This window comes from Amycolatopsis sp. cmx-11-12 (genome assembly GCF_046269425.1).
Classification (GTDB): Bacteria; Actinomycetota; Actinomycetes; order Mycobacteriales; family Pseudonocardiaceae; genus Amycolatopsis.
In genome coordinates this window covers 396,526-454,196 of record NZ_JADNQM010000001.1, presented here as the reverse complement: position 1 = coordinate 454,196, position 57,671 = coordinate 396,526, and the positions used below count along the sequence as shown (strand labels likewise).

The following is a 57,671-nucleotide window of genomic DNA, read 5'->3' as shown; positions in this document are numbered from 1 at the left end:
TGACCCTGTTCGGCGCGGGCGCCGCGGTGCCCGAGTCGAACCGGACCGCGATCCTCGAGTTCCGGGTCGAGGACGTCGACCGGGAGTGCGAACAGCTGGCCGACCTGGCCGAAATCGTGCAGAAGCCGACCACGATGCCGTGGGGGAACCGGTCCCTGCTGTTCCGCGACCCCGACGGCAACCTGGTGAACTACTTCACGCCGAGCGCGCCGTAGTTCCGGACGAAGGCGGTCAGAGCCTGCGGTCGGCGGCCATCAGGTACGCCACTGGCGAAGACGTGATCGCGGCCTGGCGGGCTTTGAAGCGGCCCGCCAGGTAAGGCACGACAGCTATCGCGGCGGCCGTGCCGGCGAGTGCCGCCTGTCCGCCTGCCGCGGCGAGGCCACCACCGAGAACCGTGCCGGCGGCGACGCCGAGGTCAAGCCGGAGTTCCAGCACGCCAGTAGTCGACTCGACGCCAAGACCGCGAAGCGCCCTTCGCAACTCGTCCAAGTGAGGCTTGGTCTTGCTGCGGTACAGGGACTTCAGATGGGCGTCGGCGAATTCGACATTCTCCACCGTCGCGATCTCGCCCAGCTCGTCAGCCAGATCAGCGATGTGCCCGCGGAACGCGGTCAGCTCGGCCGTATACCTTTCCCGAAATCTGATCAGACTGGCGACCGGCACCTCAGCCAGACGGTCGGGCTTGATCACCGCTTGCAGTGCCACGTGGGCGAAAGCGCTTTCGGGGTCGGGTAACGCGGGGACGGGGCCGTCTTCGAAGAGCAGTTCAGCCAAGCGGTCCAAGGCTCCGGCCGCTTTGTGCATGCGACTGTCATCCGTCACCGGTGAGATCCGATTGTGTCGGGCGATCGCGTCGGCGAGTGTGGCCAGGTAGACCGAAGCCAGCACCGGATTCATTCCCAGCCATGGGCCGTGAGGCAGCCCCAGACGCCGTCCCACAAGCTGGTTTCGCAGTGCGTCGCCGATCTTACTCTCCCGAGCACCGCAATAGACCCAGGTGAGGTTTTTCGGAGCACCCGCGAGCCCGAAGCCAGAGTTACTCGCAGGCGCCCCGTAACTCCCGACATCTTCCCGCCAGTTGTCCTGGTTCAGCCCGTGCCGCTTGCTGATCCGGCCGCCATAGGCGTCCAAGACATCGCCGAAAGTGTTCGCCACCGCGGTCAGATCGTGCTGGCTTGGTGAGATTGTCTTGAGCAGATCCGTCTCGTTGACGACCTGCCGAACCAAATCACTGTCCCGATCATCGACATCGCGTGCCCGCACTCGCGCAACTGAGTCCCACGTGAGCAAGGAAAGCTTGACCCACTTGTCGTCCTGGAAGTGCATCCACGGGTAATAGATCGCATTGACCTGCACACCGAACCATAACGCCGTCGACGGCGACTGGCGCCAAATCAGCGAAGTCCTACCCGAGCGCGCCGTAGTTCCGGACGAAGGCGGTCAGCAGCCGGGCGAACTCGCGACGGTCTTCGTCCGGCCAGTCCGCCATCGCCTCGGCGAACACCGAGCGGCGGAACTCGTGCATGCGTGTCACCTCGGCGCGTCCGCTGTCGGTGAGCACCAGGACGGCGCGGCGGCCGTCACGCTGATCGGCTTCACGCCGGAGGAAGCCACCCTCGACGGCCCGCGCGACCAGACGGCTCGCGCGCGGCTGGTCGATGGTCAGCGCCGCCGCGAGGCTGGTGACCGTGCCCGGCTCGCCGCTCTCCTCGGCCGCCTCGACAGCGTCGAGCAGTCCCTGAACGGCCTGGTCCGGCATCGATTCGGCACGATCGCGGGCGAGTTTCGACAGCGACCGCCTCGCCTGGCTCCGCCGGATGGCGATCATCGCGCGTTCCACGTCCGCCACGGCGTCCGTCATTGCTCACCCTCACCAAGTGGATGTACTTTTACATATAGTTGCTGTCGACATGAAGGAGTATCCATGAAACCCATCGGCTTCTGGTTCGCCCACCTTCATCAGGCCCTCGAATCCTCCCTCGACCGGATCCTCGCCGTCGAGGCGCTGACCCGCCGCCATTGGCAGGTCCTCAACACGATCGACGGTGGCGACCGGGTCGACGAGGCACTGTCACCGTTCGGCGAGCACCAGGAGACCGTCACGGACCTGCGCGCTCGCGGCTGGATCGACGACCGGGACGGCCTGACCCCGACCGGACGGGAGGCGCACGCCCGGATCAAGACCGAAGTCGGCAAGTTCCGCGCACGCGTGACCGAAGGCATCGGCGACGACGACTACCGGACGACCGTCGGCGTACTGGAACGCATGGCGGCGAACCTCGCCCGGGAATAAGGCGGAACACCGCGGCGTCGTCTATCCTGGTAGTTGAAAGTTCAAACACCTGGAGCTGACATGACCCCGGTGCTTTACCTCAGCCACGGCGCACCGCCGCTCGCCGACGACGCCACCTGGACCCGGCAGCTCGCCGGCTGGTCGGTGGACCTCGAAAAGCCGAAGGCGATCCTCGTCGTCTCCGCGCACTGGGAAGAGGCACCGCTGACCCTCGGCGCCACCACCACGGTGCCGTTGGTCTACGACTTCTGGGGTTTCCCCGATCGCTACTACCAGGTGAAATACGCCGCGCCCGGCGCTCCCGAGCTGGCGGACAAGGTGCGGAAACTCCTGCGCTCGACGCATCCTGTGCACGAAGCCCCGGACCGAGGTCTCGACCACGGCGCGTATGTCCCACTCGTGGAGATGTACCCGGACGCCGACATTCCGGTGCTTCAGGTGTCCATGCCGTCGCTGGACCCGCGGGAGCTGTTCGACCTCGGCCGGAAACTCGCGCCGCTGCGTGACGAAGGCGTGCTGATCATCGGCAGCGGCTTCTTCACGCACAACCTGAGCGCGATGAGCCAGACCGACGGCACCGATGGCGCGCCGCCGTCGTGGTCGAGCGGATTCGACCACTGGGGTGCGGAAACCCTGCGCGAGGGCGACCTCGACGCGTTGCTGGACTTCCAGCACAAGGCGCCCGCCGCGGCCATCGCGCACCCCAGGATCGAGCACTTCGCGCCGCTGTTCGTCTCGCTCGGCGCGAGTTCTTCCGAAGGAAAGGGCGAGACTGCGCCGATGAGTCCTCGGCGGGAATACGTACCTCGGACTGTCATCGACGGCTACTGGCACGGCCTCGCCAAGCGTTCCCTCCAGTTCGGCTAGCGGGACCGGAGCACTCCGGCGCCCGCCACCAGCCCGAGCGCCAGCAGCGTGACCAGCCCGAAGGACACCGTCAGCGACGTCAGGTCGGCGATGCCGCCGATCAGCGACGGCGCGACGAGCCCGGACGAATAGGTGATGGTCGCGACGCCCGCGATCGACTGGCTCGGCGTCGGCCCGCTGCGTCCGGCCGCCGCGAAGGCGAGCGGCACGACGACGGAGACACCGAGCCCGATCAACGCGAACCCGGCCATCGCCATCACCGGATGCGTGGCCAGCACGACCAGCAGCCCGCCCGCCGTCGCCAGGACACCGCCCGCGCGGACCGTGCTGACCGAGCCGAAACGCCTCACCAGCGCGTCACCGGACAGGCGGGCCACCGCCATCGTGCAGGTGAACGCGGTGGTCGACGCCGCCGCGATACCGGGCGACGTGCCGAGGACGTCACGCAGGTAGACGGCGGACCAGTCCAGGCTCGCGCCTTCGGCGAAGACGGCGCAGAACGCGACGGCGCCGATGATCACGGCCGACTTCGGCGGCAACGCGAACCTCGGCGGCGGGTTCTCGTCGGGCGCGCTGCGGACGTCGAGCACACCCTGGCAGATGAGCACTCCGGCGACGGTGAGCACGGCGGACGCGATCGCCAGATGCACCCGGGCGTCCAGCGCGGCGTGCGCGGCGAGCGCTCCGGCGGCGGATCCCACGAGCGCGCCCGTGGTCCACATGCCGTGCAGGCCCGACATGACCGACTTGCCCATCTTCTCCTCGACGTCGACACCGAGCGCGTTCATCAGCACGTCCGAGGTACCTGCGGCGGTACCCATGACGAAGAGCGCGGCGCACAGGGCGACGAGGTTTCCCGCGAGGGCGGGGAGGATCAGCGCCAGCGTCCAGTACGCGAGCAGGATCCGCAGCCCCTGGCGGCCGCCGAGCCGATGCCCGATGCGCGCCGCGAGCGGCATGGTGAGCGAGGCACCGATGGCGGGGAAGGCGAGCGCGAGGCCGAGCTGGCCGGCGCTGATCCCCGCGTGTTCCTGGATCCACGGGATCCGGGTGGCGAAACTGCCGGTCACCGCGCCGTGCACGGCGAAGATGGCGGCGGTGGCGACCCGCGCCTGCCGCACCCGCCGCGTCGGCCCGGCAACGGTTTCCACTGCACTACTCACTGGGCCCCCAAGGTCCACAAGACGACTCGACGGCGCTAGCGTAAACTATCAGGAAGGGAACCTGATAATTAATTCTGGGAGGATCTGCCGGTGAGTGTCATCCGGATGCCGTCCGCCTCCCCGAGCACGGCGCGGGCCATCAACGACCGTCTCGCCCTCGACCTGCTCCAGCGCGAGGGTTCACTGACGGCCACACAGCTCAAGACGTTGACCGGGCTCTCCCGGCCGACCGTCGCCGACCTCGTCGAGCGCCTTCAGGACGCCGGGCTGATCTCCGTCGTCGGCGAAGCGGGCGCCGAACGCCGCGGGCCGAACGCGAAGCTGTACGGCATCGTCGCCGAACGCGCGTACCTCGCCGGGCTCGACGTCCGCACGCACGGCATGGCCGTTTCGGTCGCGGACCTGCTGGGACAGACCCGTGCGGAGGCCTCGCTGCCGTTCGACCTGGACGTCGACACCGACGTGGCCGTCGAGCGCGCGATCGCCCTGCTGGAGGCGACCACCGCCGAGGCGGGCGCGACCACGCTGGACACGATCGCCGTCGGTGCGCCCGGTCTGGTCGACCCGGCGACCGGGGGACTGCGGCCCGCCGGGGGATTGCCCGCGTGGCACGGAAAACTCGTCGTCGAACTCCGGCGACGGCTGGGCATCCCGGTGCTGCTGGAGAACGAGGTCAACCTCGCGGCCGCCGCCGAACAACGGCTCGGCGCCGCCCGCGACCGGGACACGTTCGTCCTGCTGTGGCTCGGTTTCGGCGTCGGCGCGGCCGTCGTCCTCGACGGTTCGCTGCGACGGGGTGCGTCGGGCGGCGCGGGAGAGATCGGGTTCCTGCCGACGCTGGGACCCGGACGGCTCCCGACGGCGACCGATTGCGACGGCGGCTTCCACACCCTGGCGGGCAGCGCCGCGATCTGCGAACTGGCTCGCGAACACGGCATCGCGGCTTCGCCCGCCGACAACGCCGCCGCGGCCGCGGCGGCCGTGAGAGACGCGATCGAAACCGGCTCGGAGGCGTTCCTGGAGATCGTCGCGGAACGGATCGCGATCGGCGCGGCCGCGGTCACGGCGGTGCTGGATCCGGGCTGCGTCGTACTCGGCGGCGAAATCGGCCGCGCGGGCGGCGACGCGCTGGCGGCCGGGGTGAGCCGACGGCTCGCGGAGATCTCGCCGCTGCGGACCGAGGTGCGGGCGGGGACCGTCGGCGGGGGCGCGGTACTGGAGGGTGCGGTGCTGACCGCGATGGGCGCGGCTCAGGACGCGCTGTTCGCGACTGGCTCGGACTGACCGAGTACCCGGCGGTTCGCTCACCGCATGGCCTCGGCTGATGTTCCCAATGTCGCATTAGAGACGCTGAGCGTCTCAAATGTGGCATTGGGAACGTCCGGCCTCGATTGCGAGACACGCGCCAGCCGACCGCCTGCCTGTCGCGATTGGCAAATGGGGTTATCGACGCGAGCCAGCAGAATGTCCTGAAGGGCTGGAGCGAAAGAGCGGTGCTGGACAGCGCAGACGGCTCTCCCCAAGTACATGAAGGAGGCCTTCATGTACTCACGACAAAAGGAAGCGGGCCCGGGAGTGACTCCCGGGCCCGCTTCGGTCATTCGGTTCATTCAGTGGCGCTAGCCGACTGGCAGGTTCACATGGTGTGGAACTTCTTGCCGGTCAGGGTGCCGATGAAACGCTGGAACATGCTCAGCGGCGACGAGTCGACGCCCGCCAGAGCCGGAACCTGCGCGGTCGGCATCGCCGGGGTGCCGCTCACGACGGGCAGGGTGCCCGAGGTGGGCAGCTGCACCGGCAGCGAGCCCGCGGTCGGCAGGGCGCCGGCCGTGGGGAGGGCGCCGGCCGTGGGGAGGGCCACCGGCAGGCCACCGGCGGTCGGCAGAGCACCCGCGGTCGGGAGCGCCACCGGCAGGCCACCGGCGGTCGGCAGAGCACCCGCGGTCGGGAGCGCCACCGGCAGGCCACCGGCGGTCGGCAGAGCACCCGCGGTCGGGAGCGCCACCGGCAGGCCACCGGCGGTGGGCAGGCCCGGGAGGGCGGGCAGCTGCGCGACCTTGGGGGCGTCCGCACGAGCGGCGCCACCCGGCAGGGCCGGGGTCTTCGGCAGGGCCGGGACACCGGGCAGGGCCGGGGTGACGGGCAGCTCGGGCAGTTCCGACTTCGGCAGAGCCGTCGGGACGGCGGTCAGCTGCTTCAGCGCGGTCAGGCCGGCCACCTGCACCGGCAGGGTGCCCACCTGGGGACCGTCGGCGCGGGCGCCACCGATCGCCGGGGTGGTCGGCAGGGTGCCGGCACCGTTCAGCGACGGCACCGCGGGAGCCGCCGGGGCCGCGGGCAGTGCCGCCGCGCCGAAGGGCAGCGTGGGCAGCGCGTCGATCGGCATCTCCGAACCGACCGAGTCGGTGAAGGCGCGGCTGTAGTCCTCGCCGTTGATCTCGGTGAGGTCCGTGGTGGTCGACTCCGCGATGGCCAGCACCGGGATCTCGTGGCTGTCCAGCGGGATCACGAAGATGAACGGGTGGTGGAAGTTGAACCCGGAAAGGGCCTCTCCACTGCCGTCCGTGATGCTGTCGCCGCCGACCTGGCCGAGGGTGACGTTGTCCGACGTGGTCTTCGAAACGCCACCGAGCGCGGCGATCGCGTTGCCGAACAGCTTGGCGTCCACGGCGGTCGGGAGGTCGAGGATGTTGCCCGACAGCGATCCGTCGAGGCCCGAAGTCTCGACGTCCCCGCCCGAAGCGGCGTCGATGGTGTCGGTGCCCTGGGCGGTCGCGATGCCCGCGACCGAAACCGCGTCGTGCGCGAACGGCACCACCGGCAGCAGCTGCGGGCCGACGATGTTGCCCGCGACCGCGCCGTTGTCCCCGTTGGTGGTGGCGTCGCCACCGGCCGACGACACGACGTCGTTGACGCTGGTGCCCTCGGCGATACCCGCACCGGCGATGCCGTGACCCGTGATCGGGATCGCGCCACCGATCGGCGACTGGACGATGTTGCCCGCCAGCGCGCCGTTCTCACCGGTGGCGGTGGCGTCGCCACCCGCGTTGGAGTCGGTCAGGTTCGAGCCGGTGCCCGAAGCGATCCCGCCGAGCACCGCGGCGAAGTTGTGCGCCTGGACCGGCAGGGAGACCGGGCCGTAGACCAGGTTGCCCGAGCCCGCGCCACCGTCACCGGTCGCGTGGACGTCGTGCCCGGCGTTGGAGGTGGTGTCGCCGTCGGCGGCACCGTGGCCCTGGCCGATGAACGCGCCACCGATCCCGAACGCCTGCACCGGCAGCGAAACCGGCACGGTGCCCAGGTTGGAGCTGAGGAAGCCGTTGTCGTCGGCGGTGTTCCCGCCGCCGCCACCGGAGACGACCTTGGTCTCTTCGGCCGAGGCGGTGCTCTGGCCGATGAACGAGCCACCGACGCCGAAGATCTCGGCCGGAACCGCGGCCGGGACCTGGACGATGTTGCCCGAGCCGGACGAGTCGTTGCCCGTGGTGCCGTCGTAGCCGCCGGCGGTCACGGTCTTCGTCTCGGACGCCTCGGCGGTCGCCTGTCCGATGTGCGAGCCGGCGACGCCGAACACCTCGGGGGCCAGCGCGGCCTGGGTGTTGACGACGTTGCCCGCCAGGGTGGAGTCGTCACCCGTGGTGTGGCTGCCGTTGCCGGCGTTCGCGTCGACGGTGTTCTCGCACGACGCGACGTTGGCGCTGCCGATGTAGGTGCCCGCGATGCAGGTCACCTCGACGGGTGCGGCCACGGCCGGGTCGACGATGTTGCCGCCACCGGCGGAGCCTTCGCCCTCGCTGCTGACGAACCCACCGGCGTCGACGACGCTGGACTGGCTGGTCCCGCCGTCCGTGCCGGTGTTGGCGAGGCCGATCCAGCTGGCGGCCACGCCGCCGACGTTCGCGACGTCCGCGGTCTGCGGCACGATCGCGTTACCCGCGACGGCCGAGTCCTCGCCGGAGGTCTGCACGTAGCTGGGAACGTTGCTCCAGCCGGGGGTGGTGTCACCCGCGGTGGCGTCCGCCGAGGAGCTGCTGTTGGAGTTCGCGAGCGAACCCCACGCGGCGGCGGCGTTGTCGTTGAACTTCACCGGGAGGGCGATCGGCACCGCGCCGACGTTGCCGCCGAGGGCGGAGTCGTCACCGTCGGTCTCGATCCAGCCGCCGGAGGTGGCGTCGGTCTCGGCCTCGTAGCCGGAGCTGTTGGCGTTGCCGAGGATCCAGGACGCGGCGTTGCCGGTGACCTGGACCGGGGTGGCGAACTGACCGGCCACCACGTTGCCGGAGGTGGCGGAGCCCTCTCCGTCCGTGGTGATGTTGCCGGTCTCGGTGGTGCTCTGGCTGGCGGAACCGCCGACCACGCGACCGGTGCCGCCGGCGAGCCCGCCGCCGTTGCCGGCGATCTGCACGGGCAGCGCCCAGTCGAGGGACACGACGTTCCCGGCGAGGCTGGAGCCCTCACCGGTGGTCTCGATGTCCTGGTTGTGCGACCAGGTCTGCTGGTGGTCGCCACCCTGGACCTCGGCGTCGCCGAGCACGCCGATGGCGTTGTCGACGATCTGGATCGGGACGACGACGTCACCGACGACCTTGTTGCCCTTGAGGATGTCGTCCGTGGTGGTGAACCCACCCGGAGTCGTCCCGCCGCTGATCTGGCGGGCCGAGTCCTTGGCGGCCAGCGGGGCAGGGACGGCGTTCTTGCCGGAGAGGCTGGGGAGCCCTCCGCCGATGCCGTCGGTGCCGCTGCCCGGCGAGGAAGCCGAGTCCACCGCGTCCGAGACGGGCTTGGTGACGGCCTTGGTGCTGACCTCACCCTCGTAGCCGGGGAGGTCGATCTGGCCGAGGGGCGTGCCAACGGCGTTGTTGTCGATCTCGAGGGGAACGGTGACGTTCGCGTCGAGCGGGGAGGCAGGGGCGTCGGGGTTGACATTTTCCTGCGCCGAGGCGATGCCGGTGCCCAGCATCAACAACCCACCCGTGACCAACGCGGTCTGGAGTCCGCGCTTTGTCCAGGAATGCATGGGGTTTTTCTCCTTCATTTCGGGTTCCCTTTCGGGTTCAGAGAGGTGCCTTAGAAGCGGCACCAGAGGGGGGTGGAGCGATTGCGGGCGCACAAATGCGCACCGCCGTTTCGCGGGGGATCAGGAGCGGACGCGAAGCCAAGCCCGGAATCAGGAGGCGTGAGGCGCGTCGGCTACCCCGCGGAGGGAGGTGTTCAGTCGGGAGTGACGCCGGGCTGCGAGCCCGGGGTGAGCGGCATGTACCGCGTGCCTGCCAGCGAGTAGCCGGTCAGGGAACGCTCGGCGGCCGAGACGAGCCAGGCGGGAACGCCATGGGTCAGGCCGTCGAGGTGACCACCGGGGGCGTTGCCGCCACCGGGGACAGTCGGGATGGACGGCGCGACGGGAAGCGGCGCCGGGGTGACCGGACGCGGGAAGTCACCACGGTGACCGTCGCGTGCCGGAGCGTCCTCGACCTGATCGAAGGCACCGTGCTGCTGCACGAGGGCCGGCATCGGGAGGACGGTTTCGGGAGAAGCGGGGAACTGGTTCGTCGCCAGCTGGGCGAAGTCGGTGACCTGATCACCGGCGCCGATGGTGTCCAGCGGCGAGTTCGGGTCGACCGGACCGCCGCCGACCGGAAGTGCCGGGACGAGGTCGCCGTGTCCGTTCGGGTCGAGGAGGTCCCAGACCTTGCGGCCGAAGTCAGGCGACGGGGCGAACGTCTCGTCCAGCACCTGGCGGGTGTCCTGCGGCTTGCGCACGACGTGCTCGACAGCGCCGAGGGTCCGCTTGACCGGGGTGACCACCGAGTTGTCCGCGAAGTCGGTGACCGCGTCGCTGACACGGGTGGAGACCTCGTGCCCATCGGCGCGGATGTCGCCGCAGTGGTGCTTCGACCCGTTCTTCCCCGGCATCGACCACGTGGTGGCTTCCTGGTGGCGGTCGCCGCACATCGCTCCGGCGACATCGCCGGAGAACTTGCCCGTGCCTTGCGAAACGTCGTTCAGCCCGGCCACGGTGGCGTCGGTGACCGGGGTGACGCTCGTTTCGGGAGCGGAGACCACCGGGGTGACGTCGGCCGAAGCGGAAGCACCGGACACGACCCACGCCGCGGCGGAACCGGCGACAGCGCCGCCGAGGACGAACAGCGCACGCGAAGCGAGACGGCCGAAGCGCGCCGCGCCCCGCCCCTCGTTCTTCGCCGCGTTCGTCACTCGGTCTCCTGTCGCTTCGGTTTCGTCGTTGCGGGACCGAGGTAAGCAAAGTGCGGAAGGCCCGCGCGACTTTGAAACACCTTGATGGCACGATCGTGTGAAGAACACAGGGTGTAGCCCGAAATTACGATCAGTGATCAATGCTGGCGGGGCCCGGTTACTCCTGAGTCGATCACCGGGCGGTGTGTCAAGCGTCGCTTCGGGCGAATTCGACTCGTGCGCGTTGCCCGGAATGCTCAAGAACGTCGTCCCGGACCGATACGGTGAGCGCGTGAGCGAGCCCCAGCGCAAACAGCCGGAATTCGACCCGGCGAACCCTTTCCTCTCCGAATCCACCGAAGACGTCACCAACCTGGTGCCCCGCGGCCTGCGGATCGGCGCCGCGTTGTCGTGGCGGTTCATCGTGGTGATCGCCGCGCTCTACGTCATCGTGTTCCTGATCGGCTACCTGTCGGTGGTCGTCATCCCGCTGTCGATCGCGCTGCTGCTCGCCGCGCTGCTCGCGCCCGCGGTGTCGAAACTGATGCTGCTGAAGTTCCCGCGCGGGCTCGCGGCCGGGATCGTGCTGATCGCGGGGCTCGCGGTACTCGGCGGGCTGCTGACGTTCGTCGTCGCACAGTTCTCCTCCGGCCTGCCGGAGTTGCAGAAGCAGCTGACCGAAAGCCTCAACCAGATCAAGGCCTGGCTCATCGACGGGCCGCTGCACCTGCGCCAGGAGCAGATCCAGGAGTTCATCAACCAAGCGATCGGCTTCCTGCAGAACAACCAGGCGTCGATCACCACCACCGCGCTCACCACGGCGGGCACGGTCGGCGAGATCGTCACCGGCTTCATCCTGACGCTGTTCATCCTGATCTTCTTCCTCTCCGGCGGCGACCAGATCTGGAAGTTCCTCGTCCGCGGCGTGCCCGGCCGGGTGCGCAACCGGGTCGACGTCGCCGGGCGGCGCGGGTTCGCGTCGCTGGTCAGCTACGTCCGCGCGACGGCGGCGGTGGCCGTGGTCGACGCGGTCGGCATCGGCATCGGGCTGGCGATCGTCGGCGTGCCGCTGGTGATCCCACTGGCGACGCTGGTCTTCCTCGGCGCCTTCATCCCGATCATCGGCGCCGTGATCGCCGGCGCGGTGGCCGTGCTGATCGCGCTGGTGACGAAGGGCGTCGTCGGCGCGCTGATCGTGCTGGCCATCGTCATCGGCGTCATGCAGCTGGAAAGCCACGTGCTGCAGCCGATCCTGCTCGGCCGCGCGGTGAAGCTGCACCCGCTCGCCGTGGTGCTCGCGATCACCGCCGGTCTGGTCACCGCCGGGATCGCCGGTGCGCTGCTGTCGGTGCCGTTGCTCGCGGTGCTCAACGCCGGTATCCGGTCGCTGCTGCATGAACAGGATCCCGATCCGGAGGAGATCGACGTCCTGCGGGATCAGGCGGCGCAGCCGAACGACGCCGAGAAAACGGCCGAAGCAGAGTCGTGACCAACACCCCGCTCTGGCGAGCCGTCTCGGCGCTCGGCACGCGGGACCCGGCCACTCCGCTGTGGCGCGGGGTGATCGTGCTTCGCGTGACGACGCTGCTCTTCGCGCTCGGCTCGTTCATCGTCCACTACGACGGCTACGCGAAGCAGTGGCTGGCGTGGGTGGCGTTCGGCGTGATGACGGCGTGGACGGTGCTCAGCAGCGTGTTCTACGCGCGGCCGTCGAGCCGATGGCCGTGGCTGGTCGGCGTCGATCTCGCGGTGACCGTCGTCCTCATGTTCACGTCGGCGTGGGTCCTGTCCACCGCGCAGTTCGACGCCAACACCCCACTCATCACGACGGTGTGGGCGGCGGTCCCGCCCGCGGTGGCCGGGACGCGGTTCGGCGCGCTCGGCGGGGTGTTCGCCGGGCTGGTGGTCTCGGTGGTCACCGGACTGGTGCGCTGGCGGTTCGACGTCGACGTCGCGCGGGACGGTTTCCTGCTGACCGCGAGCGGGTTCGTGATCGGGCTGGCCGCGACCATGGCCCGCCGGTCCGCGGACGCGCTGACCAGGGCGTTGCGCATGGAGGCCGCGACGGCCGAACGGGAACGGCTCGCCCGCTCGATCCACGACAGCGTCCTCCAGGTTCTCGCCAGGGTGCGCAAACGCGGCGCCGAATTCGGCGGGGAGGCCGCCGAGCTGGCGAAACTGGCCGGTGAGCAGGAGATCGCGCTGCGGGCGCTGGTCACCACCGAGCCGACCCGGCCGAGCGCGAACGGGACCACCGACCTCCGGGCCGCGCTGCAACTGCTCGCGACGCCGTCCGTGCAGGTCTCGACGCCTGCCGGTGAGGTCCGGCTGCCGGAGCACGTCACCGCGGAACTGGTGGCGGTGGCCCGCGAGGCGCTGCTGAACGTCGAGAAACACGCGGGTCCCGAAGCGCATGCTTGGGTGCTGCTGGAAGACCTCGGCACCGAGGTCGTGGTCAGCGTCCGCGACGATGGTCCCGGAATCGAGCCCGGCGAACTGGAACGAGCGGCGGCCGAGGGACATCTAGGTATCGCGGAGTCCATCAAGGGCCGCGTGCGGGATCTGGGCGGAAGCATCGCCCTGGACACCGCGCCGGGCCAGGGCACGGAATGGGAAGTCAAGGTTCCAGTCGCGGCGAGGGGAAAGCGATGACCGGTACATCCGGAGTGTCGGTGATGGTGGTCGACGACCATCCGATGTGGCGGGACGGGGTCGCCCGCGACCTGGCCGAGCACGGTTTCGACGTGCGGGCCACCGCGCCGGACGCGCCCGCCGCGGTGCGGATCGCGCGCACGGTCCAGCCGGACGTCGTGCTGATGGACCTCAACCTCGGCGAGACGTCGGGTGTCGACGCCACCCGCGAGATCACCACGGAACTGCCGTCGACCAAGGTCCTGGTGCTGTCCGCGAGCGGTGAGCACAGTGACGTCCTCGAGGCGGTGAAGGCCGGGGCGTCCGGGTACCTGGTCAAATCGGCTTCGGCGAGCGAACTGGTGGACGCGGTCAAGCGGACGGCCGCGGGGGATCCGGTGTTCACCGCCGGGCTCGCGGGACTCGTGCTCGGCGAATACCGCCGCATGGCCGACGCCCCGGACGACGGGCCGGCCCCGCCGCGGCTGACCGAACGCGAGACCGACGTCCTGCGCCTGGTCGCGAAGGGGATGACGGCGCGGCAGATCGCCGAGAAGCTCGTGCTTTCGCATCGGACGGTGGAGAACCACGTCCAGTCGACGCTGCGGAAACTCCAGCTGCACAATCGCGTCGAACTCGCCCGCTACGCCATCGAACACGGGCTGGACGAGGAGTAGAACGTATCTCCCAAACTGAAGTGGGCAGGCTGGGAGAGGACACGCGCGCGCGTCTTTATCGGCCGGAGGCCTCGGATTTGCGGAGGCGGGCCGCTGACACGGCTGAGTGAGCGACCAGCCGATGCCGCGGCCCGGCTGCGGAAATCCGAAAGCGCGCTTTGAGAGACACTGAGTAGCTCAGCCCTGGGGGACGGCCACCACCTGCCGGTTCCGGTCTGCGGGCAACGGCGTCTTGACGACCGTCCACCGCGGCCGGTCGAGGCGCCAGCTCGCGACGACGTCGGTGGCGATCACCAGTGCGTCGTCCTCGGACCATTCGATCGCGACCTGCTTGAGCGGGGTCGCGATCGGCATCGACGGCGCGTGTGTCCAGGTCAGGGTGTCGAGGGCGAGCACCCAGACGTCGGCGGTCTGCGTACTCGTCCCGGCCCAGGCGGGATCGCCGAACAGCACGGCGATCTTGTATCCGTCGCGACTCGGCACCACCTGGCCCGGCGTGCCGTTGGCCACCGGCCGTTCGACCGGCATGCGCTGATCGTTGCGCAGGTCGAGCACGGAGAACTTGGTCAGCTCGGCGAGCAGCATCCGGTCCTTGGTGACCGCCAGTACCCGCGGGAACTGGTGCACGGCGCGGCCGGTGGCGGGATCGATCAGCACGTCCTCGGCGGTGGCCGTGCCGCTGTTCACCGTGATCAGCAGGCCCTTCGACACCTCCTGGCGCACCGCCGTCGTGCAACTCGCCGGACGGCCGCGGCCGCGTTCGGCGCCGAGCAGGGAGACGTACTGGAGGCGGCAGAGGTCGTTGCCGTCGTCGCGGATCAGCCAGACGCCGCTCTCGTCGGCCGACGGGGCCACGCTGCGGGCCTTGCCCAGCTTCCACGGCTGGTTCTTGGTGTCCCCGTAGACGAATACTTCGGACGGCTCCAAGCACGACGGACCGCAGCGGGCGGCCGACAGCACGACCGGGAACTTGCCGACGCGGAGGACGTCGTTGACCCGGTCTCCGCCCGGAGCGCCGGGCAACGGCGTCGTCGCGCCGGTGGCGGGATCGAGGACCGACGGCGGCGAAGTCGCCATGACGAGCCGGAAACCGCTGTAGTCCACCGGTTCGCCTGCGAGTTTCGAAGGCTGCGAAGGTGTCGACACCGGAACGGCCTCCGGCGGGTCTAATTCGACGGTACAACCGGCCAGCAGAAGGAACGCCGCCATCAGGGCGGCACAGGGGAGAAATGCGGGTCTGTTCAGGGTATTTCCCCGATCTCGCGCGTGAGATCCGGTTCTACCATTCCCAGCATGGGCGAGGAAGAGCAGCCGACGACCGAAACCAAGCCGTTGACCGGTCGGGACATCCGGGTCTCCGACGCGGAGCGCGAACACGTCATCGAAGTACTGCAGAAGGCGATCGGCCTCGGGATGCTGAACCTCGACGAGTTCACCGAGCGGACCGACCGCGCCCTCGCCTCGAAGACCCGCGGTGAGCTGAACGCGGTGCTCACGGATCTGCCGGGGCTGGTGCATCCCGAAGCGGGAATGGTGCCGCGTCAACAGCAGAACCCGTGGGCGCCGCCCAGCCCGCACGCCTACGGCCAGCCGTCCGGACAGGTCATGGAGCTCAACGGCAAGTACTCGGCGTTGCAGCGCAACGGGAACTGGCTGGTCCCCGAGTCGATGGTGATCCGGAACAAGTACGGCGCCACGAAACTGGACTTCTCCCAGGCCGAGATCCAGCACCCGGTGGTGCATATCGAGCTACAGGCCAAGTGGGGGCCGGTGGAGATCACCATCCCCGAGAACGGCGCCGTCGACACCAACTCGATCACCGACATCAAGTTCGGCAACCTCGACGACCGGACCCGGTCGAACGGCCGCCCCGGCACGCCCCGGTTCGTCATCACCGGGCGCGTGCACGGGGGGTCGCTGATCATCAAGTACCCGCGGCGGGGCTTCTTCGGTTAGGAACCCACCGGCCGCACGTGCCGGAGGTGCCTGAGCACGAAGAAGGCGACCGCCGCCAGCACCAGCGCGGCCAGTCCGGACACCGCGTGCATCCCGCTGGCGAACGCGTCGTGCGCGGGGACAGCGTCGGCGAGCCGAGCCTGGGTGACGGCGTTGCCCAGTGTCCCGACGGTCGCGATGCCCAGCGCGTAGCCGAATTCGTTGCCGGTCTGCGACAGCGAGGCCGCCGAACCGGCCTTCTCCGGCGGCACGGAACCGACGACCAGATCCGTGCCGAGGGTGATCAGCGGGCCGCCGCACAGGCAGGTGATGGCGAAGGCGATCGACGGGATCACCGGTCCGGTACCGGCTTCGACCTGCGTCAGCAGCAGGAATCCGGCGATCGCGCCCGCCAGCCCGCCGGAGATCAGGGTCGCCGGGCGGAAGCGGCGGGCGAGGATCGGCGCGGCCAGGAAGCTGACGGTCGACGCGAGCATGCCCGGCAGCAACGCCAGCGCGGCACCGACCGGCGAAAGTTCGGCCACGATCTGGAAGAACTGCGCGACGAAGAGCATCGTCGTGCCGCCCAGCATGGTGAACGCGCACATCCCGCCGAGCGCGGTCGTGAACGCGCGGCTGCGGAACAGCTTCAGATCGATCAACGGCTCCTCGATGGAGCGCTGGCGCCGTACGAACACCACGCCGAAGCCGAGCCCGATCAGGAGCGAAGCCGCCGGGATCACGTGCACGCCGTCGCGGGCGAGTTCCTTGATGCCGTAGACCGCGGGCAGGATCGTGGCCAGTGAGAGCGCGACGCTCGGCAGGTCGATCCGGCCGGCGTTCTCGTTCCGGTACTCGGGCAGGAACTTCGGCCCGACGACCAGCAGAAGGACCATCGCGGGGACACCGAGCAGGAACACCGAACCCCACCAGAAGTGCTCCAGCAGCACGCCGCCGACCACCGGCCCGACGATCGCTCCGACGGTGAAGCAGCCCGCCCAGATGCCGATCGCGAGGGAACGCTGACGGTTGTCGAGGAACAGGTTGCTGATCAGGGCGAGCGTCGACGGCGCCAGCGTCGCACCGGCGATCCCGAGGATCACGCGGGCGGCGATGAGCATCAGCGCGCTGGTCGAGAACGCCGCCAGCACGGAGGCCAGGCCGAACGCCGTGGCACCGATGAGCAGCAGTTTCCGGCGGCCGACGCGGTCGCCGAGGGTGCCCATGGTGACCATGAACCCGGCGATCATGAAGCCGTAGACGTCCATGATCCACAGCTGCTGGGTGCTATCGGCGCCGAGGCTCTGGCTGAGTTTCGGCAGCGCGAGGATCAGCACGAACACGTCGAGGGAGACCAGGAAGGTGGGGAGGGCCAGTACGGCCAGCCCGACCCACTCCCGGCGGCCTGCCCGTGTCGGAGTCTCGGTGGTCGTCATGGTCCGGTTCCTTTCGTCGCACTTGGTGTCTTCACCAAGGCGTCGAAGCGGTGGACCGGATTTCGACATCCCCCGCCGTCCGATTCGGAGAGCGGGGGACCTTTGCTATCGCTGGGCGGCGGCCTGCCTCGCGGACACCGGGTCCGACGTGGCCAAGACCGCCTCGGCCAGTGCCTCGCATTCGGCCAGCGTCGTGGCGGCCAGGCTCGCGCCCACTGCCCGGACCGCCGGAGCGTTCATGGACAGACTCGTCAGGCCGAGCCCGGCAAGGACCAGCGCGAGCCGCGGGTCGGCGGCGGCCTCACCGCAGACACCGGCGGGTTTGCCGGTGTCCTTGGCGGCCTGGCCGATGACCTTGAGCAGGCGCAGCAGCCCCGGCTGCCACGGGTCGTTGAGCTTGGCGACCGCGCCGAGCTGGCGATCCGCGGCGAAGGTGTACTGCGCGAGGTCGTTGGTGCCGACGGAGACGAAGTCGACCGCGTCGAGGATCTCGCGGGCGGTCAGCGCGGCGGCCGGGATCTCGATCATCACGCCCGCGCGGGCGATACCGGCGGCACGGGCGCGCTCGGCGAACCACGCGGCCTCGGCGGCGGTGGCGACCATCGGCGCCATCACCGATACCTCGGCACCGGAGTCCTGTGCGGCACCCGCGATGGCCTCGAGCTGGCGGTCGAGGATCTCGGGCCGGTCGAAAGCGACACGAAGGCCGCGTACGCCGAGCGCAGGGTTGGGCTCGGCTTCGGGCTCCAGGAAGGCGAGGGGCTTGTCGGCGCCCGCGTCGAGGGTGCGGACGATGACCGGCTTGCCGCGGAACGGCGAGAGCACGGCAGTGTAGGCCTTGCGCTGCTCTTCGACACTCGGCTCGGCGGAGGCGTCGAGGTAGCAGAACTCGGTGCGGAAGAGACCGACGCCTTCGGCGCCCGCCTCGGCCGCGGCCTGGGCGTCGGTAGCGGAACCGACGTTGCCGAGCACCTTCACACGGTGGCCATCGGCGGTCGCGCCGGTGCCGTCCCAGTCGATCGCGCCGGTCTTGGCGGCCGTGACGATCTCGGCGTTCGGGTCCGCGACCTCGACCACGCCGGTGTCACCGTCCACCGCAAGCGCTTGCGCGTCGAGGGAAAGGACTCCGCGGACCGCGACGACGGCGGGGATGCCGAGCGCGCGGGCGAGGATCGCGGTGTGGCTGGTGGGGCCGCCCTCTTCGGTGACGAGCGCGAGCACCTTCTCCGGGTCGAGCCCGGCGGTGTCGGCGGGGGCGAGGTCGCGCGCGACGAGCACGCTCGGCGCGTCCAGATCGGGAACGCCAGGAGGCGCGATGCCGAGCAGTTCGGCGACGAGCCTGTCGCGCACGTCGAGCACGTCGCGGGCCCGCTCGGCCATGTAGCCGCCGGCGGCCGCGAGCGCGTCGGCGAACTTCCCCGCCGCCTGGTACACCGCACGCGGCGCGGGCAGGTTCTGGTTCTTGACCAGCTGCTCCGCCGAGGAGACGAGCGCCGGGTCGGCCGCCATCGCCGCGGTGGTGATGAGGATCGTCGCGGCCTCGCCGGTCGCGGTCTCGGCCAGCTTTTCGAGCCGGGCCGCCACGATCTGCGCGGCCGGGTCGATCCGGGCAGCCTCGGCGGCGGGATCGGCCGGTGCCGGTGTGCTCGCGGGTTCGCCGAGGGGTTCGGCGACTCGGACGACAGGACCGCTCGCGCGGCCGGGACTGACGGCGACCCCGGTCAGTGACTCAGACGGCATGGTCTAGACCATATCTCATAGGGGACGTGACCTGGCTCATAGCCAACAGCACAACACAGACGAAGACATCATTCCAGTTCGGATGCTGTCGGGTAGGACGGCTGCGCCCCCTGACGGGTCACAGTGATCGCCGCCACCTTCACCGCCTTACGAGCCGCGTCGGCCAACTCGTCGCCCTTCGCGAGCGACGTGGCGAGCGCACCCGCGAAGGCATCACCGGCACCCGTGGTGTCGACAGCCTCGACCTTCGGCGACGACACCTCCGTCACACCGTCCGCGGTCACCACCGCCGCTCCCTTCGCGCCGAGCGTCACGACAGCGGCCTTCGGACCGAGGTCGAGCAGCTTGAGGAAATCGGCCTCGCCGCCGAGGAGGAACGCCGCCTCGTGCTCGTTGACCAGCAGGACGTCGAGGTTCTCGAGTGTTTTCGCGGAAAGCTCGGCAGCCGGCGACAGGTTCAGCAGCGTCCGGACTCCGGCCTCGGCCGCCTTCGCCACGGCGTGCTCGACGGTTTCAAGTGGAATCTCCAGCGACAGCACCACGATCTCGGCGCCGTCGAGATCGATGTCCTCGGGCCGCAAACCGGAGTTGGCGCCGGGCGAGACGAGAATCGAATTCTCGCCGTCGGGCGTGACCGTGATGTACGCGATCCCGGTAGGACGCTCGCTCGTGCGCAACGGCGTCGTGTTCACCCCGGACTCGCCGAGCGAACGCTTGAGCAATTCACCGTACGGGTCGTCGCCGACCGCTCCGAGCAGGGCGACGTCGGCCCCGAGCCGGGCCGCGGCGACCGCGGTGTTGGCGCCTTTGCCACCCGGCGACAAGACCGTGTCGCCACCGAGTACGGTTTCGCCACCACCGGGTCGCCGGTCGACCGGAACGACGAGATCGGCATTGGCGGACCCGATGACCAGCACCTGAGAAGTCATGGAGGAAACCATGCCATGACCAGGAGTTGTCCGGTCATGTCCCTTCACCCGGCGAAGATGTGAAGAACTTTGTAACTTTCCCGGCGCGTAGTGCGACAATCAGGCGAGCAGCGGAACGCCGTCACTCTTTCGGGGGATAACCTTCCCCCGGGCGTCACTTCGGCGATCACGCCCGCTCTTGAGATGCGTTGCCGCGTCCACGCGGTGACGTTGCCCCGATCCCGGTGAAAGCCGAGAGCGGGGCATCGGGTCGCCGGCGTCGATCACGTAGCCCCCCGAGTGATCGGCGCCGGCGGCGCCCCGTTTCAGCGGGCGTCGGATATTTCCGCCTTGCTGCGTCAGCCCTGGAGGACAACAGCACGCTCGGCCGCGCGCAAGACTCGTTTCGCTGCGGCGCGGCCGACCTTGTCGACAAGCTGGTACTCGTCACCTTCGCGGGGTTTTACGTGCAAGGAGTAGTACCACCGGCCGTTGCCGGAAGTCACTGGCTTCACGACTATGCCGTTGATACTCGCGAGATCGACCAGGACCTCGTTCTTCCCGGTTTCGCGCCAGACCAAAGAATTCTGGCGAACCACGAAGGTCCCACGCCGACCTCGGTACAGGGACACGGCGAGATAGACCACCATCAGCGCGGAGATGACGAACAGGTTCACGGACGTCCCACCGGAGGCGCCGATGGACAAGGACCAGATCACCAGAGCACAGGTCGTCAGCATCAGCAAGACACGGAGTACCGATGGACGGCTGGAGGAAACCCGAGTGTCCACATGAACGGTTGCCCCGGCCTTTCGCCTCAACCGGACGACCGTGCTCTTCACCGGCCCGATCAAGCCGAGTCCACCTCGAGTGATCTCGCGGGTCGGCCAACTGGTCAACCCTGGCTTGAAGTTCTCGACCACTGTGGACAAATGCTCGGCTTCGTGGAGAGGCACGTACGGGCTGAGCAGGTAGCCGTGACGTGATCGGGCACGAAACGGCTCGGCCAGGTCCGCGACCACGTCGTCATTGAAGACCGAGAGATGCACCTCGACCAGATCGCCCGGGCGCTCCTCGAAAACGAACTTCTTGATCTTGGACCAGTGAAGCTGCTTCGGTGAGCCGTCCCGCGCCGTCTGCTGGAAACCCCGAACAGTCAATCGGGCCGGGATGACCGATGCCCCTTGGGCCACCTTCATTCTGCGCCGTGCGGACGGGATGGCCACAAGTACCGACCCGCCCAGCAGCCCGAACGGCAAAGCCACGAGATAGGCGGCCCAGTTGTCCGGCATCAGGCGGAAGACGGCCACGATCATCGTTCCCGCCATCACGAGCAATCCGGTTCCCAGCACCGTCAGGAACGTGAACGCGGCGAACACACCTTTCGGATCCCCACCGTCCGGAACAGGAAAAGCCAGGTCCAGGGGAAGTTCGCGTGACACGACCGTCGGGTGAGCGGGCTTCTTGCTGCGTGTGAACGACGGCACGAACCAACCGGCGATGGACCTGATCCCGATGGCGTAGATGAGAAATGCGAGGCCACCGACGGCTATCGGTCCGACAACCCGGAGAAACACATACGGATGCGCGGTGTTGCGCTGCCAATCACCGTTCGCGTACTTGACGAAGATCGGTCGCTCGCGATCGCCAGGGGTCAACTCGTCGGGCCCGAACTCGATCAGGCGTGCCTGCCGCTCGGGATTCACCTGCACCTCTGCCGTGCATTCCCAGTAGAAACCGGCACCCTTGAGCGAAACCGGCCCTCGTTCTGCACATTCAGCGACGAACGCCGTAGCGTCCGCATCCGCCGAGTCGGAGTCGGTAGTCGTCGCGGGGACGCCAGACAAGCGAAACAGCGTCACGACGCCGAGTAGGAACAGGACGAGCAACACCCACGCCGCAGCGCAAGTGACTGCGGTTTTGCCAGCGGATCTGATGGTTACCTCCGGAAACCGAACAGTGCGGTTCAGGTCTAGATCGACCCCGATATCCGTTGGCCACCAGGCTGATCGAACACCGGCTGGACTTGTGCGCCACCGGGACGGTCAGCCATGACTCCGTCCTTCTTCTTGTCGTCCTCGTCACCCTTGATCATCTTGTCGCCGGCTTCGCCTGCCTTCTTCGTCGCCTCTTTCGCCGCCTCCTTGCCGATATCGGCAGGAACCTCAGCGACCTTCTTCTTCACTTCGTCGCCGACCTCCTTCGAAACGTCGGTGACGGCCGTCTTCGCATACGCCCCCAGGTTGGCGATGTCGTCGCCCAGGGTCTTCGCCAATCCGGAAACGTCCTTGCCGAAGTTCTTGGCCACAGCGCTTCCATCGACCGACTTGAGGAGCCTCGAAGCCTGACTGAACATCTCGCCGAGCTGCTTGATCAGCTTCGAACCATTGCCGAATGCCTTCGTCAGCTGCTTGACCTTGTCCATGATCTTCGTGGCCCACTTGATCGCCATCGGAACACCCTCGGCGGCGAGGCCCGCCGGCATCGCGGGCCCGGGATAGCGGCAAACGATCCAGATCAGCTTCCAGACGCACTCGGAGATGAGGTCGCGCACCACACTGCGGATCACGGCGAGGATGGACTTGCACAACGCGATCATGATCGAGATGCCTTGTGCGCCGGTCGCTACACCTTCGTAGGTGTCGGCGCGATCGTTCGCGAAAGCCCGGTATGCGTCGGCCGCGGGACCGGTCCAGTTCGCCGAGTCCTTCGCCACGTCCTGCCGTAGCTCTTCAGCGACCTTCGACAATTCATCGCCGATGTTGCTCCAGGTACCACCCAGATTCTCCAACGCGACTTGATCGCCGGTCAGCCAATCGAGGGGCTCCCGAAGAAAACTCACGTGCTCGATCACCCAGCCGATCCCCGCCTTGGCGAGGGCCCCGAGCGGGTCCGACATGTCCGAGGCGAAGGAAAATCCCCCCAACGCGAGATTGGCGAGCCCTTCACCCCAATCTCCCGACCCCATCTTGATCGCGGCGTCACCGAAGTCCTGGAGCAGACCCGCCCCTTCGAGCGGGCTCTCTTTCGCGGCGCCGTCGGTGGCGACCAGGCGATTGGGAGAGTTCGGGCTCGGTGTGGTGATCACGGGATTCTCAGCCATGCGTCAGTCCTGCACCTTGAAGAGGTTCTTGTACTCGTCCTCGGTAATTTCCTTGCGCTGCTGCCACGTCCCGACACGGTCGGCGTGATCGTCGGCGGCTTCGGCGGCTGCTCTGACCGCGTCTTCCGCGACTGACTGCCCGACCGCGAAGGCTGCAGCGAGCGTGATCCCGACCAGGCCGAAAGCCTCGGGATGCATCGTCTGTCCCGCGGCGGCGAGCGCCGTGTTGATCCGACCGGTGAGGCCATCCAGCTTGTCGCGATGCGCTTGCAGAACCGCCGGATCTACCTGGAAGCCCGGTCCTTGTGGCTGACCCATGTTCTTCCCCTCCTCAAGTACCCGCTCAGCGCAGGAAGTCGCCGCCGGTGAAGTAGTCGTCCTCGTGGTCCGTCTGCTGCCTGCGCGCGGCACGCGGCGGCGCGGCGGGAGGGGCCGGAGGCACGGGCGGCTTGGGGGTGGGCGGGGGCGGAGGAGCGTCGAGTTCGTCTTCGGCGACGAAGCGGTCGTCCTCGTCCACCGTTTGGTGGCCGCCCTCGACGTAGCCGGTCGGCTCGGGTTCCGGGTACTCGCTGTGCAGCTGGTTGACCAGCTCGTTCATCGTCTCGCTGCCCGCGATGGACGGGACGCCGGTCTGCACCGCGTCGGCCAGTTTGCTCTGAGCACTCTGGACGACACGGAGGATCTCCTGCGCGAGTGCCGGGTTGTCCCGCACCGACGGGCCGATCTCCAGGCCAACCAGGTTCCCCGCGTGGTTGACCTTGACCGAGATCTGGCCGTCCTTGCTGCGTTCCGACACCGAGACACTTTCGATCTCGGTGCGCATCTGATTCGCCTTCCGCTGGGCGTCGGCCAGCTTGGCCTCGAAATCAGCGAAGAGCTGCTCAGGGTTCGACACGCGAACCTCCCCTGTTCACGTCGTAGCCATTCGGCGACCGAGTGTGGCATACCCGTCTGACGTCGGGGAACGTTTCGCGCGCATCCACACCCCAGTCGTGTGGATCACCACAGAAGGCCTCCGGTTTTCCCTACCGGATAAGGCGGTTGACCCCCTGTTTACCCAGGTCAGCGGCTCATAGTGTCCCGGACATGACGATTTCGGACTGGAAACGCGCGATCTACGCGCTTCTCGCACTTCCGGGCTTCCTCGGTGGCGCGAAGGTTCAGCGTGGGCTCGCGCGGCGCTGGCTCGGGCACGACGGCGGGGGACGGCCGCAGGTCGTGGCGGCCTTCGGTCCGAGTGTGGTCGCGTTCCTGCTCGCGTCGTTGCTCTTGTACCTCGTCGGGCGCATCGCGACGTACGGGATCTTCTGGTCGGGGAGCGATCCGGAGGGCACGTGGGGCGGGCCGACGCTGGTGGGGGCGTGGATCGTGCATTTCTTCGTCGCGCTCGGGATGGCCGTTCCGATTTTCCTGGCGCTGCGGCCACTCACCAGGCTTCAGGCTCGCCTTCTGGGCTGATCCCGGGTAGTGGCGCACTGACCACCTAGAATGCCCGGATGAACAACCCCAGCCGCAGGGGTCGCGAGCGGGCTGCGACCGATCAGGACATCCGCCGGACGGCGCGGGCGCTCCTGGTCGAGCAGGGCCCGGAGGCCGTGACGCTGCGGGCGATCGCACGCGAGCTCGGCATCACGGCGCCGGCCTTGTACCGCTACTACGGGTCTCGTGACGATCTGGTCGAGCACCTTCGCGCGGACGTCGTCGCGGATCTCGCGGCCGAGCTCGCCGAGGACATCGCGCAGCTGCCGGACGAGGGCGCGCTTCAGCTTTTCGCCATCTGTAAGGGATTCCGGCGGTGGGCGCTCGCGCACACCAAGGAGTTCACGCTGGTCTTCGCGTCGCCGTCGGGGGACGCGGGGAACCGGCTGGACGAGCCATTCGGGCGGATCTTCCTCGCCGCGGCCGGCCGGGTGCTCGCGATGCACGACTTGGTGACGCCGTCGAACGACGTGGTCCCGGCCGAGCTGCGCGACGATCTCACGTCGTTCCAGGCGGAATTGCTGGCCGTGCTGAAGGAGTCCGGTGCGACGTTCCCGCTGGAGAAGCTCGACCTCGGCGTGACGTACCTGATGATCCAGTTCTGGGCCCGGCTCTACGGGCACGTCACGCTCGAGGTCTTCGGCAACTATCCGATCCCGTTCTCGAAACCGGACGTCCTCTTCGACGCGATGCTGGCCGACCTCGCGCGCGAGATCGGCCTCACCGCAGAGTGAGCTACGCCGCGTGCCCGCCGTCGACCGAAACGGTCGTGGCGGTCACGTACTTGCTTTCCGGCCGTGCCAGGAACGACACGGTGGCAGCGACCTCCGACGGCGAACCGTAGCGGTCGAACGCCGTCAGGCTCCGCTGGTCGGCGGCGTACGGGCCCTCGGCCGGGTTCATGTCGGTGTCGGTCGGGCCGGGGTGGACCAGGTTCACGGTGATCCCGCGCGGCCCCAGTTCCCTGGCCAGGCCCTTGGTCAGGCCCAGCAGCGCCGTCTTGCTCACCGCGTACAGCGACATCCCGGGGCCGGGAACGCGGTCGGAGACGCAGCTGCCGATGGTGACCACGCGCCCGCCGTCGCCGAGGTGCCGGGCCGCGGCCTGCGTGGCCACGTAGACACCGCGGACGTTGACCGCGAGCACGCGGTCGATGTCCTCCAGGCTCGTCTGGTCGAGCGGGCCGACGAAACCGACGCCCGCGTTGTTGACCAGCACGTCGAGCCTGCCGAACTCGGCGACCGTCGTGTCGACCGCGGAAACCAGAGCCGCGGCGTCGGCGCTGTCGGCCTGAATCGCCAGCGCACGACGGCCGAGTGCCTTGATCTCGTCCACGACACCGGCCGCGAGCGCGGCGTTGTGCTGATAGGTGAGTGCGACGTCGGCGCCGTCCTCGGCGAGCCGGATCGCCGTGGCGGCACCGATCCCGCGGCTGCCGCCGGTCACCAATGCCACCTTGCCGTCGAGGGTCATGCGGTGTTCTCCGTTCGATTTCGTTGTCCTTGAACAACTCCATCGAATCGCCTCATGACCCTCGACGCTGGCGTCTTTCGGCCTCGACGCTTACAGCACGATGTTGACCAACCGTCCCGGGACGACGATCACCTTGCGCGGTGTGCCGTCGCCGACCAAGGCGGCGACCTTCTCGTCGGCCAGCGCGGCCGCCTGCACGGCGTCCTTGCCGGCGTCGGCGGGTACGGTGACACGCGAGCGCACCTTGCCGTTGACCTGGATCGGGTACTCCACGGTGTCCTCGACCAGGTACTTCTCGTCGACGACCGGGAACGGCCCGTGCACCAGGGAATCGGCGTGCCCCAGGCGCTTCCACAGCTCTTCGGCCAGGTGCGGGGCCAGCGGCGCCAGCATCAGCACCAGCGGCTCCACCAGTTCCCGCGGCGTGGCTTCGGCCGAGCCGTAGGTCTTGGTGACGTAGTTGTTCAGCTCGATCAGCTTCGCGCCGGCCGTGTTGAACCGCATCTCCGCGTAGTCCTCGCGGACCCCGGCGACCGTCTTGTGCAGCTGCTTACGATCCTCTTCGGTCGCGTCCACATTGGACACCCGCAGTTCGCCGGTCTCCTCGTGGACGACCAGCCGCCACAGCCGCTGCAAGAACCGTTGTGCGCCAACGACATCCTTGGTCGCCCACGGCCGCGAGACGTCCAGCGGGCCCATCGACATCTCGTAGAAACGGAAGGTGTCGGCGCCGTAGGACGCGCACATCGCGTCCGGGGTGACGACGTTGCGCTCCGTCTTCCCCATCTTCCCGTATTCCTGCTTGACCTCTTCGTCACCGAAGAAGAACTTGCCGTCCTTCTCCACGACGTCTTCGGCCGGAACATAGAAACCACGGGAATCGGTGTACGCGTACGCCTGGACGTAACCCTGGTTGAACAGCTTCCGGTACGGCTCCTTGGACGACACGTGGCCCAGATCGAACAGCACCTTGTGCCAGAACCGCGAGTACAGCAGGTGCAGCACCGCGTGCTCGACACCGCCGACGTACAGGTCCGTGCCGCCAGGGTCGTCGACGCCGTGCTCGGCGGGACGCGGACCGACCCAGTACGCCTCGTTCTCCGGCGCGACCAGCGCGTCCTGATTGGTCGGATCCAGATACCGCAGCTGATACCAGCAGGAACCCGCCCAGTTCGGCATCGTGTTGATGTCGCGGCGGTAGGTCTTCTTGCCGTTGCCCAGATCCAGTTCGATCTCGACCCAGTCGGTGGCGCGCGCCAGCGGCGAGGACGGCGTGCTGTCCTTATCCTCCGGATCGAACGTCACCGGTGAGTAGTCGGCGACCTCGGGCAGTTCGATCGGCAGCATGCTGTCGGGCAGCGCGTGGACCTGGCCGTCCTCGTCGTAGACGACCGGGAACGGCTCGCCCCAGTAGCGCTGGCGCGAGAACAGCCAGTCGCGCAGCTTGTACTGGACGGTGCCGCGGCCGTGGCCGTGCTCCTCCAGCCAGCCGATCATCGTCTTCTTGGCCTCGTCGACGCCCATTCCGTCCAAGAAGCCGGAGTTGATCGCCGGTCCGTCGCCGGTGAACGCCTTGCCTTCGAAGCCGTCCGTCGGCTGGACGGTGCGGATGATCTCCAGGCCGAACTTCTCGGCGAATTCCCAGTCACGCGTGTCCTGGCCGGGGACGGCCATGATCGCGCCGGTGCCGTAGCCCATCAGGACGTAGTCGGCGACGAAGACCGGGATCTCCTTGCCGTCGGCCGGATTCACCGCGTACGAACCGGTGAAGACGCCGGTCTTCTCCTTGTTCTCCTGACGGTCCAATTCGGACTTCCGCGACGCGGCTTCGCGGTACACGGCGATCGCCTCGGCGGGAGTCGCGGCGTCGCCGGTCCACCTGGCGTCGACGCCTTCGGGCCACGTCGCGGCGGTCAGCTTCTCGACCAGCGGGTTCTCCGGCGCCACGACCACGTAGGTCGCGCCGAACAGCGTGTCCGGGCGGGTGGTGAAGACCTCGATCTCCTGCTCGCCCGCTTCGAACTTGACCTGGGCGCCGTGCGAGCGGCCGATCCAGTTGCGCTGCATGGACTTGACTTTCTCGGGCCAGTCCAGCAGGTCCAGGTCGTCGACCAGGCGGTCGGCGTAGGAGGTGATGCGCATCATCCACTGACGCAGATTGCGCCGGAACACCGGGAAGTTGCCGCGTTCGCTGCGGCCGTCGGAGGTGACCTCCTCGTTCGACAGCACCGTGCCCAGTCCAGGGCACCAGTTCACCGGCGCCTCGGAGATGTAGACCAGGCGATGCGAGTCGATGATCTCCAGCTGCTCGGCGCGGGTCAGTTCACACCAGTTGCGGCCGTCGGGCGTACGGCGCTTGTCCTGCGCGTACTCGGTCTCCAGCTCGACGATGGGGCGGGCCTTGTCCGCCTTGTCGTCGTAGTAGGAGTTGAAGATCTGCAGGAAGATCCACTGGGTCCAGCGGTAGTACTCCGGATCGGTGGTGCGGATCCGGCGCCGGTCGTCGTGGCCCAAGCCCAGGCTTCGCAGCTGGCGCAGGTACGTCGTGATGTTCTCGTCGGTGGTCTTCGCCGGATGCTGGCCGGTGCGCACCGCGTACTGCTCGGCGGGCAGGCCGAACGCGTCGAAGCCCATCGTGTGCAGCACGTTCCGGCCGATCATGCGGTGGTACCGCGCGAAGACGTCGGTCGCGATGAAGCCCAGTGGGTGCCCGACGTGCAGGCCCGCACCCGACGGGTACGGGAACATGTCCTGGACGAACAGCTTGTCCGACCCGACGTCGCCGCTGTCGTCCGCGAGCGGGCCGACCGGGTTCGGCGCGTGGTAAGTGCCGTGGTCGGACCAGTAGTCCTGCCAGCGCTGCTCGATCTGGCCCGCCAGCTCCGCGGTGTAACGGTGCTGAGGGGCCGCGTCGGCACCTTCGCTCGCCTGGTTCATCGCCGAAATCCTCCGTGCTCATCCACGTCAAGCCACTCCAGAAACAACTCGACCCCTCAGCCCGGAGGGCATGAGGGGTCGCCGCGCTGGTCCCAGCCGATCGGCCGAGGTCAGCGCGGCAGGCTAAGGAGCAGCCGAGCCGTGTTCATGGGACCAGTTTAACCCGCTGGTCAAAGCCGTTCCGCGGGGACCGCCAGAGCGATGAACTGGGTCACCTGCGTCGCCGAGAAGTTGTTGTCGCTGACGAGCACCAGACTGCGCTCACCATTCGGCAGACGCGGCCCCCAGGTCATCCCCTCGACGTTGTCCACAGTGGACAACTTGAAGTCGGCGAGGTCGGCGAGCAGGCGCTTCTTGACCGGTTTGACGTTCTTGGCCTCGGCCAGCGAAGGCGTTTTCGCGATGTTCGTGGCGCCCTTGGTGTCGATTTCGTAGATCCGGATCTTGTTGCCGACACCGGTGACGAACGAACGCTCCATGACGAGGTAGCGCGTCGGGTCGGCCTGATCGACGGCCAGGAGCGACGAGACGCCGGTGGTCGCGAACGCGCCGGGCGGGTTCGGCGACGCGAAGACCTTCTCCTGCGGGTACGCGTACTGCGCGAGGACCGGTCCGAAGCGCGACTGAAGCGTGATGCGCGAAAGGGCACCCGACGTGGGGTTCGCTTCCGGGCCGTCCTGCGTCAGCGGTCCCTCGACCGAACTCGCGACGAGCGAGCCGAAGCCGGCGAACGTGAGGCCTTCGAGGACGAGGTTCTGCCGCGGCCCCGCGGTCGCGGTCATTTTCTCGTTGGCCGGGATCGGCAGGTCGCGGACGTAGGAGCCGTCGCGCTTCGCCTCACGGATCGACGGGTCGATCAGGGCGGCGGCGGACCGCTCGCCCTCCTGCGACCAGAGGTAGTGGCCGGTCCACGGGTCGACCCGGAGTTCTTCGGGGTCGACGGTCCGCATGTTCGGTGGCTGGGCAGGGTCGTTCTTCGCGAGCGGCGGGTACGTCGTGCCGTCAGGCCGCAGCAGCGGCTTGGTGCCGGTGAAGGTGACCGGGCCGAGCCCCTTGGCGTCCAGGGAGAACTTCGCCGTGTAGAACCGGGCGGGGTTGATCGCGGACCTGTCGTCGCAGATCAGCGCGTACTCACCGGTGCGGTGGTCGTAGTCGATGCTGGACAGGCCGCCGACGACGGTGCCCTGGTAGAGCAGCGAATTCGGGACGGTCTGTTCGCCGATCAACCGCAACGGACGGTGTTCGGCTTGGGCGGCGGGGGCCGCCATCAGGGTGAGGGGAACGGCCCCGATCAGGGCTGCGGCTAAGACTCGGCGTGACATGGCCTGTAGCACAGTCGATCAGGGTATCCGGCAGGTTGCCGGAACGTCACGCTTATCCTCGTGGAGTGTTCGTCATAGCGCTGGTCCCGATCGTGCTGGGTGTCCTCGTCGGCTGGGGTGGGTTCCTCGGCCTGCGCGAGAAGCTGCCGCGTGACCGCGGCGCGGGCGTGCGCACCGCCGCCACGATGCGCAGCGACGACGCCTTCCGCCTCGGCAACAAGGTCGCCGGGCTGCCGACGCTGGCCGGTGCCGTGATCGCCGTGCTCGCGGGCGCCGCCGCGCTCGTCATGCCGACGACGTCCGGGCTCGTGTTGGCCTCGGTCCTCGGCGTGATCGGGTTGATCGCCCTGGTCGCCGCCGGGGGAGTGCTCGGCAACCGCGCCGCCGCGACCGTCCCGGAGCCCGAACCGGCGCGCCCCGCCGGATGCAGTGGCTGCGCCTGCGGGACCTGCGGCGTCTTCAAGAAGGCCGACACCGCCACCGCTTAATTGCGCTGAAGGTCCCCAGGATGGGTGGCCAGCAGCGCCAGCGGAATGCCCTGACGGCGCAGCACCTGACCCCAGAGGTCGTGGTGCGGCGAGGCGAGGACGTCGCTGGGCAGCGCCGGGACGATCACCCAGTCGTCGCGGTCGATCTCGTTCGCGAGCTGACCGGAGTCCCAGCCCGCGTACCCCGCGAAAACCCGCACACCGCGGACCTTCGGGACCAGGATCTCGGGATCGGTGTCGAGGTCGACCAAGGCGACCGGACCGCGCACCGCGATCACGCCGGGCACGCTGGACGCCGTCTCGCCGGTCCGCAGCGCGGCGAGGCACAGGGCGGTCTTCTTCTCCACCGGCCCGCCGACGAACACCGACTGCGGTTCGGCGACGTGCCCACCCCAGTTGGGGAGCACGTCGTACACCGGAACGTCACTCGGCCGGTTGAGCACGACGCCGAGCGTTCCCTCGTCCCGGTGATCGATGACGAACACGACGGTCCGCTTGAAATGGGGATCGAACATCGTGGGGGCGGCGACCAGGAGCGTTCCCGGTTCGACCTCGGCGTCCGCTGGCACGTCCGCCATGATCCCACTTCGAGTGGAGACAAATCGTCCGGCCAGGGAACAAGAGCATCACGAGCACCGTTGGACACAGAGGTCGGTGCGCTTTCCGTGTCCCCCGGGCTCACTGAAGAACCGCCTTTGTGGAATACCGTCCGGCTGGAGCCACACTGCGCATAGCCGCCGAGAGGCGACCCTAAAGCGCACCGGCCGTCTAATTTCTGGGGCCCGAGCCCCAGACCCCACGGTGCGGATGGCGCGGCCTGGCGAGCGACGGCCACGTCTAGGCTGCGGGCTTGTGACCACCAGCGCCACGGCGCCTACCAGGGCGTTCGTCCGCGATCCCGATTTCCGACGGCTGCTGTTCACGCGGTTCTCCGCGCACTGGGGCAACGGGATGTACCAGGCCGGGCTGGCCGGTGCCGTGCTCTTCAACCCCGAACGCGCCGCCGACGCGCTCGCCATGGCGGGCGGGTTCGCGGCGCTGCTGCTGCCGTACTCGGTCGTCGGCCCCTTCGCGGGCGCCCTGCTCGACCGCTGGGACCGCCGGAAGGTCCTGATCTTCGCGAGCCTCCTGCGGTCCTTCACGATCCTCGCGACGGCCGTCGCCGTCGGCACGGGCGCGGCGGGAATCGGCCTGTTCTCGCTGGCACTGGCGTCCGAAGGCATCGCCCGGTTCATCGGCTCCGGGCTTTCCGCGTCCCTGCCGCACGTCGTCGACGAAAAGTCCGTGGTCGCCGCGAACGCCTTCGCGGCGACGTGGGGTTCGGTGGTCGCGGTCGTCGGCGGCGGCTGCGCGATCGGCCTCCGTGGACTGACCGGCGCGGACGACAACGGTTCCGCGTGGGTCACCGCCGTCGCCGCGCTGGGCGGAATCGGCGCCGCGGTGCTCGCGTCGGGGTTCACTCGCGGACTGCTCGGGCCGTCTACGGTCGACGAACCCTCGAACCCGGCTCTCGCCGTCGCCCGCGGGCTGTCCGACGGCGCGAGGGCGGCTTGGCGCACGCCCAGTGTCACGGCCGGGTTCGTCGCGCTGTTCGCCCATCGCGCGTCTTTCGGGATCTCGTTGCTGGTGACGGTGCTGCTGATGCGCGACCACTTCACCGACGCCGGGATCTTCCGCGCCGGAATGGCGGGTCTGGGGCAGATGGCGGCGTTCGCCGGGGCGGGGATCCTGGTCGCCGGACTGCTGACCGCCCGGATGATCCGGCTGTTCGGCAGGCTCCGCGTCGTGGTGGGCGCGCTGGTGCTGGCGGCGATCGCGCAATCCGCGCTCGGGCTGCCGATGGTGGTCCCGGCCGCGTTGCTCGCGGCGTTCCTGGTGACCGGCGCCGGACAGATGCTGAAGCTCTGCGTCGATTCGTCGGTTCAACTCGACGTCGCCGACGAGGCCCGCGGACGCGTCTTCGCGCTCTACGACACGCTTTTCAACATCACCCAGGTCGCCGCGGTCTCGCTGGCCGCGGTGTGGCACGCCTACCCGTCCGGACTGCTCATCGCGGCGACCGTGCTCTACCTGGCCGGAGCCGCCGGTTACGTTCTCGCCGTGCGAAAACGGAGAACACGCGATACGGCTCCTCCGTTGGCATTAGGGTGACGCTTACCGACACCGGGTGGCGTATGCCCGGGATCAAGTACTTGCGGGGGCTCAAGTGACGACGGCCGGCGACGACAGCGCACGCCTCGAAGCGCGCAATGCCGCCATGAAAGACCAGGTCGACACGCTGCTCGAACAGTTCGAGCGCCAGACGGCCCAGCTCCGGGACGCACAGGACGCCGCGTCGCAACTGGCCGCGACGGTGGTCTCGCAGGACGGCCTCGTCCGCGCCACCATCGACTCCACCGGCACGCTGAGCAAACTCGAGATCCAGCCGAACGCCTTCGAGCGCACCACTCCCGCGCAGCTGGCCAACACCGTGCTGAGCTTGGTGCGCCAGGGATCGCTGCAGGTCAAACAGCAGGTCGCCGAGCTGATGGCCCCGATCACCGAAGGGCTGCCGGACCTCTCGGACCTCATCGAAGGCGCGCCGTCACTGCACGGCCTGATGCCCGCGATCCCGGACTTCCTCGCCGAAGAGGAGGAGCCGCCCGCGCCGGTGAAGTCCGACGCCGACTTCGAGGATCCGCTGCTGCGCAAGGACGACGCCCCGCCGCCTCCTCCTCCGGCCCCGCCGACGCCGAAACCGATTCCGAAACGGGTGCGCCAGCAGGACGACGATGAGGAAGATCCGCCTTCGAGCTGGCTGACCAGGGGCGTCTGATGACGAGCGGTGGTGGCGGTGGCGGATTCACCGCGGATCCGGACGGGGTCGTCACGGCCGCGGCCAAGCTGGGAATCGCCGCGGATCAGCTGGACGACGCCGGCAAGGAACTGATGGCGGCGATCAACTCGCTCGGCCAGTGCTGGGGGAACGACGACGCCGGCAAGGAGTTCGCGAAGGACTACGAGCCGGGCGCGCAGGGCTCCTCCGAGGGGTTCGCGAACATCGTCGAAGCGCTGCGGGGCATGCAGCACAACGTCGAACGGTCGATGACCGCGTTCAAGAACGCCGAAGAGGAAATCAAGACGACGCTGGACAAGAAGGTCTAGCGCCGTGGGTATGGAGATGCCCGACGCGGTCAAGTGGCTCTTGCCGATCGTCGTCGGGGAAAGCTGGCCCGAAGGCGACGAGGACAAGCTCCGCGAACTTCGGGACGCCTGGCACAACGCCTCGAAGGCCGTCCAGCCGATCGCCGACACCGCGACCAAGGGCGCCACCGAGGTCCTCGGCGGCTGGACCGGTGAGGGCGCGGAGAAGTTCGCCGAGGCGTGGAAGAAGTTCGTCGAAGGCGACGAGGCCTACTTCAAGTCGCTCGCCGATTCCTCGAAGGCGCTCGGCGACTCGTGCAACGCGACGGCGCTGGACGTCGAGTACACGAAGTACATGATCATCATCTCGCTGGTGATCCTCGCCGCGCAGATCGTCGCGATGCTCGCGGCCGCCGCGGTGACGTTCGGTGGTTCGACGGCCGGGATCGCGCCCGCGCAGATCGCCACCCGCATGACCGTCCAGATGATCTTCCGGCAGCTGATGCAGAAGCTCGCGCAGGAAGGCTTCAAGAAGGTCGCGAAGGAACTCCTCGAGAAACTTCTCAAGGAGGGCCTGAAGAAGATCGGCAAGGAAGTCCTGCAGAACACGGCGATGAACCTCGCCATGGACGCGGGCATCCAGGGCTTGCAGATGGCCAAGGGCGACCGCGACAGCTGGGATTTCAGCAAGACCAAGGATTCCGCGATCAGCGGTGCCGTCGACGGTGTCGTCGGCGCGGGCAGCAGCAGCATCGGCAAGGGCGCCACCAAGGGACTTTCCGACAGCGTGGGCGGCCAGATCGTCGACAGCGCGGCGCGAGGTGCCGTGCGGGGCGCGGCCGAAGGGGTCGCCAGCACGGTCGGGCAGGCCGCCGTCACCGGTGACCTGGACAAGCTTTCGGCCAAGGACGTCCTGATGGGCGCTTCCGGTGGAGCCGTCGGCGGCGGTGTCGACGGGGCGAAGAGCCAGATCGGCGACATCCGCGCCGCGAACACGCCGGGTGCCGCGGGTGACGGTCCTCCGGCGCCGGACGTGGATTCCGGGGATTCCGGGACGCCTCCGCGTTCTTCGGACCCCTCATCGAATCGCGATTCGTCCTCTAGTGGCGATTCCTCTTCGTCGCGATCGGATTCGTCCACTTCGGACAGTGACTCGTCTTCGAGCCGCGATTCTTCCTCTGGTGGCGGTTCTTCGGAGTCGCAGGCGCGGACGGCGGACAGCTCGCCGCCGAGCGACCGGGTCAGCCAGTCCTCGACGCAGGCTCCGGAACGTCCGGCGGACGCCCCGGCGAACACCGGCGACGGTCAGCGTGCGGCGCAGCCCCACCAGAACGCTCCGGCGGCGGCGGCGGACAACGGTGCCGGTTCCGGTCAGCAGCAGGCCGCGGCGGCGAATCAACAGCAAGCACCCGCGGCGGCGGCACAAGCACCGGCGCAGAACCCAGCGGCGGCGGCACAAGCACCAGCCCAGACACCGGCGGCCGCGTCCCAGACACCCGCCCAGACGTCGGCGGCGAGCCCTGCCCAGACGCCAGCGGCGAGTCCTGCCCAGACACCGGCGTCGAGCCCGGCGTCCAGTCCGTCTCAGGGCCCGGCGCCGGGCCCCTCGCAGTCCGGCGGGATGCCACCGGCAGCCTCCTCGGGCTCGACCGGTGGGTCGTCTTCCGGCGGGTACGGCATGGCTCCGAACCAGGGTTCGAGCCCGGGCGGCTACGGCATGGCGCCCGGTGGCAACCCGCCGGGCAACGGGCCCGCACCGGGCGGTTTCCCGCCGGGTGGGCACGATCCGTCTCGGCCTCCCCGGCCGAACGACGGCGTCCAGGCCGCCGGTCTGGCCGGCAACGGCGGACCGCAGCAGCCACGCTTCGACCAGCCACCCGCCCAGATGCCCTTCCAGGGTCAGCCGATGCAGCAGCCGCCTCCGGGTGGTTTCGCGCCTCCGCCGCCTCCCGGTGGTGGTCCGGGGCCCATGCCGCCTCGTGGGCAGCAGGGGCCGATGGGGCCGCGTCCCACCGGGCCGCCGCCTCCCCAGCACCCGGGTCAAGGCGGATATCCGCAGCAGCGTCCTCAGCAACCGCCGCCGCCTCAAGGCTCGCGCCCGCCGCAGGGCCCGCAGGCCTATCAGGGCAGGCCGGGAACCGGCGGGGTTCCGCCGCGTCCGCAGACGCCTCCGCCCGGCCCACCTCCCGGCAACCGCGGCCCGGCAGGCTACCCGCCGCCTCCGCCGCGACCCCAGCATCCTGGCAACGGCCCGTTCCAGGGCAACCGCGGTCCCGTGCCGCCGCCCCCGCCAGGGCACCACCCTGGCCAGCCCCGGCACCCCGGTCAGCAGCCCGGCCGCCCGATGCCGCCCGGCGCCGAGCCGCCGCGGTTCGGTGGCCAGCAGCCGCAACGGCCGCCGCAGGTCCCGGCGCCGCGCCCCGGTCAGGACGCGCACCCGGGCCCGCAGCAACAGCGTCCGCCGCAGCAGGCCGAGCCCGTACGCCCGGCTGAGCAGGCACCTGTGCCGCCGAAGGAACCCGCGGCCCAGCCGTACCAAGGGAAACTCGACGACGACCTGCCCAAGGACACCGAGACTCCGCACGAGACCGAGGCGCCCCAGGACGTCACGGTCGACGAGCCGTACCTGACCGACCCGGACTTCCACACGGACGATCCGGCGGCCTACCGCGCGCTCGCCGAAACGCAGATCGACAAGCGTGGTTTCGACCCGGAGACCGGGGAGGCCCGGAGCGAACAGGTCCGCCGCGAGGGTCTCGCCAAACGCGACGCCCACGAAGACCCGCGCGTCAAGAACATGTCGGATCAGGGCGCGTACGCGGTGCACAGCTACACGCGTACCGACATGGCCGAGCGGATCACGCACGCCCAGCGCCACGGCGGCCCGGAGCTGGACGCGCTCCGGCCGCATATCGAGGCGATCACCTCCGGCCTCAACGAGATGCCCGCCTACGAGGGCGTCGTCTCGCGGCGGGTGAACTTCAACGGGAACGACAGCGCGATCCACGGCTTCCTCGAAGCGCACGCCAAGGGTCAGGTCATCGTCGACCCGCAGATGCTGAGCACGTCGCGGGTCACCCCCGAGCATCCGCGCAGCACCTTCCCGGGTGAAGTCGAGATGCGCATCCGGTCGAAGACCGGACGCCATATCGAAGACCTCGCTTCAATCAAGGACGAGCGCGAAGTGCTGATGAAGTCGGCGACGCAGTTGCGCGTCACCGACGTCAAGATGGGGCCGGGGCACCCTGAGCACCCCGACTACAAGAAGCGGCTGGACGACGGCTCGCCCAACGATCTGCCGAAGTGGATCGTCGAATGCGAAGAGGTCGTCGCCGGTGAAGACGGCCACCTGAGCCCGGACGAGGTCCAGCAGAAGGTCGCGGAACGGCGCGAGCACAACAACGCCGAGCAGGAACGGCTGGCTCAGGAGGAGGCCGCCCGCGACGAACAGCTGCGCCGCGATCACCCGGAGCTGTTCCAGAACAAGGGTTTCGCCGGCCTCGACACCAAGATCTCCGACGGCAAGGGCGGCTGGATCGACGCCGCCGACGCCCCGGTCCACGACACCCCCAAACCGAGGGAACACGTTCCCGACGGCGGCTGGTCCGAGCTGGCGAAGCCGCTCGAAGACGGTGGGACGCCGGTCATCCACGCCGGTTCCACCGAGACGCCGCACCAGCAGGTCCGGCTGGTCATGGACGAACTGCCCGCGATCGGCGAAGCCAACACCCGCAACTACTACGCGCCCGAATCGTGGAAGGACGGCTACCAGACCAACTCGGCCGAGGCGCTGGTCGCGTTCGAGGACCGGATGAACGGGGGCGACGCCGTCGCCGGCGCGTCGACCGGTGGCTCGCCGCTGAACCACGTCAGTGATCGGCTCGGCGGGCAGTGGTCGGATCGGAACGGATTCGCCGACGTCGCCCGTGAGCTGGGCGAACGTCCGGTGGGTGCGCGGACCGCGGTGGCGTTCGAGCACCACGCCGCCGCCGAACCGAACGCGCCGGAAGGCTCGCCGCGGTCGAAGGACCGGATCGAGACCCGGATCGTCGCCGCGGTGAACACGCCGCACGGGGTGGTCTTCGCCGACCCGATGACCGGGCGGCTCGCGACGCTGCCCGACGACCCGACGTCCATCAAGGCGATGCCGATGGGTGGAGGCGACGCACCGCACGCCCACTCACCGGAAGCACCGGAAGCACCGAAAGCTCCGGAAGCACCCAAGACCGACCTCGACATCGCCGAGCGGCTCAAGGGCCCCGAGGAGACGCCGCCGAGGCTCGACGAGAGTTACGTCAACGACGAGAACTTCCGCGGTTCGCCGGAGGACCACAAGAGCCTCCGCGACCGTTACGACAGCGCCGATCTCGCCGAGCAGGCCCGCGAAAAGGCGCTTAAACGTCTAGAAGCCAGCCCGCTGAAGGACCGCGTCTCGCCGGAGGCCGCGGAAGCGATCTACTCGTACTCGCGCGAGCACGCCTACGCGATCAACGACGCGAACCGCCGGGGCGAGGCGCATCCCGACTTCGAGAGCGCGCAGCGGAGCACCCGGGCGATCGTCGGCGCGCTCCACGAGCTGCCGGACTTCCACGGCGAGGCCATCCGCGGCATCGACACCAAGGGCGACGTGCGCGCCGCCGGGATCATGGCGGCGCATTACGAGGTCGGCCAGACCGTCCCCGAACCGACGATGACCAGCTCGACCATCAAGACGTCGCCGGACACGAAGTCGAAATTCGGCGAAGACGTCGAGATCCACATCGTCTCGAAGACCGGCAAGGACGTTTCGTCGCTCGCCGAGAACCCGGGCGAGCGGGAAGCGATCAACAAGCCGGCGACGCAGCTTTACGTGCACAGCAAGGAGTTCAAGACTCCGCCGCTGGTCGACCGGCCGAAGTGGGTCATCCACGCCGAAGAGGTCACTCCCGGCGACCCGCGCTACCTCGACGCCGACACCGCCAAGCAGAAGATGGACGAGCGGCGGGCCCGGCACGCCGCGGAGGCTCCCGAACTCGCGCGCCTCGCCCAGGAACGGTCGATGGCGCGCCTCGGCGGCTTCGACGAGCCGCAGACCCCGCACCTCACCACCGAGAATCCGGCGGAGCACGGGGTCGCGGACGCCGACAAGGGACCCGAGTACGGCGAACAGCCCGCCCAGGACCACGGAGCGGCCGACGACACGATCGAGTTGCCCGCCCCGGAGCGGGACTACTCGTCCCTGGCGGTCGCGACGAACCCGCCGAGTGAACCCGCGATCCACGCCGGTTCGGCGAGCCCGGAGCAGCAGGCCGCGTACGTCCGCGACCGGCATCCGCGGCTCGGCGAGGTCAACCCGCACTTCAACGACCCGGACGCTTTGGCGAACGGCTACCGCTCCAACTGCACCCGCACGCCGGGCGCGTACATGGACCGGTTGAACGGCATCGACTCGACGGCCGACCCGCTGCTCGTGCACGAGATGGACAGCCGCGGCACGCTGGAGCACGTCGAAGAGCGTTTCGGCGGGCAGTTCTCCGACCGCGCCGACTACGACGCCGTCATCCGCGAGATGCGGGACATGCCGACCGACCACCACGCGGTCGTCGCGGTGAAGTACCTCGACGAGAACGGCGTCGAGCGCGGCCACATCGCCATGGTGGCGAACACGCGGGACGGCGTCGCGTTCATCGATCCGCAGTCGGGCGCGCTGATGAACCTGCCGCATCCGCCGCTGGGCGTGCGGCTGATGCACGTCGGCGTCCCGGAAACCCCGGGCGCGCACCACACCGACGGCCACACCACGCGGACGGAGACTTCGCCGGCGCGGCCCGTCGACCCGCGGATCGCGTTCGCCAGGGATGACACGCCCGACGTGCAGCCGTCGCGGATCGGATCGGACGGCCGTCCGATCGTGACGCCGCCGCACGACGCGGGCTACGGCATGGCGCACGACGAGCAGCCACCGGGAAACCGGGCCGAGGGCGAGCGGTTCCTGAACGATCCCGAGGTCGCGGCCGCGGTGGACGGACTCGACCCGGACAAGAAGCGGGCCGTTCACGAGGACGAAAACGGGGTCAAGCACGACGTCGGGCCGATGCGGGACTTCATCCGCGAACACCTGCCCGCGCATCCGGAACTCGTCCGGCTGATGGAACATCCGGACAACGCGTACCTGCGGGCTTCGCTGCTGAACAACCCGATGACCCTCGGCAGCCTGCTGCTGCACCCGGAAGCCATCCCGATCCTCGAAGACGCCTTGCGTGACGTCGAGGAACGCGGTTTCCAGATGATCGACGACGTCCGTCAGGACGGCCCCGGCGACACTCCGCTGACCCAGGATCAGCGGGACCTCGCGAACGCGGCGGCCGACATCGCCGCCGACGTGCAGCCCCGCGATCAGTACCACTCCGGATTCGATCGCGCGGACAAGGGCGACCCCGGGAAGATCCAGGAGTTCCTGGACGCCGAGCGGGAGGCGTGGCCGCAGAACCAGGGCGACCTCAACCGGATCGCCGAACGGATCGCGGCGGAGAACAACGGTGACGCGTCGGGCAGGCCCGGTCCGAAGGACGACGACCGCGCGAAGGCGAAGATCGCGGGTTACGACGGAGACGCGTCGAAACTCACCGACCTGGTGGGCGTGAAGATCCAGTTCGACACGCTGGCCGACGTCTACAACGCGCTGAACGCGGTGATGGCCGATCCGGATCTCCGGATCGTCAGCTTCGACGACCGGTTCGCGAGTCCGCAGGACAGCGGGTACCGCGATCTGCAGATGAACGTCCGGCTGCCGAACGGGCACGTCGCCGAACTGCGGCTGCATCTGAGGCACATCGACACCGTCTCGGCCTACGAACACGCCCTGTACGAGGTCCGCCGCGACTTCCCGACGTACAACCGGACACTGGACGAGGACAACAAGAAGCGGCTGACCCCGGAACAGGCGCTGCTGGAGGCCGCGCTGATGGACCGGGTCCGGGAGAAGTTCATGACCGGGCTCCGGAAGGGCCTGCCGCCGGAGGAGAACACGTGATCCAGACCCCGTCCTTCTACACCTACTTCGGGAAGACCTACCGCATCGAGTCGACTCCCGGCGGCGGCCTCACCGGTTACCTGCTCAACCCTCGCACGGGTGAGTTCGACGAGAAGCCGGAGCACGTGCGTGAGGTCATGTGGGCGATGGCGAGTTCGGACATCAGCAAGGTGCCCGAAGAGAAGTTCGTCCAGGAGACCGAGCGGGCCCGCGCGTATGAGCTCAAGGGCGCGGGACCGATCTTCGCCCTCTACGAGACCATCGACGGCTTGTACGAACAGGCCCGGCGAGAAGGACGCAGGCTGGAGCCGCAGGAATCGGCGTTGATCCGGTCGCTTCGCAAGCGCACCTTCAAGATGTGGGAGGACGAACTGGCCCGCCGCGCCGCCGGGGAGCCGCCGTCGTTCCGGGCGGAACCACGTTTCCCCGAATACAAACCACCGGCGGAAGGGGACAGCCAGTGATCTCCTTCGACCGGCCGGACCGGGCGCGATGATTCACGTGGAACAACTCACTTCCGAAGAACAGCGCGGGCTGCTGGTCGAGATCGGCAAGCTCATCCGGACGGGTGTCACCGACACCGCCCACGCCGCGGTCGCCGATTTCCGGCAAGCCGGCGAGCACACCGAACTCGAGGGCCACAACCTCGCGCCCGCCCCGGAGCTGAACGACCTCTTCGGCAGGCTCCGCACCGGGATGTACGGCACCGGCCGGGGAACCTGGTTGCAGTCGAGGTTCACGCTCAAACCCGACGGCACCTTCGACTTCGACTTCACCCTCGACGACGAGCCGGCCTGGACCAAGGCACCGGCGTCTTCGGCGTACCCGGACGAGCTGGCCGCGTTCCCGCGCGAGGACGAGCACATCCCGGACTGGTGGCGGCTGCGCGCGCAGCTGCCGTTGCGCGTCGAATTCCGGCACGCCCGGATCGTCGACGCCTACACCGAGGGCAAACCACCGGTGGTCGACAGACCGGAACTCGACGAATCCGAAGCGCCGCTGGTCGCGCAGTACCTCGAGCGGGAACCGGCGATCCTGTCGGGCAGCGGCCTCGGGAAGGACATCTTCGAGCCGGACGCCGACGGCGACGTCCCGGAGAGCTACCACACCGACGGGACCTGGATCTGGCACGCGTCCGTGCCGCACTATCTGCGGAAGTACGGGATCCCGCCGGAGACGGCGCTGGTCGAGCACATCCGGAGGCAGCGGTTCCAGCCGCCGTACGTCGAACACCTCGTGCGGAGGACCGCCGAGGCGGATCTGCTGGGCAAGCCGAGGCCGAAACCGGGCCGCTCCGACGTCAAGAAGACCGAGGGCGACATCGCCGCGGAACTGGAGACGTCGCCCAATCCCACCTTGGCCGACGAAGAGCTCCTGGTCGTCCTGGTCAGCAGGCTCGGCGAGCACGCCGTCTGGCCGGAGGCGTACCGCATCGGGGACCGCGCGGACGGTGCCTGGTGCCTCAACTTCACCGAGAAGGGCTGGGAGGTCGCCGCCTACTCCGGCGATGTCCCGGTGTCGCCGAAGTACTTCGAAAAGCTCGAAGACGCGGCTCACCAGCTTCTCGGCGCCGTCCTGCTGCATCCGGCGAGGATGACCGCCGGGCACGAAACCCCGTTGGAGACCGCGAAGGAACTCGCCGACTGGCCGGTGCAGGCGGCACCGGGTGAGCCTCCCCTCACCTTGCTCCGCAACAAGCGCGTCAGCCGGATGGTCGCCGGTACGGTCGTACTGCGGTTCGGCGAGGAAACCGGCAATCTGGTGCACCACGGAGGGGTACGGTTCGCCACGACGTCCCTGCCGCTGGAGCGGGAGCGTGCCGGTGGGACCTACCGGCTGCGCCGCCCGCTCCACGTGATCACCGGTGTCACCGTCCCTTGGGCGAACATGCCAGGTGGGGCGGTGGCCTACGTGCTCCCGAGGACCATCGCCGAGCACGTGTCCGACGGCAGCCTGGAGAGGATCGAGTAGGTGGAATCGGCGGAAGCGGTAGCCAAGGTCGAAGAGTGGCTGCGCGCGGTCCACGGTCCGGACGTGTCCGCACCGGGCGGCGCCGGCCTGCGCGTGAACCACGAAAAGGTCCTGCGCATCCCCGAGGGCTGGTCGGTCCCCTACAACACGATCGCCTTCCTCGACGAGGGTCATGCCGAGAAGGAGATCTTCCCGCCGCCGTCGGTGCTCGTCCGCGAACCGGACGGCGAACTGCGCCAGGCGCATCCGCAGCCCGGCGGGCTCAGCGTCCCGGTCGCGTTCCCCGGCCAGGAGGCGTGGCGTGAGGTCGTCGACCCCGAATACGCGAAGGCCGGGCTCGGTGACCTGGGGGTTCCCCTGCAAGTCGTCGCGGGCTGGGTCAAGGTCAACTCCGAAGGCGTGCAGACCGGCGACGAACGGGAGAACCCCGAGTACAAGGCCGGTCCGGTCCGCCGCGGCTACCCGAAACCGGAGAACAGACTCGAAACGCTGCTGTCGTTCGCCAGTGTCGGCTGGCTGACCAGGGAACAGCTGCTCATCGGGCTGCTGCGCTGCGAGGTCTACGTCCCGGTCGACCTGGCGTCCGGCAAGACGGAGCGGTTCTACTTCAACGAGGAACGCGCCGAGCTGAGGGTGTTCAGCTCGACCAGGAACCTCCCGTCCCGCGAACACGGGTACTGGAAGGTCGACATCGCCACACTGGCCGGTTACGAGAGCCCGCCGAACCTCGTGATCAACGGCGGACCCGCGACGTTCGAGGACGTCAGCGGCGCCGAACTCGCCGAAACCGCGTCGAAGTTCCCGCGCCGGGACGCGTCCGTCGACGTCTACGAACGCTGCCCGGAAGCCGACCCTGAGCTGGAGGCGCTGGCCTCCGACACCGCCGCGAAGATGGGCCTGCCCGAACCGGTGAAGCCGCCGCTGGCCGCCGCCGAACGGGCACGCCGCCGCGGCTTCGAACTGAGTGTCGAGGAATGCCAGAAGACCGTCCTCGGCCAATCGTGGCTGGCCGCGCTCAAGCGACCGGAACCGCCACGCGGCCGTCCGAACGACCTCCGGGCGAACGGGCTGGCGCCGGGCTACGACAACGAGGGGCAGATCCAGCCGCGTCTGGACACCTTCGGCAAGTACTTCGACCGAGACCGCTCAAGCTCGCGCTACGGCTGGCAGCGCGTCGCGGGCGCGTACGTGGGCTTCGCGCTCGGCGAGGCGCTCGGGGCGGCCGTCGACCGGATGCGGCTCGACGAGATCCACAGCACCTACGGCCCGGACGGCGTCACCGACCTGCCCGTCGCGTTCGACCTGCCCGGCCGGGTCGGGCCGCTCACCCAGCGGCTGCTGTTCTACACCGAGGCCGTGATCCGCAGCCCGCATCGCGAGCAGCCGGAGAACCGCGACGCCGAACGGGCGCTCGGGACGGTCGCCCGCAACTCGCTGATGCGCTGGCTGCACACCCAGGGCGCGCCGCTGGACAACGCCGACGGCTGGCTGGTGAAGGTGCCGGAACTGCGCGTCCGCCGCACCCCCGACGACGCGGAACTGAACGCCTACCACGCGCTGGCGACCATCTCGCCGACGGCGATGCCGCTGAGCGGGCCGGACGCGCTGGTCGCGGCGCTGCCGGCGGCGATGACCGCGGCCGGCCCCGGCACCGCGATGAGCGGCGGCGTCCGCCAGGCGGTGCGGGACCTGGTTTCGGTCACCCACCCCGGCGAGATCGACGTCGAGGCGGCGACCTACCTGACCTGGCTGTTCGAACCGGCGCTGACCTCGGAGGCGTTCAGCTACCCGGTCTGGAACACCTCCCGCGAGATCTTCAGCGAGCAGAACCCGCACCAGCGGGGACCGGTCTGGGCGGATCTCAAGGCGATGGTCGCGGAATCGGTGCCGTTCTTCGGCAAGCACGGCCTGCCGGACCTGCGGGTCCCGGAGCTGATCGGCGACGGCAAGGGCACGCTTTCGGTGCTGGGCCGCGCGTTCGCGGCGCTGTCCGGCTTCGAGAACTACCCGGAGCAGGCGCTGCTGCGGGCGGTCAACCACTCGGGCCGCAGCGCGGTCACCGGCGCGATCGCCGGTGCGCTGCTCGGCGCCCGCACCGGCATTCCCGGCCTGCCGCAGAAGTGGGTCGAGCAGCTGGAACTGCGCTACCTGGTGGAGAACATCGCCACGGACGCGTTCTGGCACTTCGACCGCCATTCGGCGCTGCACGAGGTCGACGGCTGGTCCCAGCGGTATCCCCGCTGGTGAATCACCAGGAAATCAGAATGGGGACGATGAACGAAGAGGAAGCCGTCAGCCGAGTCGAAGAGTGGCTGGCGGGCCGAGGCGGCGAGGGGACAGGCGCGCTGCGCGTCCGCCGCGAGTACGTCGTGCGCGCGACCGACGGCTGGAACGTCACCTACAACACCGTCGGCTGGCTCGACGGGACCGATCCCGGCGCGGGCCTGTTCCCCAGCCCGGTCGCGTTCGTCCCGGACGACGGCGGTGAGATCCGGCTCGACCTGGAGTTGATGGCGGTTTCGGCGGCGGGCGGCGACGGGGACGACGACGCGTTCACCCGATGGGCCGAGGTCGTCGACCCCGAATTCGATCCGGCCGCGGTCCCCGGCCTGCCCGTGCCGAAGGCGGCGATCGTGCGCTGGGAGCAGCACACGCTGTACGGCGAACCGACCGGCGCAGTCCGTGCCAACCCGGATCACCGGCCAGGGCCGCAATTCTCCGGACGGCCGAAGCCGGAAAGCGACGTCGAGACGCTTCTGGGCTACCTGCGCGTCGAGTGGATCACTCCGGAGGAGTTCGTCCACTGGATGCTCGATCTCGACGTGCTCGCCCCGGCGAAGGACGGCCATCTGCAAGTCCGCGACTTCGGCGACGCGGGCGCGAGGTTCGTCGTCTACACCTCCGAGGCACAGGTCCCGTCGGAGTACACCGTTTGGCAGCGGATCCAGCCCCGCGTGCTCCTGCGCCGGGCCAAGGACACTCCCGGCGTCGGTCTGCTGGTCAACCCTGGCAGGCCGGAGACCTTCAACGTCTACCCGGAGACCCTGCGGCAGGTCGCCGACCTCGAACTGCCGAAAGGCGCCGAGCGCCCGGAGTCCGTCGGGCGTCCCGCGTACTTCGACGGCGAGTACGACGGCGTGGCCACCGCGAACCTGAGAAGCCTGGTCGACCAGGCCAGGGACAACGGCTACCCCCTGAGTGCCGGCGAACTCACCCGCTACGTCCGCGGCGCGACGCTGTCGTTCGAGCGCTCCCGGGCGAAGTACGACGGCCGTCCGCTGCCGGAACTGCCCGAAGACCTGTTCGCCAACGGCCTGGTGACGCACTTCTACGACGACGGCCAGCCGCGTCCGGCCGCCTGGACGTTCGGGAAGTTCTACAACCCGACGATCCCCGTCGGAAGCTTCGCGTATCCGCGGCTTCTCGGCGCGTACGTGGGCTTCGCGCTCGGGGACGCGCTCGGCTCGGGTGCGGATCCGGCGGACGGGCTGCCGCTGGGCGGACTGACCAGGCAACTGCTGTTCCACACCGAGTCGGTGATCCGAGGACTGAACCCGACCCCGGACAAGGCCGAGATCCCGGCGTCGCTGCCCGCGGGCGGCCACCCGGACGGCTGGGTCGCGAAGGCCACCGAAGGCGCGGGCCCGGCTCCCGCCGAGTTCTCGACGATGCTGGCGACCGCACTGGCCGCGACGGTGACCGGTGGCGTGGAAGGTCCCGCCGACAACGCCTTCTACGCGATGAAGGTGGTCCGTGAGCTGGTCGGTTCCGCGGCCGGGCACGAGGTCGTCCACGGCGCCGAACTGCTGGTGAACCTGTTCCGCGCCCAGCTCGCGGCCCGGAACGGCGAGCCGGCGGTGGCGAACTTCCTCGAAGGCTTCGACGAGTTCAGCGGCGAGGTCGGCGACCTGGTCAAGACGGTGCTCGACCTCAGGAACGACGTCGACGGCGCTGACGGTGAACAGTTCGACAGCATCGGCGACGGCCGGACGCCGCTTTCGGTGCTGGGCAGGGCGTTGTTCGCCGCCGCCAAACGGGGTCACGACCCCGAGGCCGCGCTGGCGCTGGCCGCTCGCGGCGGCGCGGTGACCGGCGCGCTGACCGGGGCGATGGTGGGTGCCAGGCTGACCGTGCCCGGTCTGCCGGAGTCCTGGCTCGCGGCGTATTCCGGCCTCGGCGTCGTCGACGCCATGGCGGGCGACGCCTATTACTACTTCAACCGGTTCGGCCTGCCCCGCGAGCCCGAGGAGCGGCGTCGCTGGGACGCGAAACGGTATCCACGAGGAGATCAGTAGAGAAATGCGTGAGTGGCTTCAGGACCCGGCGACCAGTTCGCGGCTGCGCGGCAGCCTGTACGCCGGTGCGCTCGGCGACGCGCTCGGCGCGAAGACCGAATTCGATTCGATCGACCGCATCCGGGAGATCGCCGGGCCGGCCGGGATCACCGGCCTCATCCCCGCGTACGGCGGGATCGGGCGGATCACCGACGACACCCAGATGACGCTGTTCACCCTGGAAGGCCTGATCAGGGCCCACGCGGGCGCCGTGCCCGTCGAGCAGTCGCTCCAGATGGCCTACCAGCGCTGGCTGCACACCCAGGGCGTCTCGTGGGAGCGGGCACGCGGCCCGCAGGACACGAGCCTGGAACCGGACGGCTGGCTGATCACGAACCGCGAGCTGTTCAGCCGTCGCGCGCCCGGCCTCACCTGCTTCAGCGAGCTGGAGGCGTACGGCAAGACGGGCGTGCGTGCCGGCATGGACAAACCGGTGAACAACTCGAAGGGCTGTGGCGGCATCATGCGCGCGGCGCCGGTCGCGCTGTGGTCGGACGACCTCGTGGAGGTGTTCCGGCTCGGCGCTGAGAGCGCGGCGCTGACCCATGGTCACCCGAGTGGGTATCTCTCGTCGGGTGCTTTCGCGGTGATCGTGCACGAACTGCTGCGCGGGAAACCACTGCTCGACGCCGTCGCGACCGCCCGTGTCGAACTGGAGAAATACCAGGGTCACGAGGAGCAGAGCGTCGCGCTGGACCAGGCGCTCGCCCTGGCCGAGAAAGGGGCCCCGACGCCGGAGAAGCTCGAGACGCTCGGGCAGGGGAACATCGGCGAAACCGCGCTCTCGATGTCGGTCTACGTGGCACTGGCCACCACAGACCCGAACGTCGCGCTGCTCGCGTCGGTGAACCACAGCGGTGACAGCGACTCGACCGGATCGATCTGCGGGAACCTCGTCGGCGCGATGTACGGGGAGGAAGAACTCGAGACGGACTGGCTGGTGAAGCTGGAACTGAGCCAGGTGATCGGACAGCTGGCGGACGACGCGCTCGCGGAGTTCGGCGGGAACGCACCGGGTGACGACCGGTGGTACGCCCGCTACCCGGCCCACTAGATTTACCTCCGGTTTGGGGAAATTGGGGAGAGGACAAATCGTGCGTTACCGGGTTCAAGCGGCGGAGCGGCCGGATGGCCTGTACGCCGTATGGGGGGAAACCGTCTTCGCGGCCCAGCGGTCGACAGAGGACGGCACACTGCTGCTCATCGCGCCGCCGGGGGAAGCGGCGCCAGAGGGGTTCGACCGCGACTGGAACGGGCGCCCGGCGAGGGTGGTGCTGAATGGCGAGGTCGGCGCGACCTTCAGCCTGCAAACACACGGCCGGTTCGACGACGAGCACTTCCTGATCGCGCCGAACACCGGCGGCGGCGAGCTGACCTTGCGCTGGGCGGGCGAGGACGCGGCCCGCGCGGCCGAACTGGGCCTCACGGACTTCTCGACCGCGGCCGTGCCGTCGCGGCTGACGGCGCTGTGGCAGACCAGGCACGACTTCGTCGAGACATCGGCCGCCCGGCCGGAGAACGGCACTGGCGACCAGCCCCCGCTCCTGCGCGCCATCGGCCGGACGCTGCTGCGGGTGCTGCCGCCGGGCTGGCAGCGGGTCGGCGCGCAGTTCCGGCAGATCGGCGACTACGCCGAACTCGAGGTCCGGTCGGTCGGCGACGAGGGCAACGGCCCGGTTTCGGTGTCGATCGCGGCCCCGCCGGAACTCGGCTCGCTGTTCGCGCGGCTGCGCGCGGCCATGCATCACCCCGAGACCGGCACCTGGTTCCAGGGCACCTTCACGCTGGACTCGGAGTCGCACTTCGACTTCGACTTCGACGCCGAGCAGGAACCGACCTGGCGGCTCGCGCCGAACGAAGGCGGGAAGCCGACGCCACGCGCGTACGCGACCGAGCTCGCGATCTTCCCGCGCGACCACAAGCACGTCCCGGCCTGGCTCGCGGCCAAGGCCGGGCTGCCGCTGGGTGTGGCGTTCCGGCACGCGAAGGTCGTCGACGCGCACAACGAAGGCGAACGACCGGTCGTCAACCGGCCGCCGGTGCCGCCGGACCAGGTCCGCGGCGTGCTGGACTACCTCTTCCGCTCGCCGGTGGCGGTCTCCCGGCCGGGTCCGCAACCCGACATCTTCACCCCGAACGGCCCGCCGGACGTACCGAACGCCTTCCACACCGACGGCGTCTGGATCTGGCCCGCGGCCGTCCCGCACTACCTGCGGAAGTACGGCGTCCCGCCGGAGCCCGAGCTGGTCGAGCACATCCGGGCCACCGGTTTCCGGCCGCCGCTGGTCGGCGAGCTGGTGCGGGCGACCGCCGAAGCGGAGATCGTCGGCAAACCCCGTCCGCCGCAGACCGACGCGGATCTGCCGGACGACAGCGTCCGCACCCGCGTCGAACGCGACGGCGAGCCCGGCCGCGACGTCCGGGCCGGTGACGTGCTGGACGTGCTGTACCAGCGGCTGGCCGAACACGGCATCGCGCCGACGGCCTACCGGATCGGCGCGAACGCGGTACCGGAACCGGGGCTCTGGACCCTGCGCCGCGCCGAGAACGGCTGGGAGGTGTCGCGGCCTCCGGCGGACGAGCCAGTGGCGTTCGCCAAGCTCGAAGAAGCGGCTCGGTTCTTCCTCGGCACCCTGCTGCTCTATCCGGCACGGGCCACGGTGGGCGCGAACGAGGAGGCCGACAACCCGGCCGACTGGCCGATCCTGCCGCTGCGGGGCGAGCCGCCGCTGAACTTCTTCCGCCGCAAGCGGATCATCGTGCTGCCGGCGGGCACCACCGTGCAGCGGTTCGGGAACGAGACCGGCAACCTCGTGCACGCCGAACCCGCGCGGTTCGTCGAGACGTCGCTGGCCGCGGAACGCGAGCGGGAACGCCGCCTGTACCGCGTCCAACGACCGCTGCGCGTGGTCACCGGGATCACCGCGCCATGGAACGGGACACCGGGCGGGGCCGTGGCCTACGTCCTGCCCCGGCCGATCGCCCAGCATCTCGAAACCGGCGCGCTCTCGCGGGTCTGACCCCTCGTGCAAGGACCGCGTTTAGCCCGCTAAACGCGGTCCTTCGCGAACTCAGGACGCGGTGATCAGCACGGCGGGCGACCACCAGTAGTCGGCCAGTGGTTCGATCCGGATGCCGGTGAAACCCGCCTCCTTGAGCTGCGACGCCCAATCGGTGGCGGGCTGCTCCCAGTTCGTCCGGTCCGCCCCCGGTTTGACCAGGCCAAGCAGGATCGGCAGCAGGAACCCCCGCGCCACCAGCGACGCGTTCTTGCCGTACTCCGAGATCCCGCGTTCGTAGCGCGTGACCAGCGAGAGCAGGTACTCGGCGGAGTCTTCGTCGAACTCGGGCACGTCGAACTCGGCGAGCACCAGGCAGTCGGTGCGGGGCCGGAGCGCCCGCAGAACCTCGGTGCGCTCGCCGGTGGGAATCGACTGGAGCGCGAAGGTCGACTGCGTCAGCTGCCACTGCCGGTCGTCGTCGCGGGCGAGGAACTCCTGCGCGGTGGCGTCCCAGGTGTGCAGGCCGTGCGTGCCGTCGAGGTGCTTGCGCGTTTCGGCGAGCAGGGCGCGCGACGGCTCGACGAGGTCGATCCGGCCGGGCTGCCGGTCCGCCTGTTCGAGCGCGGGGACGACGGCGAGCCCGTCGCCGCAACCGAGGTCCAGCAGCGAACCGACACTGCCGTAACGCTTGGCGAGCATCGCGCTGAGCTGCCGATACAGCTTGACGTTCCCGCCACCGCGGATGAACGCCGTGAACGCGGTCGGCTGGTCGTAGACATCTCCACCGCCGCCTTCGGTCAGGTACCGGTGCAGTTCGATGCCGAGCGTGGATCCGGCACGCTCGGCGAGGTCCGCTGCCTTGGCCTGGTCGCCGTCGCGGTACGCGGTGAGCGCTTCGGCCAGGACGTCCGTTTTCTTCATGTTCTCCTGTTTACCGTCAGAACGGCACCCAGAGGGTGACTCTGGTGCCATTGCCCGGAGCGGACTCCACCCTCGCGGTCCCGCCGACCTCGTTCAGCCGGGCGGTGATGGACTCGCTGATCCCGAAACCGGCGGGCCGGGAGTCGAGGCTGAAGCCCGCGCCGTGATCGCGGGTGATCACCGTGATACCGCCGTCCTGCTCTTCGACGCGTACGACGACCTTGTCCGTCCCGGCGTGCTTGAGGGTGTTCCGCAGGGACTCGCGGACGGCATCGCGGATGGCGATCTGCCGGACCTCCGAGAGGGTGTCGTCGTCGAGTTCGGCGATCACGAGCTGGGCGCGCAGCCCGTCCCGCGCCATTTCCGCCGCCAGCGACGCGAGCTTCTCGCCCAGCGGCCGCGACCCGGCCTCCGACCGTTCCGAAGCCTCGTTCTCGATCGTCCGCCGCAGCTCCATCGACTGCGCCCGCGCCAGCCGCTGCACCTCGGCGAGCCGCTTCGCCGGGTCACCCTTGTTGGCCAGCGCGATCGCTTCGAGGGTCTGCAATACGGAGTCGTGCAGCACCCGATGCTGGCGGGCGCGTTCGGCGATCCGGCCGTTGCGGATGCCGTACGCGAGGGCGAGCCGGGTGCCGAGCCCGACCAGGACGAGCGCGCCGGTCGCGGTGAAGAGCACGCCGAGGATCGACGGGAAGGTGGCCATGGCGTCGCCGGGCGCGGCCTTGCCGGTGCCGAGCAGGGACGCGAGCATCCGGACCGGGAAGCTGGCGAGCGCCAGCCCCACCGCGGCGGGCATCCCCAGCGCCAGCGCCAGCAACGCGACCTCGCCGAGCAGGTGCTTCCCGGGCACCGCCATCGCTTCGGTGAACACCGAAGCCGGCACGAGCGCGCCGACGGCCAGCGGCGCGAGCAGCGTGAACACCAGATCGAGGGCCAGCAACCGGACGGCGCGATGCGGCCGGAACGGCGCCGTACGCAGCATCCACCGGATCCCGTACAGCGACAGCGCGACCGAGCCGAGCGCCACCAGCCCGACCGGGCCGATCCCGATCATGCCGTGCGTGGAGACGTAGACCCCGAACACGCCGGGCACCGCGAAGAGCCGGTAGACCAAAGGAACGAGTGCGACATAACGGGCGGCTCGCAACAGGAGATTGTCGCGATAGGTCGTGTCGACGGGCCCGGACATCTTTTGGATCCGCCGCAACGCGCGCATCGGCGTCGGATCGCCGACCTCGTCGGACAGCTCGCTCGTCGCGGTGGCCAGCGCGGGCGCGCCGCGACGCAGCAACGTCACCAGAAAACTGGGCGGCCGCTTCGCCATGGAATTTCCCCCTGCCCGGAGCACCGGCGCGAGTATGTCGGCTAACGGCACAACGAGCCAGGGCCCAAGGGAGTTATCTCAAGAGATGACGGGGAACGTCAGCCGCCGATACCGTTCTCGGCAGCCCACTTCTTCAGCTCGGCCACCGCGTCGTCGTGCTCCAGCGGACCGCGGTCGAGCCGCAGTTCCTTCAGGTACTTCCACGCCTTCCCGACGTCCGGCCCCGGCTTGAGGTCGAGGATCCGCATGATCTCCTCGCCGTCGAGGTCCGGCCGGACCCGGTCGAGGTCCTCCTGCGCCTGGATCGTTTCGATCCGCCGCTCGAGGTCGTCGTAGGTCGCTTGCAGCGCGGCCGCCTTCTTCCGGTTGCGCGTGGTGCAATCGGCGCGCACCAGCTTGTGCAGCCGGGGCAGCAGGTCACCGGCGTCGGTGACGTAGCGCCGCACCGCCGAATCCGTCCACTCGCCCTTGCCGTACCCGTGGAACCGCAGGTGCAGGAACACTAGCTGGCTGACGTCCTGGACGATCTCCTTCGAGAACTTCAGGGCACGCAAACGCTTGCGGGCCATCTTCGCGCCGACGACCTCATGGTGGTGGAAGCTCACGCCGCCACCGGGCTGGAATTCCCGCGTCGCGGGCTTGCCGACGTCGTGCAGCAGCGCCGCGAGCCGCAGGATCAGGTCCGGCTTCGACGTCGGTTCGTGGGACTTCTCCAGGTCGATCGCCTGCGCGAGCACGGTCAGCGAGTGCTGGTAGACGTCCTTGTGCTGGTGGTGCTCGTCGATCGCCAGCCGCATTCCGGGCACCTCGGGCAGCACCCGGTCGGCGAGCCGGGTGTCGACCAGCAGCTCGATACCGGGCCGGGGGTCGTCCGCGAGCAGCAGCTTCGACAGCTCGGCCTGGACGCGCTCGGCGGTGATCCGGTCGATCTCCTCGGCCATCGACGTCATCGCGTCGATCACCCGCGGCGCCGCGGTGAACCCGAGCTGCGCGGAGAACCGCGCGGCCCGCAGCATGCGCAGCGGGTCGTCGGCGAAGGACTCCTGCGGGGTCGCGGGTGTGTCGAGCACCCGGTCCTGCAACGCCTGGAGCCCGCCGTACGGGTCGACGAAGGACTGGTTCGCCAGGTCGATCGCCATCGCGTTGACCGTGAAGTCGCGGCGGAGCAGGTCGCCCTCGATGCTGTCGCCGAAGGTGACCTCGGGGTTGCGGCCGACGCGGTCGTAGCTGTCAGCGCGGAACGTGGTGATCTCCAGGGTCATGCCCTGTTTGGTCACGCCGACCGTGCCGAACGCGATGCCGACGTCCCACACCGCGTCGCCCCAGGCGCTGACGATCTTGAGCACCTGGTCCGGCCGCGCGTCGGTGGTGAAGTCGAGGTCGCTCGAGAGCCTGTCGAGCATCATGTCGCGGACGCTCCCGCCGACCAGGTACAGGCGGTAGCCCGCCTTGGCGAAGAGCTTCGCGAGTTCGTCCGCCAGCGGGGAGATGCGCATCAGCTCCGTCACAGCGTTCTGCATCGCAGTGCTCTTCCCCGCAATCGCCTGCCCGGCGACCACCTTGTTCACGACAATCCCACCACGATTTGGATGTACTTACTACGACCCTGCCCAACACGGGCACGGAGAGCCAGCGTACCCGTACCGCCGTTTGCTCTAGCATCGCAGCATGTCTGGATCAGCCGGCCGCTCCGGCGCTTCGAAGCCGGGCCGCCGGCGGAGGCGCAGGCGGGGGCGGCGGCTGACCACGGTCGACGAAACGTCGGCCGGTGGACTCGTCGTCGACGTCGAACGGGCCAACGCCGCGCTGATCGGACGGCTCGACAGGCACGGCAGACTGCTGTGGTCGCTGCCGAAGGGCCACATCGAGGACGGTGAAACGCATGCGCAGACCGCGGTGCGCGAGGTGAAGGAGGAGACCGGCATCTCCGCGCGGGTCCTCGAACCCCTCGGCACCATCGACTACTGGTTCGTGGCCGAGCGACGACGGGTGCACAAAACGGTGCACCATTTCATCCTGGAATACATCGGCGGCGAACTTTCGGACGAAGATGTCGAGGTGACCGAGGTCGCCTGGGTCCCGCTCGCCGACCTCGAGACCACCCTCGCCTACTCCGACGAGCGCAAGCTGGTCCGGAAGGCCAAAGAACTCTTCGCGCAGCAACGCCCAGACCGCCGAGGGAGCACCTGAGTGAAGCGGCTTGCCGCCACTGTCCTGTCGATCCTGTTCCTGGCTCTGCCCGCGTTGTTCGGCGCGGTCGCGCAGGCACAGGAGCAGCCCCGGCTGCGCGTGGACCTCGATCAGCTGAATCCCCGCGTCATCACTTCGACCTCGACGTCGCTCACCGTCACCGGCCGCGTCACCAACATCGGCGACCGGCCGATCGGCAAGCTGAGCGTCCGGCTGCAACTGGGCACCCGGTTGCAGAGCGAGCAGCAGATCGGCGACGTACTCGCCGGCGGCAAGTTCAAGGACCTCGCGACCACCGAGTTCGTCGACCTCGAACCGGACGCGCTGGAGGCGGGGAAGAGCGCGGGGCTGAACTTGACCGTCCCGCTCGGCCAGTCCTCGAAGTTTCAGTTCCTCCGGCCAGGGGTGTACCCGCTGCTGGTCAACGTCAACGGCACCCCGGAGTTCGGCGGGCCGGAACGGCTCGCCGCGGTCAGCCTGCTGATGCCGGTGCTCGGCGTCCCCGGCAAGGCGCCCGTGTCACGTCCGCCGTCGCCGCCGTCGGCGAGCCTGCTGTGGCCGATCGCGAACAGCACCGTGCACGTCGTCTCGTCCCCGCTCGGCGGCCCGCTGACCCTGTCCGACGAGCGGCTGGCCGGCGAACTGAGCCCCGGCGGGCGGCTGGACTCGCTGGTCGCGGCCGCGCGGACGGCCGAGGCCGACACGAAGGTCTCGTCGTCGTTGTGCCTGGCCATCGACCCCGACCTGGTCGCGACCGTGGACGGGATGGCCCGCGGCTATCAGGTCGCCACCGGCGGCGGTCCCGTCGCGGGCAAGGGCGTCGAGAGCGCCAGGAACTGGCTCGGCCAGCTGAAGGCGCTGGTCGCGGGCCGGTGCGTGGTCACCCTCCCGTTCGCCGACGCCGACCTCACCGCGCTGACGAAGGTCCGTGCCGGTGACGCCACCGACACCGCGCTCATGGCCAGTGCGCTCGGCGGCGCGGCGACGATCAAGAACCTGCTCGGCATCCAGCCGCAGGACGGCGTGCTGTGGCCCGGCGGCGCCCTCGACTCGCAGACCGTCGAAGCGATCGGCAAGGCGGGCGTCAAGACCGTGCTGACCGACTCGGGCAAGCTCCAGTCCGATGCCCCGCTTTCGGGTGGGGTTTCGATCGAGGGGACGAACCTCCGCGCGCAGCCGATCGACACGCTGATCGCCTCCGCGCTGAACGGCTCCGGGGGCACCCAGAACGGGCTCGGCGCGATCGCCTTCCGTGCCGGGCTCGGCGGGCAGACCGCGGGGCAGGAGCGTGCACAGCTGCTGATCGCGCCGCCGCGGCACTGGGACCCGACCGGTCCCGACCTCACCACGTTCCTGGAGCAGATGGGCGACTTCTACGCCGCCGGCCTCGTCAAGTCGACGCCGCTGCCCGATCTGCTCGGTGAGAGCCCGTCCGGGACCGCGTCGGTCAACTACGACCCGCAGGACGTTTCGGCCGCGACCGGCGGCGACGTCACCGCGAAGATGTCCCAGATCGACAACGAGACGCTGGGCCTGTCGTCGGCGATGACGATGGATGCCACCAAACGAGTGAATCCGGCCGACGTGGTCGCGCCTGTCCGGCTCGCCCTCATCCGGGCCGCCTCGACCTCGTGGCGCGGCGCGGACGCCGAGACCGTCACCGGCAACGCCCGCGGTGACCTCGAGGCGATCCGCGGCCAGGTGACCGTGGAACGGCCGAAGCAGACGATCGCGCTGGCTTCCGGCGCGTCACCGCTGCCGGCGTACATCACCAACGGCCTGCCGGTCGGCGTCAACGTCCGCACCGTGCTGAAGAACAACGTGGGCCTGCGCCCCACCGAAGCGGTCCCGGAGCGGACCGTCCCGGCCAACGGCGCGGTCAACCAACTGCTCCCGGTCGAGGCGCTTCGAGCGGGCCGGTTCAGCGTCGACGTGTCCCTGACCACGCCCGACGGGACCAAACTCGGCACCGACGCGCGGTTCGAGCTGACCTCCACGGAGTACGGCGCGATCACCATCATCATCACCATCACCGCGGCCGGCGCGTTGCTGCTGCTCTCGTCACGCCGGATCTACCGGAGGATCAAGGACGCACGTGCCACTCGGACGGACGAAACCACCCCACGTGTGACCGAGGACGCACAGGTTTAAGTGTTTCCGGCCGTCGCCGATTACCCTGGGTGGAACGATGCCGCCGGGCATCACGTAGTCGAGCACCGAGGATTGGGCGCACGTTGGAAAGAGAGCCGGGTGTACCGCCCGAGCGTGCAGGCCGTCCCCGGCGCGAAGGTACTCCGCCACCCCCCCGTCGCACGGATGGCCCAGCGCGTCGTCCGGAACGGTCAGGACGCCCTGAACGCGCGGAACGCCGTCAGCCGCCACCGCAGCAGGTCCCCCCGCCCGAACGCGGCGAGCGGCCGCGGCGAGCGGTGCCGCCTCCCGCTCAGCAGCCGCCGGTGGACCGCCGCCGTCAGCGGGCCGCCGGCCGTCCCGACGACGAGACGCGGCGGCTGAGGCCACCGCCGAACCAGGCAGCGCCGCCCCAGGCACCGCCGAACCAGGCACCGCCGCGGAAGGTGCCTCCGCCCGTCGTACCCCCGGCGCAGTCGACGCCACCTCCACCGACCCGTCGTCAGCAGGTTCCGCCTCCGCAGGGGCAACCGCTGCCGCAGCCGTCCCAGAACCCGCCGCAGAATCCGCCGCCGCGCCGTCCGACAGCGCCACAGACACCGCAGGCGCTCAATCAGACACCGCCCCCGCCGCATCGCGGGCGCCGCCAGCCGCCACCGGTCCGCCCGTGGCAGCAGGATCCGCGCGACGAACCCGATGCGACGCGGTTCATCCCGCGCACACCCGGCGTCCCGATGGGCTCGCGCTGGCCGGTCGCCGACCCCGACGTCCTCCGCCCGTACGACCAGCTCGCCACGCAGGTCATGCCCGCGATCAAGGACGCGCCGCTGGTCAAACCGCGGCCGGGGGAGACCGGCGAACAGGACGTCGCCGCCCCGGCGAAGGCACCGTCGATCGCGAAGTCCAGCGGCCGGATGGCGATCGCCTCGCTGATCAGCCGGATCACCGGCTTCGCGTGGAAGCTGCTGCTGGTCGCGGCCATCGGCGCGAAGGTCGAGAACGACTCGTTCAACGTCG

The 57,671-nt window shown here is 69.3% G+C and carries 44 protein-coding genes (2 of these 44 only partly in view); 24 read left to right on the top strand and 20 right to left on the bottom strand.

Going from position 1 to position 57,671, the window contains the following annotated elements; translation table 11 throughout:
- Window positions 1-215, top strand: partial view of a VOC family protein gene (locus ACLARN_RS02155; RefSeq protein WP_409489584.1) — the 3' portion only. The gene continues 157 nt to the left of window position 1, outside the view; the window shows 215 of its 372 coding nt (coding positions 158-372); its start codon lies beyond the left edge, outside the window; its stop codon occupies window positions 213-215.
- A gap of 16 nt (window positions 216-231) precedes the next feature.
- Here the strand turns inward: ACLARN_RS02155 and ACLARN_RS02150 are convergent, their stop codons facing one another.
- Window positions 232-1,359 (bottom strand): DUF6236 family protein, encoded by a 1,128-nt coding sequence (locus ACLARN_RS02150; RefSeq protein WP_409489583.1) that lies wholly within the window; start codon window positions 1,357-1,359, stop codon window positions 232-234.
- A gap of 49 nt (window positions 1,360-1,408) precedes the next feature.
- Window positions 1,409-1,864: a MarR family winged helix-turn-helix transcriptional regulator gene (locus ACLARN_RS02145; RefSeq protein WP_409489582.1), complete on the bottom strand. Its 456-nt coding sequence runs from the start codon at window positions 1,862-1,864 to the stop codon at window positions 1,409-1,411.
- A gap of 63 nt (window positions 1,865-1,927) precedes the next feature.
- Between ACLARN_RS02145 and ACLARN_RS02140 the strand changes: the two genes are divergently transcribed.
- Window positions 1,928-2,296 carry a MarR family transcriptional regulator gene (locus ACLARN_RS02140; RefSeq protein WP_409489581.1) on the top strand — a complete coding sequence of 123 codons (369 nt, stop codon included), beginning with the start codon at window positions 1,928-1,930 and terminating at the stop codon, window positions 2,294-2,296.
- A 60-nt stretch (window positions 2,297-2,356) separates the two neighbouring features.
- Window positions 2,357-3,163, top strand: a complete 807-nt coding sequence (locus tag ACLARN_RS02135) for a dioxygenase (RefSeq protein WP_409489580.1) — start codon at window positions 2,357-2,359, stop codon at window positions 3,161-3,163.
- Here the strand turns inward: ACLARN_RS02135 and ACLARN_RS02130 are convergent.
- Window positions 3,160-4,314 carry an MFS transporter gene (locus ACLARN_RS02130; RefSeq protein ID WP_409489579.1) on the bottom strand — a complete coding sequence of 385 codons (1,155 nt, stop codon included), beginning with the start codon at window positions 4,312-4,314 and terminating at the stop codon, window positions 3,160-3,162. The two genes, ACLARN_RS02135 and ACLARN_RS02130, sit on opposite strands and share 4 nt — an antisense overlap.
- Before the next feature lie 102 nt (window positions 4,315-4,416).
- Here ACLARN_RS02130 and ACLARN_RS02125 point away from each other — a divergent pair, with 102 nt between their 5' ends.
- Window positions 4,417-5,610, top strand: coding sequence for an ROK family transcriptional regulator (locus ACLARN_RS02125; RefSeq protein ID WP_409489578.1), 1,194 nt, complete (start codon window positions 4,417-4,419; stop codon window positions 5,608-5,610).
- A gap of 352 nt (window positions 5,611-5,962) precedes the next feature.
- Here the strand turns inward: ACLARN_RS02125 and ACLARN_RS02120 are convergent, their stop codons facing one another.
- Window positions 5,963-9,343: a PE-PGRS family protein gene (locus tag ACLARN_RS02120; RefSeq protein WP_409489577.1), complete on the bottom strand. Its 3,381-nt coding sequence runs from the start codon at window positions 9,341-9,343 to the stop codon at window positions 5,963-5,965.
- Window positions 9,344-9,537: 194 nt separating this feature from the next.
- The gene (locus ACLARN_RS02115; RefSeq protein ID WP_409489576.1) at window positions 9,538-10,539 is read right to left on the bottom strand and encodes a hypothetical protein; all 1,002 of its coding nucleotides are present in this window, start codon (window positions 10,537-10,539) and stop codon (window positions 9,538-9,540) included.
- 271 nt (window positions 10,540-10,810) lie between these two features.
- Between ACLARN_RS02115 and ACLARN_RS02110 the strand changes: the two genes are divergently transcribed.
- The 3 genes from ACLARN_RS02110 to ACLARN_RS02100 are packed head-to-tail and all read left to right on the top strand — an operon-like array spanning window position 10,811 to window position 13,826.
- Complete coding sequence (locus ACLARN_RS02110; protein ID WP_409489575.1) at window positions 10,811-12,007, top strand: AI-2E family transporter; 1,197 nt, start codon at window positions 10,811-10,813, stop codon at window positions 12,005-12,007.
- The gene (gene macS, locus ACLARN_RS02105; RefSeq protein ID WP_409489574.1) at window positions 12,004-13,170 is read left to right on the top strand and encodes a MacS family sensor histidine kinase; all 1,167 of its coding nucleotides are present in this window, start codon (window positions 12,004-12,006) and stop codon (window positions 13,168-13,170) included. The genes ACLARN_RS02110 and macS overlap by 4 nt, the downstream gene beginning before the upstream one ends.
- Window positions 13,167-13,826: a response regulator gene (locus ACLARN_RS02100; protein ID WP_409489573.1), complete on the top strand. Its 660-nt coding sequence runs from the start codon at window positions 13,167-13,169 to the stop codon at window positions 13,824-13,826. Before macS ends, ACLARN_RS02100 begins: the two co-directional genes overlap by 4 nt.
- A gap of 177 nt (window positions 13,827-14,003) precedes the next feature.
- Here the strand turns inward: ACLARN_RS02100 and ACLARN_RS02095 are convergent, their stop codons facing one another.
- The gene (locus tag ACLARN_RS02095) at window positions 14,004-14,972 is read right to left on the bottom strand and encodes a hypothetical protein (RefSeq protein ID WP_409489572.1); all 969 of its coding nucleotides are present in this window, start codon (window positions 14,970-14,972) and stop codon (window positions 14,004-14,006) included.
- A gap of 147 nt (window positions 14,973-15,119) precedes the next feature.
- Here ACLARN_RS02095 and ACLARN_RS02090 point away from each other — a divergent pair, with 147 nt between their 5' ends.
- Window positions 15,120-15,782, top strand: a complete 663-nt coding sequence (locus ACLARN_RS02090) for a DUF1707 domain-containing protein (protein WP_409489571.1) — start codon at window positions 15,120-15,122, stop codon at window positions 15,780-15,782.
- Here ACLARN_RS02090 and ACLARN_RS02085 read toward each other — a convergent pair.
- From ACLARN_RS02085 to ACLARN_RS02055, 7 genes are all read right to left on the bottom strand, one after another.
- Window positions 15,779-17,197 carry an MFS transporter gene (locus ACLARN_RS02085; RefSeq protein ID WP_409489570.1) on the bottom strand — a complete coding sequence of 473 codons (1,419 nt, stop codon included), beginning with the start codon at window positions 17,195-17,197 and terminating at the stop codon, window positions 15,779-15,781. The genes ACLARN_RS02090 and ACLARN_RS02085 overlap by 4 nt on opposite strands.
- A 105-nt stretch (window positions 17,198-17,302) precedes the next feature.
- Window positions 17,303-18,937: a phosphoenolpyruvate--protein phosphotransferase gene (gene ptsP / locus ACLARN_RS02080; RefSeq protein ID WP_409489569.1), complete on the bottom strand. Its 1,635-nt coding sequence runs from the start codon at window positions 18,935-18,937 to the stop codon at window positions 17,303-17,305.
- A 68-nt stretch (window positions 18,938-19,005) separates the two neighbouring features.
- Window positions 19,006-19,866 carry a ribokinase gene (locus ACLARN_RS02075; RefSeq protein WP_409489568.1) on the bottom strand — a complete coding sequence of 287 codons (861 nt, stop codon included), beginning with the start codon at window positions 19,864-19,866 and terminating at the stop codon, window positions 19,006-19,008.
- Window positions 19,867-20,204: 338 nt separating this feature from the next.
- A complete protein-coding gene (locus ACLARN_RS02070) occupies window positions 20,205-21,782 on the bottom strand; it encodes a DUF6346 domain-containing protein (protein WP_409489643.1) in 1,578 nt (525 codons plus the stop codon).
- Window positions 21,783-21,817: 35 nt separating this feature from the next.
- Window positions 21,818-22,948, bottom strand: coding sequence for a WXG100 family type VII secretion target (locus ACLARN_RS02065; RefSeq protein ID WP_409489567.1), 1,131 nt, complete (start codon window positions 22,946-22,948; stop codon window positions 21,818-21,820).
- A gap of 3 nt (window positions 22,949-22,951) precedes the next feature.
- The gene (locus ACLARN_RS02060) at window positions 22,952-23,266 is read right to left on the bottom strand and encodes a hypothetical protein (protein ID WP_409489566.1); all 315 of its coding nucleotides are present in this window, start codon (window positions 23,264-23,266) and stop codon (window positions 22,952-22,954) included.
- Between the two features lie 25 nt (window positions 23,267-23,291).
- Complete coding sequence (locus ACLARN_RS02055) at window positions 23,292-23,843, bottom strand: YbaB/EbfC family nucleoid-associated protein (RefSeq protein ID WP_409489565.1); 552 nt, start codon at window positions 23,841-23,843, stop codon at window positions 23,292-23,294.
- A gap of 191 nt (window positions 23,844-24,034) precedes the next feature.
- Here ACLARN_RS02055 and ACLARN_RS02050 point away from each other — a divergent pair, with 191 nt between their 5' ends.
- Together ACLARN_RS02050 and ACLARN_RS02045 are read left to right on the top strand one after the other, a co-directional pair.
- Complete coding sequence (locus ACLARN_RS02050) at window positions 24,035-24,406, top strand: hypothetical protein (RefSeq protein WP_409489564.1); 372 nt, start codon at window positions 24,035-24,037, stop codon at window positions 24,404-24,406.
- A gap of 38 nt (window positions 24,407-24,444) precedes the next feature.
- Window positions 24,445-25,161 carry a TetR/AcrR family transcriptional regulator gene (locus tag ACLARN_RS02045; protein WP_409489563.1) on the top strand — a complete coding sequence of 239 codons (717 nt, stop codon included), beginning with the start codon at window positions 24,445-24,447 and terminating at the stop codon, window positions 25,159-25,161.
- Window position 25,162: 1 nt separating this feature from the next.
- On the opposite strand, the gene ACLARN_RS02040 is transcribed toward ACLARN_RS02045, so the two are convergent.
- The 3 genes from ACLARN_RS02040 to ACLARN_RS02030 form a co-directional block, all read right to left on the bottom strand.
- Window positions 25,163-25,900 carry a 3-oxoacyl-ACP reductase family protein gene (locus tag ACLARN_RS02040; RefSeq protein WP_409489562.1) on the bottom strand — a complete coding sequence of 246 codons (738 nt, stop codon included), beginning with the start codon at window positions 25,898-25,900 and terminating at the stop codon, window positions 25,163-25,165.
- A 90-nt stretch (window positions 25,901-25,990) separates the two neighbouring features.
- Window positions 25,991-28,837, bottom strand: a complete 2,847-nt coding sequence (leuS, locus tag ACLARN_RS02035) for a leucine--tRNA ligase (protein ID WP_409489561.1) — start codon at window positions 28,835-28,837, stop codon at window positions 25,991-25,993.
- A gap of 170 nt (window positions 28,838-29,007) precedes the next feature.
- A complete protein-coding gene (locus ACLARN_RS02030) occupies window positions 29,008-30,159 on the bottom strand; it encodes an esterase-like activity of phytase family protein (protein ID WP_409489560.1) in 1,152 nt (383 codons plus the stop codon).
- Window positions 30,160-30,224: 65 nt separating this feature from the next.
- Between ACLARN_RS02030 and ACLARN_RS02025 the strand changes: the two genes are divergently transcribed.
- The gene (locus ACLARN_RS02025; protein WP_409489559.1) at window positions 30,225-30,647 is read left to right on the top strand and encodes an SdpI family protein; all 423 of its coding nucleotides are present in this window, start codon (window positions 30,225-30,227) and stop codon (window positions 30,645-30,647) included.
- Here the strand turns inward: ACLARN_RS02025 and ACLARN_RS02020 are convergent.
- Window positions 30,644-31,225 (bottom strand): YqgE/AlgH family protein, encoded by a 582-nt coding sequence (locus tag ACLARN_RS02020; protein WP_409489558.1) that lies wholly within the window; start codon window positions 31,223-31,225, stop codon window positions 30,644-30,646. The genes ACLARN_RS02025 and ACLARN_RS02020 overlap by 4 nt on opposite strands.
- A gap of 274 nt (window positions 31,226-31,499) precedes the next feature.
- Between ACLARN_RS02020 and ACLARN_RS02015 the strand changes: the two genes are divergently transcribed.
- The 10 genes from ACLARN_RS02015 to ACLARN_RS01970 are packed head-to-tail and all read left to right on the top strand — an operon-like array spanning window position 31,500 to window position 50,107.
- Window positions 31,500-32,798: an MFS transporter gene (locus ACLARN_RS02015; RefSeq protein WP_409489557.1), complete on the top strand. Its 1,299-nt coding sequence runs from the start codon at window positions 31,500-31,502 to the stop codon at window positions 32,796-32,798.
- Window positions 32,799-32,853: 55 nt separating this feature from the next.
- Window positions 32,854-33,462, top strand: coding sequence for a YbaB/EbfC family nucleoid-associated protein (locus tag ACLARN_RS02010; protein WP_409489556.1), 609 nt, complete (start codon window positions 32,854-32,856; stop codon window positions 33,460-33,462).
- Window positions 33,462-33,791 carry a WXG100 family type VII secretion target gene (locus ACLARN_RS02005; protein WP_076163830.1) on the top strand — a complete coding sequence of 110 codons (330 nt, stop codon included), beginning with the start codon at window positions 33,462-33,464 and terminating at the stop codon, window positions 33,789-33,791. The genes ACLARN_RS02010 and ACLARN_RS02005 overlap by 1 nt, the downstream gene beginning before the upstream one ends.
- A gap of 10 nt (window positions 33,792-33,801) precedes the next feature.
- On the top strand, window positions 33,802-40,782 hold the full coding sequence (locus ACLARN_RS02000) for a toxin glutamine deamidase domain-containing protein (RefSeq protein ID WP_409489642.1): 6,981 nt from the start codon (window positions 33,802-33,804) through the stop codon (window positions 40,780-40,782).
- A complete protein-coding gene (locus tag ACLARN_RS01995; RefSeq protein WP_409489555.1) occupies window positions 40,779-41,246 on the top strand; it encodes a hypothetical protein in 468 nt (155 codons plus the stop codon). Before ACLARN_RS02000 ends, ACLARN_RS01995 begins: the two co-directional genes overlap by 4 nt.
- Window positions 41,247-41,283: 37 nt before the next feature.
- Window positions 41,284-42,753 (top strand): TNT domain-containing protein, encoded by a 1,470-nt coding sequence (locus ACLARN_RS01990; RefSeq protein WP_409489554.1) that lies wholly within the window; start codon window positions 41,284-41,286, stop codon window positions 42,751-42,753.
- Window positions 42,754-45,000 carry an ADP-ribosylglycohydrolase family protein gene (locus tag ACLARN_RS01985; protein WP_409489553.1) on the top strand — a complete coding sequence of 749 codons (2,247 nt, stop codon included), beginning with the start codon at window positions 42,754-42,756 and terminating at the stop codon, window positions 44,998-45,000. It begins immediately after the preceding gene.
- Window positions 45,001-45,026: 26 nt separating this feature from the next.
- Window positions 45,027-47,048, top strand: coding sequence for a YrhB domain-containing protein (locus ACLARN_RS01980; protein ID WP_409489552.1), 2,022 nt, complete (start codon window positions 45,027-45,029; stop codon window positions 47,046-47,048).
- Between the two features lie 4 nt (window positions 47,049-47,052).
- Window positions 47,053-48,141, top strand: a complete 1,089-nt coding sequence (locus tag ACLARN_RS01975) for an ADP-ribosylglycohydrolase family protein (protein ID WP_409489551.1) — start codon at window positions 47,053-47,055, stop codon at window positions 48,139-48,141.
- Window positions 48,142-48,181: 40 nt separating this feature from the next.
- The gene (locus tag ACLARN_RS01970; protein WP_409489550.1) at window positions 48,182-50,107 is read left to right on the top strand and encodes a TNT domain-containing protein; all 1,926 of its coding nucleotides are present in this window, start codon (window positions 48,182-48,184) and stop codon (window positions 50,105-50,107) included.
- 51 nt (window positions 50,108-50,158) lie between these two features.
- Here the strand turns inward: ACLARN_RS01970 and ACLARN_RS01965 are convergent, their stop codons facing one another.
- The 3 genes from ACLARN_RS01965 to ACLARN_RS01955 all read right to left on the bottom strand — a co-directional run bounded on the left by ACLARN_RS01965 (window position 50,159) and on the right by ACLARN_RS01955 (window position 53,854).
- Window positions 50,159-51,010: a class I SAM-dependent methyltransferase gene (locus tag ACLARN_RS01965; RefSeq protein ID WP_409489549.1), complete on the bottom strand. Its 852-nt coding sequence runs from the start codon at window positions 51,008-51,010 to the stop codon at window positions 50,159-50,161.
- 16 nt (window positions 51,011-51,026) lie between these two features.
- Complete coding sequence (locus tag ACLARN_RS01960) at window positions 51,027-52,334, bottom strand: sensor histidine kinase (RefSeq protein WP_409489548.1); 1,308 nt, start codon at window positions 52,332-52,334, stop codon at window positions 51,027-51,029.
- A gap of 98 nt (window positions 52,335-52,432) precedes the next feature.
- Window positions 52,433-53,854: a CCA tRNA nucleotidyltransferase gene (locus ACLARN_RS01955; protein ID WP_409489547.1), complete on the bottom strand. Its 1,422-nt coding sequence runs from the start codon at window positions 53,852-53,854 to the stop codon at window positions 52,433-52,435.
- Window positions 53,855-54,002: 148 nt separating this feature from the next.
- Between ACLARN_RS01955 and ACLARN_RS01950 the strand changes: the two genes are divergently transcribed.
- From ACLARN_RS01950 to murJ, 3 genes are all read left to right on the top strand, one after another.
- Window positions 54,003-54,524 carry an NUDIX hydrolase gene (locus ACLARN_RS01950; RefSeq protein ID WP_076163842.1) on the top strand — a complete coding sequence of 174 codons (522 nt, stop codon included), beginning with the start codon at window positions 54,003-54,005 and terminating at the stop codon, window positions 54,522-54,524.
- A complete protein-coding gene (locus ACLARN_RS01945) occupies window positions 54,525-56,675 on the top strand; it encodes a DUF6049 family protein (RefSeq protein WP_409489546.1) in 2,151 nt (716 codons plus the stop codon).
- A gap of 305 nt (window positions 56,676-56,980) precedes the next feature.
- Window positions 56,981-57,671 carry the beginning of a murein biosynthesis integral membrane protein MurJ gene (gene murJ / locus ACLARN_RS01940; protein ID WP_409489641.1) on the top strand. It continues 1,457 nt past the right edge of the window, so the window shows 691 of its 2,148 coding nt (coding positions 1-691); it begins with the start codon at window positions 56,981-56,983; its stop codon lies beyond the right edge, outside the window.

Bases quoted from the DNA above. Each gene is read 5' to 3' on its own strand.
- ACLARN_RS02020 (WP_409489558.1), bottom strand. From the start codon at position 31,225: ATGGCGGACGTGCCAGCGGACGCCGAGGTCGAACCGGGAACGCTCCTG.
- ACLARN_RS02040 (WP_409489562.1), bottom strand. From the start codon at position 25,900: ATGACCCTCGACGGCAAGGTGGCATTGGTGACCGGCGGCAGCCGCGGG.
- leuS (WP_409489561.1), bottom strand. From the start codon at position 28,837: ATGAACCAGGCGAGCGAAGGTGCCGACGCGGCCCCTCAGCACCGTTAC.
- ACLARN_RS02050 (WP_409489564.1), top strand. From the start codon at position 24,035: ATGACGATTTCGGACTGGAAACGCGCGATCTACGCGCTTCTCGCACTT.
- ACLARN_RS02085 (WP_409489570.1), bottom strand. From the start codon at position 17,197: ATGACGACCACCGAGACTCCGACACGGGCAGGCCGCCGGGAGTGGGTC.
- ACLARN_RS02145 (WP_409489582.1), bottom strand. From the start codon at position 1,864: ATGACGGACGCCGTGGCGGACGTGGAACGCGCGATGATCGCCATCCGG.
- ACLARN_RS02060 (WP_409489566.1), bottom strand. From the start codon at position 23,266: ATGGGTCAGCCACAAGGACCGGGCTTCCAGGTAGATCCGGCGGTTCTG.
- ACLARN_RS02045 (WP_409489563.1), top strand. From the start codon at position 24,445: ATGAACAACCCCAGCCGCAGGGGTCGCGAGCGGGCTGCGACCGATCAG.
- ACLARN_RS02100 (WP_409489573.1), top strand. From the start codon at position 13,167: ATGACCGGTACATCCGGAGTGTCGGTGATGGTGGTCGACGACCATCCG.
- ACLARN_RS02120 (WP_409489577.1), bottom strand. From the start codon at position 9,343: ATGCATTCCTGGACAAAGCGCGGACTCCAGACCGCGTTGGTCACGGGT.
- ACLARN_RS01965 (WP_409489549.1), bottom strand. From the start codon at position 51,010: ATGAAGAAAACGGACGTCCTGGCCGAAGCGCTCACCGCGTACCGCGAC.
- ACLARN_RS02075 (WP_409489568.1), bottom strand. From the start codon at position 19,866: ATGACTTCTCAGGTGCTGGTCATCGGGTCCGCCAATGCCGATCTCGTC.
- ACLARN_RS02090 (WP_409489571.1), top strand. From the start codon at position 15,120: ATGGGCGAGGAAGAGCAGCCGACGACCGAAACCAAGCCGTTGACCGGT.
- ACLARN_RS02030 (WP_409489560.1), bottom strand. From the start codon at position 30,159: ATGTCACGCCGAGTCTTAGCCGCAGCCCTGATCGGGGCCGTTCCCCTC.
- ptsP (WP_409489569.1), bottom strand. From the start codon at position 18,937: ATGCCGTCTGAGTCACTGACCGGGGTCGCCGTCAGTCCCGGCCGCGCG.
- ACLARN_RS02140 (WP_409489581.1), top strand. From the start codon at position 1,928: ATGAAACCCATCGGCTTCTGGTTCGCCCACCTTCATCAGGCCCTCGAA.
- ACLARN_RS02135 (WP_409489580.1), top strand. From the start codon at position 2,357: ATGACCCCGGTGCTTTACCTCAGCCACGGCGCACCGCCGCTCGCCGAC.
- ACLARN_RS01980 (WP_409489552.1), top strand. From the start codon at position 45,027: ATGAACGAAGAGGAAGCCGTCAGCCGAGTCGAAGAGTGGCTGGCGGGC.
- ACLARN_RS01955 (WP_409489547.1), bottom strand. From the start codon at position 53,854: ATGCAGAACGCTGTGACGGAGCTGATGCGCATCTCCCCGCTGGCGGAC.
- ACLARN_RS01975 (WP_409489551.1), top strand. From the start codon at position 47,053: ATGCGTGAGTGGCTTCAGGACCCGGCGACCAGTTCGCGGCTGCGCGGC.
- ACLARN_RS02005 (WP_076163830.1), top strand. From the start codon at position 33,462: ATGACGAGCGGTGGTGGCGGTGGCGGATTCACCGCGGATCCGGACGGG.
- ACLARN_RS02000 (WP_409489642.1), top strand. From the start codon at position 33,802: ATGGAGATGCCCGACGCGGTCAAGTGGCTCTTGCCGATCGTCGTCGGG.
- ACLARN_RS01950 (WP_076163842.1), top strand. From the start codon at position 54,003: ATGTCTGGATCAGCCGGCCGCTCCGGCGCTTCGAAGCCGGGCCGCCGG.
- ACLARN_RS01960 (WP_409489548.1), bottom strand. From the start codon at position 52,334: ATGGCGAAGCGGCCGCCCAGTTTTCTGGTGACGTTGCTGCGTCGCGGC.
- ACLARN_RS02065 (WP_409489567.1), bottom strand. From the start codon at position 22,948: ATGGCTGAGAATCCCGTGATCACCACACCGAGCCCGAACTCTCCCAAT.